Genomic DNA, 57,193 nt, shown 5'->3' on the forward strand with positions numbered 1-57,193 from the left:
ACCCAACTACCTCAGAGTGGCGGTCGGACGCCCCGGCACGGCCCCGACCCCCCACACACCCAAGGGGCGCGGGGAACTGCGCGACCAGCCCCCACCACCCCGCAGACAAACAAACAACCCAACCGCCCAACCGCCGGAGGCAACCGCCTCAGCCCACGACCCGCCCGTTCAGCACCACCTCGCGCGGCGCACCGAGCACGCGCACATCCACGCGCGGGTCCGCCTCGTACACCACCAGATCAGCCACCGCCCCCTCCTCCAGGCCAGGCCGACCGAGCCACTTCCGGGCTCTCCACGTCGTCGCCGACAGCGCCTCCACCGCGGGAATCCCGGCCGTCACCAGTTCCGCCACCTCGGCCGCCACCAGGCCGTGCGGCAGCGTGCCGCCGGCGTCGGTGCCGACGTACACCGGGATGCCCGCGTCGTAGGCGTTGCGCACGGTGTCGTAGCGGCGTTCGTACAGGCGCCTCATGTGGGCCGACCAGCGGGGGAACTTGGACTCGCCGCCGTCGGCGAGCTCGGGGAAGGTCGCGATGTTCACGAGCGTCGGCACGATGGCGACCCCGTGCGAGGCGAACAGCGGGATCAGGTCCTCGGTCAGGCCCGTCGCGTGTTCGATGCAGTCGATGCCCGACTCCACCAGGTCCCGCAGGGAGTCCTCGGCGAAGCAGTGCGCCGTCACGCGGGCGCCCAGGCGGTGGGCCTCCGTGATCGCCGCCTCGACCGCCGCGCGCGGCCAGCAGGCGCCCAGGTCGCCCGTCCCGCGGTCGATCCAGTCGCCGACCAGCTTCACCCAGCCGTCGCCGCGCCGGGCCTCCTGGGCGACGTACGCGACGAGGTCGTCCGGCTCGATCTCCCAGGCGAAGTTGCGGATGTAGCGGCGGGTTCGCGCGATGTGCCGGCCCGCCCGGATGATCTTCGGAAGGTCCTCGCGGTCGTCGATCCAGCGGGTGTCCGACGGTGAGCCCGCGTCGCGGATCAACAGCGTGCCCGCCTCCCGGTCGGTCAGCGCCTGCTTCTCCGCGACGTCCTGGTCGACCGGGCCGTGCGGGCCGAGGCCCACATGGCAGTGGGCGTCGACGAGGCCGGGCAGGGCCCAGCCCGCGACGGTACGGATGTCGCGGGCGCCGACGGGACGGTCGTAGGAGATCCGGCCGTCGACGACCCACAGCTCGTCGCGGACGTCGTCGGGTCCCACCAGGACCCGCCCTTTCACGTGCAGCACCATGCGATCGCTCATGCACCGCACCTTAGTCAGCCCCGGAACCGACCCGGAATGTCACTGCTCCCAGGGCGGCGGTCCCTCGAAGGCGAGCCAGTGCACGTCGAAGAGGACCGCCGCCTCGACACCGAGGGCGGGCCCGGCCTGTCGGGCCGTCCAGGTCAGGAAGGCGCGGGGCTCGAAGCCCGCCGCCCCGAGCCCTTTGGTGTACTCGGCGTGCGCGGCCAGTGAGGCGATGCCCCGCTCCAGCGGCTCGCCCGAGACCTCCACACCGTGCGTGGGCCGCTCGGCGCCGGCGAAACACACGAAGCGGACCCCGCCCCAGGGTTCGAGGCCCTCGTCGGCGAGTTCCGGGAAGATCCACCGGTTCCCCGCGTCCCGCGCCGCGTCGAGCGCGGCGAGTCCCACCACGCGATGGTCGGCCTGATTGACCACTCCGGCGACCATGCGCACGGTGTACGCCCCCGACACCACGACCTCGGGCCGGTGCCGGCGGATCGTCCGCACGATGTCGCGGCGCAGGGCAGGCCCGTACTCGACGGCCCCGTCACGGTGGTCGAGGAACTCCACCGTCTCCACGCCCACTTCGCGGGCCCCGGCCCGCTCCTCGTCCTCGCGCAGCGGGCCCGCCCGGTCCGGGTGCAGCCCGTCGATACCCGCCTCGCCGCGCGTGGCCAGCAGGTACGTGACCCGCTTGCCCTGAGCCGTCCACCGGGCCACGGCGGAGGCCGTCCCGTACTCGATGTCGTCCGGGTGCGCCGCCACGGCCAGGCAGCGTTCCCAGTCCTCCGGCAGCGGGGGCAGCGCGGTGCCCGCTCCGAAGCCGCCCGCGTCGTCGACAGTCGCCATGCCCCGAATGATGACGGTCCTGGCGCCTTGAGCGACAGAGGCACGGATGTCCGATTCGAAACGCTTATGGGAGGCGCCGGGTCGGGTGCCCCCTCAGCGGCCCCCTCAGTCGCTGCCGCCTCAGTCGCTGCCGCCCACCTGGTCCGACGTCTCCTCCTCCACGTCGGCCATCGCGGGGTCGAGAAGGCGGGAGAGGAAGTGGCGGGTGCGTTCGTGGGCGGGGTTGCCGATGACCTGGGCCGGTGGGCCCTCCTCGACGATCACGCCGGCGTCCATGAAGACGACCCGGTCGGCGACCTCGCGGGCGAAGGTCATCTCGTGGGTCACCACCATCATCGTCATGCCCTCGTTCGCGAGCATGCGCATCACCGCCAGCACGTCCCCCACCAGCTCCGGGTCGAGTGCCGACGTCGGCTCGTCGAACAGCATCACCTCGGGGCCCATGGCGAGCGCGCGGGCGATGGCGACGCGCTGCTGCTGGCCGCCGGAGAGGGAGGAGGGGTACGCCGCCGCCTTCTCGGAGAGCCCCACGCGGCGGAGGTTCTCGGCGGCCACCTTCGCGGACTCCGCCTTGTCGCGGCCGAGGACCCGGCGCTGCGGAAGCGTGAGGTTCTCGGTCACCGACAGGTGCGGGAAGAGGTTGAACTGCTGGAACACCATGCCGATCCGGCGACGTACGGCGTCGATGTCCACGTCGGGGTGGGTGACCTCGGCGCCGCCGACGAAGACCTGGCCCTTGGTGGGCTCTTCCAGGAGGTTCACGCAGCGCAGCAGCGTGGACTTGCCGGAGCCGGACGGGCCGATGACGCAGACGACCTCGCCGCGGCCGATCTCCAGGTCGATGCCGCGCAGCACCTCGTTGTCGCCGAAGGACTTGTGCAGGTCGCGGACCTGGATCTCCGGCGTACTGCTCGCACTGCTGATACTGCTCGTACTGGTCACTTGGTGGCCTCCCCGGCCTTCGTCTCGAGGCGGCGGACGACGAACCCGAGCGGGATCGTGACCAGCAGATAGCACAGGCCCGCCACCAGGATCGGCGTCGAGTTGGCGGTCTCGCTGGCCAGGTCGCGGCCGAACTTGGCCAGTTCGCGCTCCTCCAGCGTGACACCGAGGAACAGCACCAGCGAGGAGTCCTTGAAGAGGAGCACCAACTCGTTGGTGAGCGGCGGGATCACGATCCGGAACGCCTGCGGAATGATGATCGAGACCATGGCCCGGGCGTGCGAGAAACCCAGCGAACGGGCCGCTTCCATTTGTCCCTTGGGGACGGCTTGGATGCCGGCGCGGATCGTCTCCGCCATGTACGCGGCCGCGACCAGGCCGAGCGCCAGGGCGACCTTCCCGTACGTCCCGCCGGGGATCTCCGTGCCAGGGAACGCCAGCGGTACGGCGACGCCCACGAAGATGAAGATCAGCAGGGCGGGCAGGCCGCGGAAGATCTCGATGTAGATGCCGGCCAGCCAGCGGTACGGCCCCACCGGGGACAGCCGCATCAGCGCGATCACCATGCCGAGCGCGAGGCCGAAGACGAAGCCGGACAGCGTGTAGAGGACGGTGTTCTTCAGGGCCAGCGTGATGATGTCCGGGAACAGCCGCTTGGCCAGGTCGGCCTGGGCGAACTGGTTCTGCAGCCGGTCCCAGTCGGCCGTGGCGATCAGGGCGACCACGGCCGCGAGGCCCAACGCGTACTGGATGCCGCGCGAGATTGCCCGCTTCTGACGCCTGGTCAGACCCTTTTTGAGAGGCTGTATCCGGGTATCCGCCTCGGTCATGAGGCGGCGGACGGGGAAGCGGAGGAGTCGCCCGCGGCGCTCTCGTCGTACGGGCCGATCCACTTCTCGTACAGCCTCTTGTACGTGCCGTCGGCCTTGGCGTCCGTGAGGGCCTTGTTGATGGCGTCGACGAGCTTGGTGTTGCCCTTCTTCACCGAGAACCCGTACTGCTCACCGGTGTTGATGTTGTCGGCGACCTCGAAGGCGTCCGCGTTGGCCTTGTCCTTCAGCCAGCCCTGGACGACCGGGTAGTCGATGACGACGGCCTCGACCTGGCCGGTACGCAGGCCGTTGAGGACCGCGTCGGACGATTCGAAGGAGACCGGGTCCAGACCCTTGCCCTTCGCGTACTCCTCACCGGTCGTCTGCGCCTGGGCGCCGACCTTCTTGCCCTTGAGGTCCGCGAAGGAGCCGATGCCGCTCTTCTTGTCGGCCAGGACGGCCTGGGTGGCGTCGAAGTACGGGTCGGAGAAGTCGACGTTCTTCTTGCGCTCCTCGGTGATCGTCATGCCGGCCGCGGCGAGATCGCACTGGTCGGAGTTGAGGAACGCGCCGGTCTTGAAGTTCTCGAAGGGCGTGTCGCGGATCTCCTGCTTCACGCCCAGGTCCTCGGCGACCAGGTCGATCAGCGAGACGTCGAAGCCCTGCACCTTGCCGTCGACCTCCGACTGGAAGGGCGGGTACGGCAGGTGCGTGCAGGTGGTGATCTGCCCGCCCTGGACGAGCTCGACCCCGTTCGCGGTGGTCGTCTTCCCCTCGTCGTCCGAGGAGCAGCCGGCCACGAGCAGCAGCCCGGCCGTCGCGGTGGTGGCGGCCAGAATGCGGGTCCGGCGTCCGAGGACCGAGTTCACGGGTACCTCCTGTGAGGGAACTGAGGCTTCTGATTATAAGGAAAGGTTTGAGTCACTCAAATCATTCCCATGGTTACTGGGCCGTCTGACCTCAGAACTATCCGGTCGGGGGCGGGCAAAGCGTGCCGGATACGCTCGAAATCAGTACCCGCGAGCGAAGCCAGTACCCCCGTGAGTGAAGAGAGCACCGCAGTGACCCACCCCTTCCTGGACCTGGAACCGCTGAGCGCCGCGCATTTCGCGTCGATCGAGGACCGAGTGGCGCGGCTGCTCACCACCGAGCAGGACGTCGTGATCACGCAGGGCGAGGCGCTGCTGCCGCTGGAGGGCGCCATTCGCGCCACCGCCGGTCCCGGCACGACGGCACTCAACGTGATCACCGGCCCGTACGGGCAGACCTTCGGGGACTGGCTGCGGGACTGCGGGGCGACGGTTTACGACCTGGCCGTCCCCTTCCACACGGCGGTCACGGCCGCGCAGATCCGCGATGCCTTCGCCGAGCACCCGGAGATCGACTTCGTGTCCCTCGTGCACGCGGAGGCGGCCACCGGCAACACGAATCCCGTCGCGGAGATCGGCGCGGTCGTACGGGAGCAAGGCGCGCTGTTCTACCTGGACGCGGTGGCCTCGATCGGTGCCGAGCCGGTCCTGCCGGACGCGTGGGGCGTGGACCTGTGCGTGATCGGCGCGCAGAAGGCGATGGGCGGGCCGGCCGGCGTCTCGGCGGTGTCGGTGAGCGAGCGGGCCTGGACCCGGATGGCCGCGAACCCGCGGGCCCCTCGTCGCTCGTACCTCTCCCTCCTGGACTGGAAGGAGCGCTGGATCGACACCGGCCGCAAGGCCCTGCTGCACGCTCCGGCCCAGCTGGAGATGCTCGCGCTGGAGGCCTGCGTGGAGCGCATGGAGACGGAGGGACCGGCCACGGTGATGGCCCGCCACGCAACCGCGGCGGCCGCCACCCGCGCGGGGGCGCTCGCGCTGGGCGGAGGCCTCGAACCGTATGTGTACGAGTCCAGGGACGCGGCCCCGGTCGCCACGACGCTGCGCACTCCGGCGGGCGTGGACGCCACGGAACTGGTCGCCAAGGCACTGGCCGCCGACCCGGGTGTGCCCTTGGTCGCGGGCGGCGGCGCTCTGTCCAAGGAGATGATCCGGGTGAACCACTACGGCCCCGACGCGACCCGCGACGCGGTCCACGCCGGCTTGGCCGCCCTGGGGGCGGCGCTCACGGAGTCGGGCCTGTCGGTGGACCTGGAGGCGGCGCGTCGTGCCGTGACGGAGACTTGGGGCTGAGATCCGGGGTTGAGGCAGGCTCGGAACCGCGGCGGACACGGACGCGTCCTCCGCGACATGATCAGAAACCAGGTGACCGGACGTCACGTGATCAGGACCGCGCTGCCCGCCGAGGCAGCGGCCGTCGCCGGACTGCACGCCCGCGCGCGGGCGACGTACTACCCGGACGGAGTGCCGCAGGACGGCACGGACTGGCTCGCGGGCTGGCGTGCGGAAATCGAGCGGCCGGACGGGCATGTGCTGTGCACCGTCCAGGAGGGCCGGATCGTGGCCATCGCCTCCTTCCGCACGGCCAGGGACGCTCCCGCCGACACTGTGAAGCTCTTCCAGTTCCATGTCGACCCCGATCACTGGCGTACGGGCCTGGGTGCCGCGCTGCACGCCGCCTGCGTGGAGCAGTGGCTGGCCGACGGCAAGCGGTACGCCAGCCTCGACGTGCACGTCGACAACGAGCGCGCCCAGGCCTTCTACGCACGCCAGGGCTGGGTCCCCGACCCGGAGAACCCGCCCGCCGACGGCGACCACCATCTGTTCCTGCGGTACGCCGTCAGCGGGGAATGACCCGAGGCGTTTGAATGCTCACGTAGTGAGCGGAGGGTGTCTCCGTCCTCGTACGAGTGGGAGAGAGCCGAAGACATGCGCGTCGAGATCTGGAGCGACATCGCCTGCCCCTGGTGCTACGTGGGCAAGGCCCGCTTCGAGAAGGCGCTCGACGCCTTCCCGCACCGCGAGAACATCGAGGTGGTGCACCGCTCCTTCGAGCTCGACCCCACCCTCGCCAAGGGCGACATCGAGCCGGTCGTCAAGTTGCTGACCAAGAAGTACGGCATGAGCGAGGCACAGGCACAGGCCGGCGAGGAGAACCTGGGCGCGCAGGCCGCAGCCGAGGGCCTGGCGTACCGCACCCGGGACCGCGACAACGGCAGCACCTTCGACATGCACCGGCTGCTGCACCTCGCCAAGGAGCGGGGCAGGCAGGACGAGCTGATAGCCCTGCTCTACAAGGCGAACTTCGCCGAGGAGCGGTCCGTCTTCAACGACGACGAGCGGCTCGTGGAGCTGGCCGTCGCCGCCGGGCTCGACGCGGACGAGGCCCGCAAGGTGCTCGCCGACCCGGCCGCGTACGCCGACGAGGTGCGCGCCGACGAGCGCGAGGCCAAGGAGCTGGGCGCGAACGGTGTGCCGTTCTTCGTCCTCGACCGCAAGTACGGCGTCTCCGGCGCCCAGCCCGCCGAGGTGTTCGCGCAGGCTCTGGAGCAGGCGTGGGGAAGCCACTCTCCGCTCAAGCTGATCCAGGAGAACGACGCCGACGCCTGCGGCCCGGACGGATGCGCGGTCCCGCAGCACTGACCCGGAAGGGTGCGGCGGGCATTGGTGCAGGTCAGCGGGCATGCATAAGGGCTTCTTAGAGGATCCACGCAAAAATACGCAATGGACTGACCCTTCACGGGGCCGCAGAGTGGTCCCATGGAGACCTTCGAGAGCCTCGTCCGTACCGAGTTCGGCCCGAAGAACACCTACCTGAACACCGCGAGCACCGGGCTCCTCCCGGCCCGCACGGTGGACGCGATGCAGGCCGCCGTGCGGTCCATGGCCGACGGGAAGCCGTCCGACATGTTCGCGGACGTCGAGGCGTCCCGGGCCTCTTTCGCACGGCTGGTCGGGGTCCCGGAGCGACGCGTCGCGGCCGGGGCCTCGGTCGCCGTCTACACCGGCCTGATCGCGGCCTCGCTCCCCCAGGGCGCCGAAGTCCTCACCGCCGAGGCCGACTTCAGCTCCATCGTGAACCCCTTCCACGTCCGCGAGGACCTCAAGGTGCGCACCGTCCCGCTGGAGCGGATCGCCGAGTCGGTGCGCCCCGACACCGCACTCGTCGCGGTCAGCGCCGCGCAGTCCGCCGACGGGCGGGTCGCCGACCTGCCCGCGATACGCGAGGCCGCGCGGGCGCACGGGGCCCGTACATACGTCGACGCGTCCCAGGCCACCGGATGGCTGGCGCTCGACGCGGACGCGTACGACTACGTGTCGTCCGTCGCGTTCAAGTGGCTCGTCTGCCCGAAGGGCGTGGCCTTCCTGGTTGTTCCGGAGGACCTCGGCGGACTCACGCCGCTCTTCGCCGGCTGGGTCGCGGGAGAGAACCCCTGGGACTCCTGTTACGGCCCGGTCGAGGAGCTCGCCCACTCCGCGCGGCGGTTCGACGAGAGCCCCAGCCTCTTCTCGTACGCGGGCGCCCGGCACTCCCTCGAACTGATGGAGAAGCTCGGCGTCGAAGCCGTACGGGCCCATGACCTCGCGCTCGCCGACCGGTTCCGCGCCGGGCTCGACTCCCTCGGCACGGCCCCGGTGCCGGCCCCCGGCTCCCCCATCGTGTCGGTGCCCGGACTCGGCCACCGGCAGGCGGACCTGAGCCGGGCGGGGATCGAGGTCTCCAACCGCGCGGGCAACTTGAGGGCCGCGTTCCACCTCTACAACACGGCCGCGGACGTGGACCGGCTGCTCGATGTCCTTTCCGGCTGACCCACCGGGTCTCTCCGCTGACCCACCGGTCTCTCTCCCGATCACTCATCGGGTGTCTCTCACGAGCACTCACGGGGTCCTTTCCGGCTGACCTACTGGCGAGTCCGGCCGATCCACTGGCGCGAGGGCACCGGAGGGCGCTAGGAAGGCAGCACGAGGTGGTGGTGCCGGTGGAGCCAACTCTCCACACGTCCGAGCGGGCGCCCGTCGACGCGGAGTTGCGTCGACGGCTGGTGTACGGCGACGAGTCCGCGCTGGCCGAGGCGTACGCGGCGTACGGCGGGCTCGTCCGACGGGTGGCCGTCCGGGTCACGCACAGCCCGGTGGCCGCCGAGGATGTGGCGCAGGAGGTCTTCGCCCAACTGTGGAGCAGGCCGTACGCGTTCGACGCGCGCCGCGGTTCGCTGCGCACCTGGCTGTCGATGCTGGCCCACCGGCGGGCCGTGGACTGGGTGCGCAGCGAGGCCCGGCACCGCAAGGCCGCCGGTGCGGACGACTCCGCGTTGCAGGCCATCCCCGATGCCGGGCCCGGCCCCGACGAGACGGTCGTCGATCGCGAACGCTCGCTCCTGCTGCACTCCGCCCTCGCCGAACTCCCCCAGCCCCAGCGCGAGGTGATCCACCTCGCCTACTTCGCGGGCCGCACCTACCGCCAGGCCGCCGTCGAACTCGGCATCCCGGAAGGCACCGCCAAGACCCGCTTACGATCGGCCCTGCGCAAGTTGGCCGAGTCCCTGGCGGATTCGGCCGACCCACCGGATCCTGCGTGGGAAAGGGGCGCATGATGGCGACAGGCCGACAGGCCCGACAGTGGAAGGAGGCGTCCGGTGACTGACGACCACGACCACGACGGTGTGCGCGAGCTGCTGGCCGCCTGGGCCTTCGGGGCGCTGCAGCCGGCGGACGAGAAGGCTGTGCCGCTGCACCTGGCCGAGTGCGAGAGCTGCGCGGCGGAGGCGGAGCGGCTCCGGTAGACGGTACGGCTGATGGACGGGTCGCCGGGAGCGGCCACCGGCAGCGAGGCCGCAGGAGCGGCAGCGAGCGCGGACAACGGTTTCGCCGGGGTGGACGGTGTGCTCGGCGTCGCCCTGCGCGCCCGGCCCGCCGTGCCGCGCGTCGCCGCGCACGCGGTCCCGTACGCGGCCGCGGTCGCCGGACTCCAGGCGCTGCTGCGGGAGGTCGAGGGCCCCGGGCCGTGGAGCACCCCCGTCGTGCACGACTGGGACGTCCGCGACACCGTCGGCCACCTGATCGCCGCCGATGAGCAACTGGCCCGCCGCCTCGGCCTCGAGGCACACGCGCCGCCGTCGCGGATCACGGAGCGGGCCACATGGGAGCAGGCGTGGGAGGCGCGGACCGCCGACGTGATCGCGTACGAGCGGACACGTGCCCCCGAGGAGACGGTGGCCGCCTGGTCCGCGCAGGCCGCGCTGCTGCTGGCCACCCCCGAGGCCAGGGACGCCGAACGCGCCGCGCACGCCACGACGTTGATGGGCGTACGGCTGCCCGTCGCCGACCACTTCGTCGTGCGCGCCTTCGAGGCGTGGATCCACACGGACGACATCGGCCGCGCGCTCGGCTTCGCCGTGCCGCCGCCCCCGGACGCCCACCTGTGGCAGCTGGTCCGTCTCGCCGTCCGGATCCTCGGCATGGCGCTGGGGCTCACGGCGGCTCCGGTGCTGTTCACGGTCACGGGTCCCGAGGGCGGCGACGTGCAGTGGGTGCTCGGCTCCGAGGACGAACCGGTCCGGGCCGAACTCGTCCTGGACGCCGTGGACTTCTGCCTGCTCGTGGGCGGACGGTACGCGCCCGACGAGGTGCCGAGGGGCGCGGCGGGCGACGAGGACGCGGTACGGGACGTACTGGAGCGGGCGGCGTCGCTGGCATGGCTGTGACGCGGTCATGGGTCGGCCCGGCATCTCTCGGATGCCGGGCCGGCCCATGACTCATGCCTGCGTCACTTCACGGGCGTGAAGTCCCTCGCCCCGATGAACTCGGGCCGCCGCACCGGCGCCGCGAACGGCTCCACCGCCGCGTTCTCCACGCTGTTGAACACGATGAAGACGTTGGACCGCGGGAACGGCGTGATGTTGTCCCCGGAGCCGTGCATGCAGTTGCAGTCGAACCAGGTCCCCGAACCGGCCCTGCCCGTGAAGAGCTTGATGCCGTGCCGGGACGCGAACTTGGTGAGCGCCTCGTCGGAGGGCGTGCCCGCGTCCTGCATCTGCAGCGACTGCTTGTAGTTGTCCTTCGGCGTGGCCCCCGCACAGCCGAGGAACGTCTTGTGCGACCCCGGCATGATCATGAGGCCGCCGTTGGTGTCGTAGTTCTCGGTCAGCGCGATCGACACGGACACGGTCCGCATGTTCGGCAGACCGTCCTCGGCGTGCCAGGTCTCGAAGTCCGAGTGCCAGTAGAAGCCACTCGCCCCGAAGCCCGGCTTGACGTTGATCCGCGACTGGTGGACGTACACGTCCGAGCCGAGGATCTGCCGGGCCCGGCCCACCACGCGCTCGTCGCGTACGAGCTGCGCGAAGACCTCACTGATCTTGTGGACCTCGAAGACCGAGCGGATCTCCTGCGACTTCGGCTCCACGATCGAGCGCTCGTCGGCGCGGATCGCCGGGTCGGCGATCAGGCGCTCCAACTCGGCGCGGTAGAGCGGTACTTCGTCGTCGCCGATGAGCTGCTCGACGGCGAGGAAGCCGTCGCGCTCGTACGACTTCAGGTCGGCCTGCGGGATCGGGCCCGGGGTGTCCGGCGTGCTCCAGACAACCGGGTCCTGGCGGGGCACGGACACCTCACCGGCGCCACGGCTCGGATACAGATCGGTCAGCGTGGTCGGGGTCGTGGTCATCTGCTCAGACCTCCTCGGGCTCGGTCAGCAGGGGGTAGACACCGTTCTCGTCATGGTCCTCCCGTCCGGTCACCGGCGGATTGAAGACACACACGCAGCGGAAGTCCTCCTTGATCCGCATCGTGTGCCTCTCGTGTCCGTCGAGGAGGTACATGGTTCCCGGCGTGATCGTGTACTTCTTCCCGGTCTCGTCGTCGGTGAGTTCGGCCTCACCCTCGACGCAGACGACGGCCTCGATGTGGTTCGCGTACCACATCGACGTCTCCGTCCCCGCGTACAGGATCGTCTCGTGCAGGGAGAAGCCGACCTTCTCCTTGGCGAGGACGATGCGCTTGCTCTCCCAGGTGCCCGACGCGGACTTGACGTGCCGGTCGGTGCCTTCGAGCTCCTTGAACGAACGGACTATCACGGTGGTGCGGTGCCTCCTTCAGGCGGTTTCCGTTCCGGCCGTCAGCTGTTTCGCTGTGGACGGCCGGATCTGTTCAGGCCGTCTCTCGTACGGCGCGGGCGAGGGTGCGCAGCCCCTCGTCCAGTTCCTCGGGCGTGATGGTGAGCGCCGGGAGGAGTTTCACGACCTCACCCTCCGGGCCCGACGTCTCGATGAGCAGGCCGAGTGCGAAGGCCCGCTCGGCCACCTTGCCCGCGCGTGCCTTGTCGTGGAACTCGATGCCCCAGACCAGGCCGCGCCCCCGGTACTCCTTGATGTCGGCGAGGTTCTCCTCGGTGATGGAGATCAGCGCCTCCTCGACCTGCTCGCCACGGGTGCGGGTCTGCTTCTCCATGGCGGGCCCGTCGGACCAGTACGTCTCCAGCGCGGCGGCGGCGGTGACGAAGGCCGGGTTGTTGCCGCGGAAGGTGCCGTTGTGCTCGCCCGGCTCCCAGATGTCCAGCTCGGGCTTGAACAGGCACAGCGACATGGGAAGCCCGTACCCGCTGATGGACTTGGAAACCGTCACGATGTCGGGCACGATCCCCGCCTCCTCGAAGGAGAAGAAGGCGCCCGTGCGGCCGCAGCCCATCTGGATGTCGTCGACGATCAGCAGCATGTCCTGGCGCTCGCACAGCTCGGCGAGGGCTCGCAGCCACTCGGGGCGCGCGGCGTTGATGCCGCCCTCGCCCTGCACCGTCTCGACGATCACGGCGGCGGGCTTGTTGAGGCCGGAGCCCTGGTCCTCGAGCAGCCGCTCGAACCAGAGGAAGTCCGGCACCTTGCCGTCGAAGTAGTTGTCGAACGGCATCGGCGTGCCGTGCACGAGCGGGATGCCCGCGCCGGCCCGCTTGAAGGCGTTCCCGGTCACGGCGAGCGAGCCGAGCGACATGCCGTGGAAGGCGTTGGTGAAGGAGACGATCGCCTCCCGGCCCTTGACCTTCCGGGCAAGTTTCAGCGCGGACTCGACGGCGTTGGTGCCCGTCGGGCCCGGGAACATGACCTTGTACGGCAGGTCGCGCGGCCGCAGCACGATGTTCTGGAACGACTCCAGGAAGGCGCGCTTCGCGGTCGTCGACATGTCGAGGCCGTGGGTGACGCCGTCGCGCTCCAGGTAGTCGATGAGGGCGCGTTTCAGTACGGGGTTGTTGTGGCCGTAGTTGAGTGATCCGGCGCCCGCGAAGAAGTCGAGGTACGCGTGGCCGTCCTCGTCGAACATGCGGCTGCCCTGGGCGCGGTCGAACACGGTGGGCCAGCCGCGGCAGTAGCTGCGGACCTCCGACTCCAGGGTCTCGAAGACGCTCAGGTCGGGCTGGGTGATGCTCACGGTGTTACTCCTCAAAGCGTGGGGGGTTGTTCAGAGCGACAGGGGGCCGATGCGGTACAGCACCTCGGGGTCGTGCGGGCCGTCGGGGAAGTGCCCCGTGTCGAACAGGACCTCTCGCTCGACGGTCGCGCCGTGGCGTGCGGCGTAGGAGGTGAACAGGCGCTCGGAGGCCGTGTTGCCCGGAGTGATGGTGGTCTCGACTGCGGTCAGTCCGTGCTCGCGGGCGATCCGCAGGGTCAGCCCGTCGAGGAGCGCCGCGGCCAGACCGCGGCCGCGGTACGCCGCGTCGACGGCCACCTGCCACACGAGGAGGGTGTGCGGGCGCTCGGGGCGGATGTAGCCGGTGACGAAGGCGACCGGCTCCCTTTCGGCCCCGTTGTCGCCCTCGTCGGCCGGGCGCGCCACCGCCGAGGTGCCGGCGAAGTCACGGCACCACAGCAAGTAGCTGTACGAAGAGTTCAGGTCGAGGGTTCTGGAGTCCTTGGCGATACGCCAGAGAGCGGCTCCGTCAGCCACGTGCGGACGGTCGATCCGCAGCCCTACCGGCATTTCCAGGAATTCCGCTTGCAGGTCTGCTTGTGCGGCGGTCATGCAGATTGAATTTACCGAGCTAAAAGTGAAATTGCATCGCCGGATGGGGTTACGCGAGCGCGAATCGTGTGTTATCACGCGGGCGCGGCAGCGCGCTGAGTGAAGCGAGTATTGCCGGTTTGTCCGGAAAATACGGGAGCAAGCGGACACCTTGTGTGTTGCGTCACAGGTGCGTAATCACCGCGAGATCTGCCCGAATTACGAGGTTGATGTTCGCGAAATCTTAGTGTTTAGACTCGAAGAAAGCGGGCAGAAGAATACGGGATGCTGTACATAAACGGGGTCCCGAATTCGGAGCTCTGAGGCGGACCTGAGAATAGGCCCAACGGGCCGGAGCGAATTCCGGGATGAGCGCCCCGTAAGGGGCGCGGGGAACTGCGCGCCCAGCCGCAACGGACCCGCAGCTCCCGATCAACCGCACAACCAACGGCGCCCCAAGCGGAGCGTCACCGCGGAGCGTTCAGCTGCCGTCCCTCAGGTCCCGCGGCCAGTTCGGGCGGTACTCGATGTGGTCGTACGTGACCACGCAGCCCTCGCCCATCGGGGACTGGGCCATGAAGCCGACCAGGGCCGCTCCGGTCTCCTTCTCGTCGGCCAGGGTGAAGAGGCGGACGAAGGTCCAGCGCTTGCCGTCCTTGGAAGCGTGGAAGGCGAATGCGCGGCCGGTCCGGCTGATCCGGAGCCAGACCGAACTGCCTTCCACGGTGAAGGAGTTGGCGTCGTCCGAGTGCCCCCGGGTGACGACCGTGCAGACGGTGGGCACGTCCGGGGAGTACTCCAGGCAGAGCTTGGCCCAGGCCCGCTCGCCCACATGCAGGTACAGAACACCCGCGTCGAAGGCCGCGCCGAAGCCGACCGTGACGCGGGCGATGAGCTGGAAGTCCCCCTCCGGCGCCCCCAGCAGGCGGGGCGCGTCGGACGCGGGGTCCAGCCCCTCATCGGTGGGCGGCACGAAACGATCCTGCCGCGCGCCGGCCCAGCCGGTGAGCACCCCGTCCTCGTGCGACCAGTGCCCATCGGGCCCGTAAGTGCGGAGAAGGAAGGGCAGTTCGGGAAGTTCAACGGTCATTGAAGAAGTGTCCCAGCTCTCAAATTCCGGCACGGCCCGGTGCCCCGTAAGGGGCGCCGGGCCGTATCGATATGCGGCTCCGCCGCGCGGGCGCGACCAGCCCTCACCGGCCCGCAGCTCCCCGACAACCGCACATTCAACGGCGCCCCAAGCGGAGCGTCACCGCTCCAGGCGGCCGTCATAGCGCCGCGGCAACCCCAGCGGGTTGTCGTCGCGCAGCTCCGGCGGCAGCAGCGCCTCAGGCGCACCCTGGTACGCGACCGGCCGCAGCCACCGCTCGATGGCCGTGCCGCCGACGGACGTGGACGTGGACGTCGTCGCCGGGTACGGCCCGCCGTGGTGCTGGGCGGGGGCGACCGCGACACCGGTCGGCCAGCCGTTCACGAGGACGCGCCCCGCGAGCGGCGTCAGCTCGGCGAGGATCTCCGCACCGCGGCCCTCACCCGCCGCTTCCTCCGTGGAGAGGTGGACGGTCGCGGTGAGGTTGCCCGGAAGACGGGAGAGAACCGTGCTCGCCTCCGCCTCGTCCTCGTAGCGGGCCACCACCGTGAGCGGGCCGAAGCACTCCTCGAGGAGCAGGTCGTGCTCGCCCTCGGCGGTCAGCTTCTGCGCCGGAACCGTCAGGAAGCCGGGGCTCACCGTGTGCTCACTGCCCGCTCCCGGGGTCACCGGGGCGTCCACGTCGGGAAGCTCGGCGCGCTCGGCGACGCCCGCGACGAAGTTGTCACGCATGCGGTGGTCGAGGAGGACCCCCGCGTCGGTGTTGCTCACCGCGTCCGTCAGGGACTTCAGCAGCCGGTCGCCCGCCGCTCCGGCCGGCGCCAGCACGAAGCCCGGCTTCACACAGAACTGGCCGACGCCCAGTGTCATGGAGCCCGCGAGCCCCGTACCGATCGCCTCGGCACGCTCGGCGGCCGCGGCCTCGGTGATCACGACGGGGTTCAGTGAGCCGAGCTCGCCGTGGAAGGGGATCGGCACGGGCCGGGCGGCCGCCGCGTCGAAGAGGGCACGTCCGCCGCGTACCGAACCGGTGAAACCGGCGGCCGAGACCAGCGGGTGCTTGACGAGCTCGACGCCCGCCTCGAAGCCGTGGACCAGGCCGAGGACGCCCTCGGGGATGTCGTGCTGGGCGGCGGCCCGGCGCAGGACGGAGGCGACCAGCTCGGACAGGCCGGGGTGGTCGGGGTGGGCCTTGACGACGACCGGGCAGCCGGCCGCGAGCGCGCTCGCGGTGTCGCCGCCGGCGACGGAGAAGGCGAAGGGGAAGTTCGAGGCCGAGTAGACGGCGACGACGCCCAGCGGAACCTTGTAACGCCGCAGGTCCGGGATGGGCGGGGTCGCCGTGTCGTCGGGGTGGTTGATCACGACGCCGAGGAACTCGCCCTCGTCGACGATGTCCGCGAAGGCCCGCAGCTGGTAACAGGTGCGGGCGAGTTCGCCGGTGAGCCGGACCGGGCCGAGCGCGGTCTCCGCGTCCGCCGCCTCGACGAGATGGTCCTTGGCGCCTTCGAGCTGGTCGGCCGCGGTGCGCAGGAACGCCGCGCGGACCGTACGGTCGGCGAGGGCTCCCCGGGCGGCGTGGGCCGCGCGGACAGCCGCGTCCACCTCCTGGGCTGTGGCTTCCACCGCAACCTGCTCGCGCTGCTTCCCGGTTCGGGGGTCGACACTCCAGACTGGTGCTGCTGCCACCGCGGGTCCCTCCAGATGTAATGCCGCAGTACGTGTGCCACTCACCAGGGGCGTTCGATATGCTGAACGCCGTCTCTGGTGGTGAATATGCTGTTGAGACTATTTCGCGGCGAACGAGGGGGTCAAGGCGATGTCGGCAGTCGAGACGGGCGGCGGGGCGCAGGTCAAGTCCGCGGTGCGGACGGTTGAATTGCTCGAGTACTTCGCGGGACGCCCCGGTATGCACTCCCTGGCCGCCGTGCAGGAAGCCGTCGGCTACCCCAAGTCCAGCCTGTACATGCTGCTGCGTACGCTCGTCGAGCTCGGCTGGGTGGAGACGGACGCCACGGGCACGCGGTACGGCATCGGCGTACGGGCCCTTCTTGTCGGTACCTCGTACATCGACGGTGACGAGGTGGTGGCCGCCGCCCGGCCGACCCTGGACCGGCTCTCCGACGACACGACGGAGACCATCCACCTGGCCCGCCTCGACGGCACGAACGTCGTGTATCTCGCCACCCGCCAGTCCCAGCACTACCTCCGCCCCTTCACCCGCGTGGGCCGCCGCCTGCCCGCCCACTCCACGTCGCTCGGCAAGGCTCTGCTCGCCACCCACACCGACGAGCAGGTCCGCAAGCTCCTCCCGGAGACCCTTCCCGCGCTGACCGAGCACACCATCACCGACCGGGAGAAGCTCATCGAGGAGCTGCACCAGGTAAGGGAGCAGGGGTTCGCGGTGGACCGCGAGGAGAACACGCTGGGGCTGCGCTGCTTCGGCGTCGCGATCCCCTACCGGACCCCCGCCCGCGACGCGATCAGCTGCTCGGTGCCGGTGGCCAGGCTGACGCCCGCGCACGAGCAGATGGTGAAGGACGCGCTGTTCGACGCGCGGGACCGGCTGACGCTCGCCACCAGGAGGCTCTGACATGGATGTCGTACTCCGCGAAGTCCACGACAGCGATCTGCCGGTGTTCTTCCGGCAGATGAACGATCCCGAGGCCGTCCGGATGGCCGCGTTCACGGTCAAGGATCCGGCCGACTGGGATGCCTTCGACGCCCACTGGCAGCGGATCCGCGCCTCGTCCGACGTGGTCGATCGCACGGTCCTCGTCGACGGTGACGTCGTGGGCAGCGCGGCTGTGTACGGCGAACCGGGCGAGCGCGAGGTGACGTACTGGATCGACCGGGCGTACTGGGGACGCGGCATCGCGACGGCGGCCCTCCGGGCGCTGCTCGCCCAGGTCCCCGAGCGGCCCCTGTACGCCCGCGCGGCGGCCGACAACACGGGGTCACTGCGCGTGCTGGAGAAGTGCGGGTTCCGCGTGACCGCGCACGCCAGGGGGTTCGCGAACGCGCGCGGCGAGGAGATCGACGAGGCAGTCCTGACGCTGAAGGCGTGAGGCGGGCTTCGTGAAGGACCCCACGTGAGTCCCTTCTGCACGAAGGGACTCACTTCATGAAGGACGCATGAGAAATCGGGGCGCGAGGGAACGTTTTCCCACGTCCCGCTCGTCCTCAAGAGCGGGATGAACAAGACGATCAGGCGCGCCGCCGTTTTCACACTGCTGCTCGTGCTCGCCCTGCTGGTCAGAGCGACGTGGGTGCAGTTCTACGACGGCCAGGCGCTCGCGGAGGACAAGGCCAACCGGCGGAACGCGATCGAGCAGTACGCGTACCCGCTCGGGAACATCATCGTGGCCGGTGACGCGATCACCGGTTCCGCGGAGACGACGGGCGACCTCAAGTACAAGCGGACGTATACGGACGGCAGCCTCTACGCGGCGGTCACCGGCTACAGCTCGCAGGTGTACGGGGCGACGCAGCTGGAGGGCATCTACCAGGAACTGCTGGACGGCACGGACAACCGGCTGAAGGACCCCCTCGACACGGTCACCGGCAAGCGAGCCGACCCGGGCGATGTGATCACGACGATCGACCCGGATGTGCAGAAGGCGGCGTACGAGGCGCTCGGCGGCAAGAAGGGCGGGGCGGTCGCGATCGACCCTAAGACCGGGAAGATCCTGGGCACCGTGTCCACGCCGTCGTACGACCCGTCGTCGCTCAGCGCCGGCGACTCGGCCGTCTGGAAGAAGCTGACCAAGGACGCCGACAAGCCGATGACCAACCGGGCGATGCGCCAGCCGCTGCCGCCGGGCTCGACGTTCAAGCTGGTCGTGGCCGCCGCCGCGCTGGAGGACGGGCTGTACTCGGACGTGGACGCGAAGACGGCGAGCCCCAACCCGTACCCGCTGCCGGGGACGACCCGGGTGCTGTCGAACGAGAACGCGTCGGCGCCCTGTGGGAACGCCTCGATCCGTGTCGCGCTCCAGTACTCGTGCAACAACGTCTTCGGGAAGATGGCCGTCGACCTGGGCCAGGACAAGGTCAAGGCGATGGCCGAGAAGTTCGGCTTCAACGACGAGTCGCAGGACGTGCCGGTGCGGGCGTACGAGAGTGTCTATCCGTCGGACATGGACAAGTCGTCCACGGCTCTGACGGGCATCGGCCAGTTCGATGTGACCGCGACGCCGTTGCAGATGGCCATGGTGTCGGCGGCCATTGCCAACGGCGGCAAGCTGGTTTCGCCGCACATGGTGTCGCAGATCAGCGACGCGGACGGCAATGTGCTGGAGAACTACGACGACTCGACGGACACGAAGGAGATCGTCAGCTCGTCCACGGCCGAGCAGCTGCAGTCCGCGATGCGGACCGTCGTCGAGGACGGCACGGGTACGAACGCACGGATTTCCGGAGCGACCGTGGGCGGTAAGACCGGTACGGCTCAGCACGGTGAGAACAACAGCAAGACGCCGTATGCCTGGTTCACGTCGTATGCGAAGGACGATTCCAGTGGCAAGGAGGTGGCTGTCGCCGTGATGGTCGAGCAGTCGGATGCGGCGCGGTCCGAGGTGAGCGGCAATGGGCTGGCCGCGCCGGTTGCGAAAGCGATGATGCGGGCTGCTTTGAAGGGCTGAGCGACTAAGCGGCGGGGTGCTTCGGGTTGTTCGTCGGGGGCGGGCTCCACCGTGGCTGGTCGCGCGGTTCCCCGCGCCCCTTACGGGGCACGGGGACTCCCTTGCTTTCAGGGGCGCGGGGACCTACACGACCAGCCCCCACCGAACCCTCACCCGACAGACAACCCCCGGAAAACTACTTCGAGCCCACGATCTGCTCGATCGGGTCGATCGCGAAGTACACCAGGAACAGGGCCGACGCGCCCCACAGCAGCCAGTGGACGTCCTTCGCCTTGCCGAGGACCGCCTTGATCAGGACGTACGCGAGGAAGCCGGCGCCGATGCCGTTGGTGATCGAGTACGAGAACGGCATCACGGCGATCGTCAGGAACGCGGGGATGGCGATCTCGTAGCGGTCCCAGTCGATGTGCTTGACCTGGGTCATCATCAGGAAACCGACGGCGACGAGGGCGGGGGCGGCCGCCTGGAGCGGGACGATGGTCAGCAGCGGGGTGAAGAAGAGGGCCAGGGCGAAGAGGCCACCGGTGACCAGGTTGGCGAAGCCCGTGCGCGCGCCCTCGCCGACGCCCGCCGCCGACTCGATGTACGAGGTCGAGGAGGAGGCGGAGGCAGCGCCGCCCGCGACCGCGGCGGCACCGTCGATCAGCAGGACTCGGCCGAGGTTGGGCACCTTGCCGTCCTCGTCCAGCAGCCCGGCCTCGGCGCTGACGCCGACGACCGTGCCCATGGTGTCGAAGAAGTCCGACAGGACCAGCGTGAAGACCAGCAGGACGACGGTGATCGCCGTGGTCTCGCCGAAGGCGCCGAACAGGCTGAAGTCGCCGAGCAGTCCGAAGTCGGGCGAGGACACGACGTCGTCGGGGACCTTCGGGTTGGTGAGGCCCCAGCTCTCGATGTCGGCGATCTCGTTGATGATGATCGCCAGGATCGTCATGGCCACGATGCTGATCAGGATCGCGCCCTTGATCTTGCGGGCGAGCAGCGCGATGGTCAGCAGCACTCCGAGGCAGAAGACCAGGACGGGCCAGCCGGCCAGTGTGCCGGTGCCGCCCAGCTGCAGCGGAACCGTGGTGTTCGCCGCGTCCGGTATGCGGGTGACGAACCCTGCGTCGACGAAGCCGATGAGGGCGATGAACAGGCCGATGCCGACGCTGATGGCCTGCTTGAGCTGCTGCGGGATCGCGTGCATGACGGCTTCGCGCAGACCCGTCACCACCAGGACGCAGATCAGCAGGCCCTCGAGGACGATCAGCCCCATCGCGTCGTCCCAGCTCATCAGCGGGGCGATCTGGAAGGCGACGACGGCGTTGAGCCCGAGACCGGCGGCGAGCGCGAGCGGCAGGTTGCCGCCGACGCCCATGATGACGGTCATCACCGCGGCTACCAGAGCGGTGGCGGTGACCAGTTGGACGTTGTCGAGCTGTTCACCGAACTTGTCCTTGGCGCTGCCCAGGATGATGGGATTCAGGACAAGGATGTAAGCCATCGTGAAGAACGTGGCGAAGCCGCCGCGTACTTCACGGGCGAAGGTGGAGCCCCGGGCGGAGATCTTGAAGAACTTGTCGACGCTGTTCGCCGGGGGTGGCCCGGCGCTCGGCCGGTCTTCCACCTTCTGTGTTTCGGACATGACGGATGCTCCTTGCGACCTGCGTGTTGAGTGTGCGGATGCTGGCTGGATTGTTCCCGCGTTGAACCGTTTTCAGGTTTTCTCCGTGTTACGGAATCGAGTTCGGCCTGCCATACGACGTTCGAAGCGCTGTACGAGTGCCTGATACTCTCTCGGATCTCGCCCCACAGGGACACTGTTCCTTCACAAGCGCAACACAGGGGCCGAATAAGCACGTGCCGGTGAGAGCCGTCAGCCCGTACCGCGCAGGGATTGAACAGGGGAGAGGTCGCCCGTGGGCACTGTCGTCGACGACGCCGCCTCCGCGGAGTTCCACGACTTCTTCGAGCGGCACTACGCCGAACTGGCACGCCTGGCCCACCTGTTGACGGGCGAGTCGGACGCCGCCGACGATCTGGCGGCTGACGCGCTGCTCGCACTGTGGAACCGCTGGGACCGGGTGCGAGCGGCGGACCACCCGGTGGCGTACGCGCGTGGCGTGGTCGCGAACATGGCGCGCAGCCGCATCCGCAGCGCGGTGCGCGAGCGCAGACGGATCACGCTGTTCTGGTCGCAGCGCGAGGACAAGACCGAGAACCCCGACATACCCGGCGTGGTGGACGTTCAGGAAGCCCTGCGGAGACTGCCGTTCCGCAAGCGGGCGTGCGTGGTTCTGCGGCACGCGTTCGATCTCTCGGAGAAGGACACCGCGCTCGCCCTGGGGATCTCGGTCGGTACCGTTAAGAGTCAGACGTCGAAGGGAATGGCGGAGCTGCAACGGTTGCTGGGGTCCCAGGAGGCCCCGCGACGGATGCACGCGGAGGCGCTGCGCGCCGGCGGAACCGGAGGGAGGGAACGATGACGGACGTGCACGAGGACCTGCGCGCCCGGCTGCGGAACGCGGCCGAGGCCCACCAGCCCGACCGCGCGCGCATCCTGGCCCGTGTCGAACGCGGCATGGCCGGCACGGAGAGTTCCCGGCGTTCCTCCGCGCGGCCGTCGGCGCTCGGCTGGTTCCGCGTCGTCGGTGCCACGGCCGCTGCCGCGGGCGTGCTCGCGGTGGGCGGCTACGCGGTCGCGTCCGTGGTGAAGGACGAGGAGCCGGCCGATCAGACGGTCGCGGTCAGTCCGACCCCGGATCCCTCGCCGGACGCGACAAGCCGCGCTCCGCTCCCGCCGGACCCGCCCAAGCCGTCGGCCCCGACGCGCAAACCGAGCGCGCCCGCGTCCCCCACGACCCAACCCCCGGGCGACGCCCCGGCTCTGCCGCCCTCGGACGCCGGCACCGAGGACGGCCCGCTGTGGTCGGACGGCTCGGTCGACCCGCACAGCAACGACTTCTGGGCGCAGAGCAACGTGACCCTGAAGACGAGCGAGAAACTCACCGCGCTCACCGTGCAGTTGCGGATCGCGCAGACCGGCGGGGTCACCTCGGCGGGCGCCTGGCGCTCGCTGCCCGAAGCCGACTTCACGCACACGGTCGAGGAGCGGGACGGCTTCCTGGTCTACACGTGGGTGCTCAAGCCGGGCCGTACGGTCCCGGAGGGCGAGTTCGTGTTCGCCGGTCAGTACGACCACGACCGCGGCGGCCGCGACGCCGGGGGCGACCGCTACTCGGCCGCCGCGAAGACCGACGGCGCACAGCTGGGCGTGGCGGGCGACTTCGCACGCACCGACGACGATGACGACAGCGACGACGGGGACTCCTAGAACTCCCCTGGCGTCCTGGACGTTCCGACTCTCGGTGTTCTGACATGTCTGGCGTTCCGACTCTCGGCGTTCTGACATGTCTGGCGTTCTGACTGTCCTCGCTCAAAAAAATTCCGAAGCACGGCAACCCCTCCCTTCCGGGTGGCGACCAGGAGACGCAAGCTCTCCTCCCCACCTGAAGGAATCGGCACATGACTTCACGCATGGAACACCGTGCACAACACCGTCGCAGGGTCAGCCGGAAGCGCGCCGTCATCGGCGGCGTCTCCGCGTTCGCCCTGACCGGAGCCGCGATCGTCACCAGCTCCATGATGTCCTCGTCGGCGAGCGCCGCCACCACCTGGCCGACCGCCAACGGCAGTGAGGCCGTCTCCTCGACGATCCCCGTGTCGGGGACCAGGGACGGCGGTATGAAGCGCTACTACGGCAGCGGCGACCTGGCCGGTGACGGCCAGGAAGAGGGCCAGGACCCGATCTTCCGGTTAGCCGACGGCGCGACGCTGAAGAACGTCATCATCGGCAAGCCCGGCGCCGACGGCATCCACTGCCAGGGCAGCTGCAACTTGCAGAACGTCTGGTGGGAGGACGTCGGCGAGGACGCCGCGACCTTCCGGGGCGCAAACTCCGCCGTCTACACCGTGTACGGCGGCGGCGCGAAGAAGGCCTCGGACAAGGTCTTCCAGCACAACGGCGGCGGCAAGCTGGTCGTCTCGAAGTTCGCGGCCCAGGACTTCAAGACCCTCTACCGCTCCTGCGGCAACTGCTCGACGCAGTACAAGCGCACCTCGATCTTCAACACCATCGAGGTGACCGCACCGGGCTCACGCCTGGTCGGCATCAACACCAACTACGGCGACACGGCCGCGCTGCGCAACGTCACCATCGTCGGCGACAGCGGCAAGAAGATCGTTCCGTGCCAGAAGTACATCGGCAACAACACGGGTGACGAGCCGAAGACCAACGGCTCGGGCCCCGACGGAACGCACTGCAACTACACCACCTCGGATCTCACGTACCAGTGACCCAGCACCAGGAGCACCGCACTTGAGCACGCACAAGAAGCACCTCACCCGTCGCCGGCTGCTGGCCGCGTCCGCCGTGGGCGCGGCCGGCACCGGCGCGGCGGTCGTGGCCGGCACCGGGCTCCTCTCCTCGGCGTCGGCCGCGACGTTCGGTTACAAGGACGACGGCTCCAACTATGTGATCGACACGGGCGCTTCGCTCGTCTTCAAGGTGTCCAAGTCGACAGGCGACCTGACCTCGCTGGTCTACAAGGGCAAGGAGTACGAGGGCTACGGCGGCAAGCACTCGCACGTCGAGTCGGGCCTCGGCTCCTCGACGGTGAGCATCAAGCAGTCCGGGTCGACGGTCCTGGTCAGCGTCGCGCACGGCACGCTCAAGCACTACTACGCGGCACGCAGCGGCCAGAACAACGTCTACCTGTGGACGAACAAGGCCGACACGTCCTTCACGGCGACCCGTTACATAGCCCGGATCAAGGCGGGGATCTTCCCCAACGAGGGTGCGGACTCCTGGGTGGAGGCCTCCGACACGGTCATCGAGGCCGGTGACGTCTGGAAGAAGTCGAACGGCCAGACCCGCTCCAAGCACTATTCGGGCGTGCGGGTCATGGACTACGACTACGTCGGCTACACCACCGGCTCGGTCGGCCTCTGGATGGTGCGCTCCAACCACGAGAAGGCCTCGGGCGGCCCCTTCTACCGCTCGCTGCTGCGCCACTCGAACGACGGCGGCGTGGGCCTGTACGAGATCCTGCACTACAACCAGTCGCAGACCGAGGACATGCGTTTCGGCCTCCAGGGTCCGTACGTCCTCGGCTTCACGGACGGTGGTACGCCCGCGTCGTCGCTGTTCGCGAAGAACCTCGACACCTCGTGGGTGGACGGTCTCGGCATCTCCGGCTGGGTCGGCAAGTCGGGCCGCGGCAAGGTGGCGGGCGTCGGCATCAAGAACATGGACGCCGACCATCCGTACACCGTGGGCTTCGCCAACGCCACCGCGCAGTACTGGGCGAAGGCCGCCTCGGGCACGGGTGCCTTCTCGTGCCCGAGGATGCTTCCGGGGACGTACACGCTGACCGTCTTCAAGGGTGAACTCGCCGTCCACACCCGCGAGGTGAAGGTGAGCGCGGGCGGTACGACGTCCCTGAACAGCCTCACCGTCAGCGGCGACCCGAGCACCGCGAACACCATCTTCCGGCTCGGCGACTGGGACGGCACGCCGGGCGAGTTCAAGAACGCCAAGCTGATGACGTACGCGCACCCGTCCGACGTCCGCGCGACGAAGTGGACCGGCAACGTCACCATCGGCGGCGGCGACGAGGCCAAGTCCTTCCCGGCGTACATCTGGAAGGACGTCAACGACGGCATCCTCGTCTACTTCAAGCTGACCGCCGCACAGGCCGCCGCCGCGCACACCCTGCGCATCGGCGTGACGACCGCCCTCATCAACGGGCGCCCGCGCGTGACGGTCAACGACTGGGTCTCGGCGATCCCCGCGGCGCCCTCGCAGCCCTCGACACGTTCCCTCACCACGGGCTCGTACCGGGGCAACAACCACACCTTCACGTACAACGTGCCGGCGAGCGCCTGGAAGTCGAGCACCAGCCAGTACAACGTCCTGAAGCTGAACATCGTCAGCGGTTCGACCGGATCAGCGTTCCTGAGCCCGGCCACCTCGTTCGACTGCATAGATCTGCTGGCCTGAGCCCCCCTCGGCCAGACAGAAAGCGCCCCCGCCGATGAAGATCGGCGGGGGCGCCTGCGCCCCGTAAGGGGCGCAGGGCTGTATCGATATGCGGCTCCGCCGCGTGGGCGCGACCAGCCACAGCCGACCCGCAGTCGCCACACGATCAATCCATCATCGAACCAATCGCGTCAGAGCCCGTCGTAAGAAACATGGTCACCGGCAAGGCCCCGTCCGCCCGCCGGGAGGCACCCGTCGTCGACGCGTCCGTGGACTTGAAGGCCGGCGTCGCGACCCCACCGTCCCAGCTGTTGGCCGCGGAAACCGTGGACGAGCCGAGCTCGGCGGACCTTCCCTTGTTGCCCTCGGAGAGATTCCGCGCAAGCCGGGCCTTGCCGGAGGCGAAGTAGAACCCGGCCGAGCCATTGGCGTACGCGGTGTTCCGGTTCAACGGCATCGCCCCGGTGTTGGAGTTCTCGGTGAACCCGTGCCGCGTGTTCCCCCACGCCGCGTTGTGGTTGACGAGGTGCGCCACCGAGACGCCTCCGCCGCCGAGTTCGAACCCGTTGCCGTTGCCTTCGAAGGCGCTGTCCTGCCGGCGGTTCTTGCCGTTCCCGTACGCCCAGGAGTGCTCGACGGTGACCGGGCTGGAGAACTGCCACAGGTCGAGGCCGTCGTCGGCGTTGTCGTAGAGGCGGGCGCCGGTGATCCTGTTGCCGGTTCCGGAGCCGAACTTCACGGCGATCCCGTCGGCGTTCTGCCCATGGGTCGCGGCATCGTAGTTGCCGTAACTGTCCACGTTCTGCACGAGGTTGTCCGTCGTGCCGTCGCCGCGCAGCGTGAAGCCCGAGTCACCGTTGTCGGCCGTGACCAGGTTCTTGAAGACGCCGCCGACGGACGAGGTGGCGACGAAGCCCTGGGCGGGCGAGTTCTGCCACGTGATGTTCTGGACGGTCCAGTAGTCGCCGTAGATCCCGGCGAGCCAGGAGCCGGCGACGAGCTTCGACCCGTCGATCCGCACCTTCTCCTTGCCGTACGCCTGAAGCGTGATCCGGGCCGAACTGGTCCCGCTCGCCGTCGACTTGAGGCTCTTCTTCGGGTAGTACGTGCCGCCGCGCACCTGGATGACAATGCCGGCCGCCGCGTTCTTGACCGCGGACTCCAGCTGCGCCGTGGTGGACACGATGACCGTCGTGCCGGCGGCGCGCGCTCCGTCGGGCGAGAGGCCGAGGTAGAAACCGCACGCCCCTGAGGAGAGGGCCACCGCGGCGGCGATGGAGAAAGTGCGGGTCCTGCGGTGGCGTCCGGTGCTCAGCAGCACGGGGCGTTCCTTTCCTCGGGATCGGGGACGAGAGGCGGGCCGGGCCCGCTTCTGATCCCTGGTCGCCGCCTGACCGGGAAAGGTTGCCGGGCTCGTTCGAAAGGAATCGAAACTTTCGATCGCCCCGGCCCCGCTCCCACCGATTGACGCCCCGTCCGCCACTGGTGACACTCCGAGGGCAGTACAAACCCAACAGAATCCATCAGACCCCCACAGGATGTGTCATGCGCCCCCGCACCGCCCGCACGCTCCTGATCCCGCTGTTCGCCCTCCTTCTGAGCCTGCTCGCCGCCCCACCGAGCCCGGCGGCCCAATCCGGAGCACCCCACGTGACCAAGCAGAAGTACGCCGGCTACCTCTTCGCCTACTTCACCGGCGAGGGCACGGCCGACGGCGAGCAGATCCGCTACGCCCTCAGCCGCGGCAACGACCCGCTGCACTGGCGCGAGCTGAACGCCGGGAAGCCCGTCCTCACCTCGGAGCTGGGCGAGAAGGGCCTGCGCGACCCGTTCGTGATCCGCTCCCCCAAGGGCGACAAGTTCTACATGATCGCGACCGACCTGAAGATGTACCAGAACTCCAGCGGCAGCTGGGACTACGTCCAGCGCCACGGCAGCAAGTCCATCATGGTCTGGGAGTCCACCGACCTGGTCCACTGGACCGACCAGCGCCTGGCGAAGGTCTCCCCCGGCAACGCGGGCAACACCTGGGCGCCAGAGGCCTATTGGGACGAGGCGCTCGGTAGGTTCGTCGTCTTCTGGGCGTCGAAGCTGTACGCCGACGACGACCCGGACCACACCGGTTCGACGTACAACAAGATGCTGTACGCGACCACCAAGGACTTCCGCACCTTCAGCAAGCCGAAGGTCTGGGACGACCCCGGCTACTCGGTGATCGACTCAACGGTCGTGAAGCACAAGGGCACTTACTACCGCTACACGAAGGACGAGCGGGATCCCAGCTCCTCCAACCCCTGCTCGAAGTTCATCACCGCGGAGAAGTCGACGAGGCTCACGGACACCTCGTACGACTTCGTCTCCGACTGCGTCGGCAGCGGCTCGATCGACCGGGGCGAGGGCCCGACCGTCTTCAAATCCAACACCGAGCAGAAGTGGTACCTGTTCATCGACGAGTACGGCGGCCGCGGCTACGTACCCTTCGAGACCACCGACCTGGACTCCGGCAAGTGGACGATATCCACCGACTACGAGCTGCCCGCGAGCCCGCGCCACGGCACGGTCATGCCGGTCACACAGGCAGAGTACGACCGGCTGCTGACGGCGTATCCGTAAGGACTGGAAGGCACAGGGCGGCCAAGCGTCAAAGAGTCACAAAACGGCGTCCAGCCAGTCGAACACCTCGTCCTGCATGCGGTCCACGAAGACATGGCCGAGGTCCGGCCATGCCTTCGTGCGCAACCGCTCCCCGGCGTGGCGCGAGCGCCAGACGGCGCGCAGCTTGTCGTACGCCACCCGTACGCCGTCGGCGGTGAACAGCGTGTCCAGGCCGCCGTTGAAGAAGAGCATCGGCTTGGGTGCGGCGATGCTCGCCACGTCGGGGATGTCGAGATACCGGGCGAGCCCGGGATGGAGCATGTAGTACGCCGACTGCCCGCGCAGCGTGTTGTTGCCGGGCACCATCATTTCCTTCAGTCCGGTCATCCAGCAGACGCTCGCCGCGGCCGCGATGTCGTCACTGAGCGCGGCGGTCTGCCAGGCCCGGTAGCCGCCCATGGAGAAACCGAGGGCCGCGACGCGCCGCCGGTCCACCCGGTCGAGCCCGGCCAGGAAGCGGGCGGCGCGCACGTCCTCGCGAGCCATCAGTCCGGCGAGCGACGAGCCGAGATGGAACAAGTTGCTTGCCAGCGCCTGCTGTTGCTCGTACGTGATCGGCCCTCGGTCGCCCCAGCCCAGCGCGTCGAGGGCGAGCACGACGTAACCGCGCCGGGCCAGTTCGTCTCCGACGAACCGTCCGCTGAAGTGCCGGTCCGCCCATGCCAGTGCGGAGGCCGGCCGGGTGTCGTCGTACCAGGGCCGGACCAGCTTCTCCTTTCCGATGTCGAACTTGGCGCCGTGGTCGTGCAGGAGCAGCACGGCCGGGAAGGGGCCGGCCCCGTGCGGGGTCAGCAGGGCGCCGCGCACCCGGCTGTGACGGGTGAGGTCGAGGGTCACCAACTCCCTTGTGTAGCCGTCGGTTTCGTTGCGATCACCGAACTCGGGGTCGTACCCCGCGTCGTCACCGGGCACGACGAGGTGCTCCTCGACCTTGGCGCGGGCGGTGCGGCGCCAGGTTCGGAAGTCGCGGATGGGTGACGTGCCCCAGGCGAGGGGGAAGTCGAGCTCGTCCTTGAGGAGCGGATGGAAGTCGGGGAGATTGCCTTCGACCATGCCCATCGCTTCCACCACTCGGGTTCAGCCGCGCTCATAGGGCGTCCAGTCCCCGAGGTACGTACGGCGCGTGTGGGTCGCCGCCTCGTCCTCGCTGAGCTGCGGCCGGTTGTCGGGGACCGAAATCACCGCGCCCGGACCGGAGTTGGCGAACTCGCGAAAGCGCATGGTCTGCCACGGGTACGCCTCGCGCATGTTGATGTAGGGCGCCACCGCGTCGATGCCCGGGCCGAGCCAGGTGTCCCGTACGACGAGGGACGGCCAGGCGGTCGTCTCGTACGAGGGCACCCACGGCCGGGCGATCTTGTACGCACCGTCCTCGGCACCGGAGGTGATCCGGGACCGCACGGCCAGGAAGCCGTAGGGGTTCGCGCGTGCCGTGGCCGGAGCGAACACCATGCCCTCGGGCCTGAAGCTCACCTCCCGGTCGAGCGTGTGGAAGTGGCAGCGCTCGAAGACCGCCCGCGCCCGCCCGAACACGAAGTCCACGTCACCCTCGACGTAGCAGTCGCGGTAGTACTGCCGGTCGAAGGCGGCCAGCGCGGTCGTGTCCGCGAACAGCGTGTCCTGGTGGGCCAGGAGACGGACCCGCTCGAAGCGCGAGCGGTCCCCCGTGACGTACGCGGCGACGGCCTGCGTCCCCGTGATCTCCGGGTGGTCGGCGCGCAGCCAGTCGTTGGCGAGGGTCAGTCCGCGCACGGTGAGCCCGGGCGCCGCCGAAGTGAAGGTGGCGGAGCCTGCCGTGCCGTACGTGCCGGAGCCGTCGGGTTTCTGCTTCCCGTTGGCGTTGTCGTAGACGATGACGGCGTCACGCGGGTCAGGGGTGGCGCCGCGCAGCGTCAAGTCGGCTGTCCCCGCAGGGATGTTGACGACCTCACGGTAGGTGCCCGGGTGCACGACGATCGTCCAGCCGGGGCCGGTGACCGCGTCGACGGCGGCCTGGACGGAGTCGCCGGGGCGGACGTGCAGCACCCGGCGTCCATTGGCGAGGGCGGGGCCCGCCGCGACGGCGGGGGTGGTGCTCAGCGCCGAGAAGGCGGTGAGCACCCCCGCCGTCAGGAGCGTACGGCGGCGCATCTCAGCAGTCCTTCCACGGGGCCCAGTCACCGAGATACGCCTCGCGTTTCGCCAACTCGGCTTCGCTCGCGCTGAGTTGGGGCCGGTTCTCCGGGACGGTGACCGAGGCGCCCGGGCCGGTGTTCCGGTACTCGGCGAACCGCTGGTTCTGCCAGGGGTGGGAGGACGACATGTTCGTATACGGCGCCACCGCGTCGATGCCGGCGCCCAGGCGGGTCTCGCGCACGGTCAGCATCGGGCGGGCGGTGGTGTCCGAGCTCGGCACCCAGGGACGCGCCAACTTGTAGTAGGCGTCCGGGGCTTCACTGGTCACGCGGCTTCGGGTGACGAGGTAGCCGCGCGGGTTGGCGCCCACGGTGGAGGGCGCGAAGACGAAGCCGTACGGGGCCGAGGTGAGGTCCGTGCGGTTCAGTGTGTGCAAGTGGCAGTGCTCGAACACGGCGGTGGCCCGGCCGAAGACGAAGTCCACGTCGCCCTCGGCGTAGCAGTGCGCGAAGTACTGCCGGGCGAAGGTCTCGCGGGCCATCGAGTCGGCGTACAGGGTGTCCTGGTGGCCGAGGAACCGGCAGTGGTGGAAGGCCGATCGGTCGCCCTGCACCTTGATCGCGACGGCCTGGGTGCCGCTCATCCCGGGATGGTCGGCGCGCAGCCAGTCGTTGGCGAAGGTGATCCAGCGGGCGGTGAACCCGTCGGCCTGCACGGTCGTGGTGGCCGAGCCGGTCGTGCCGTAGGTGCCGCCGCCGGGCTTGGGCGTACCGGCCGCGTTGTCGTACACGACGACCACGTCACGCGGGTTCTCGGAGGCGCCGATCCAGGTCATCTCCGTACGGTCGACGCCGACGGCGACGGTCTCACGGTAGGTGCCCGGGGCGATGACCAGGGTGTGGCCACCGCCGGTCACCGAGCTCACCGCGGCCTGGACGGTGGTGAAGTCGCCGGCGCCGCCCGCGTCCACGTACAGGGTGCGCCGGGTGAGGCGGGCGGAGGGCGAACCGTAGCGGCCGAAGCGGGACCTGGACGGGGACCCGCCGGCCGCGTGCGCGGTGTCCGTGAGGCCCAGCGCGAGCGCGGCGCCCGCGCTCGCGACGAGGAACGACCGTCTGGCGACAAGTGGTTGACTCACCGTCAGCAGTCCTTTCCGGCGCCCGCGCGGTGGCCGACGATGCCCGGGACGGCCTTCGGCGAGTCGACCCGCGTGCGCAGCGTCGGCGTCCAGCCCGCACCGGACTGGAGGGTCTCGCCGGGGATCTCCGCGTTGTGCACGGCGATCAGGTCCGTGAGCTTCCCGTTGACGTAGTTGTTCTTGGCGGTCAGCGGGGACTCGTTCCACTTCTTGAGCGCCTTGCCGACGCTGGTACCGGCCGGCAGCGAGATGGCGTTGTCGCTGGCGTGGAGCTGCGAGGAGATGCCGACGCCGAAGATGTAGTAGTCGTCCTTCTGTTCCTCGTTCACCACGTAGTGGTTGTTGTAGACGTCGACCTGTCCGAACCGCACACGCGGCGAGCGCTGGAGGATCCCGTCGAAGAGGTTGTGGTGCATGGTGACCTTGAGCTTGCCGGAGTCGAGGGCGGCGGTGCTGTCGCTGTTCCCGATCAGCATGTTCTTGTCGTGGTCCTGGAAGCGGTTCCAGGACACGGTCACATAGTTGGAGCCGCGCACGATGTCCGTCAGCCCGTCGTGCTGCTGGAAGACCTTGCCGAAGTAGACCGGGCGCTCGCTGTCGGGGTAGCGCCCGTCGGTGAACGTGTTGTGGTCGATCCACACGTGATCGGTGCCGAAGACGACCACGGCGTCGTACTCGGAGTTCCAGTTGCCGGTTTTGTTGTCGTCGGTCGGGTCCCACTTCGGGAAGCAGTCGAGCGGGGCCTCGATGGTCAGGTTGCGCAGGATGACGTTCGAGACGCCCTTGATCTGGAGGCTGCCGCCGAGGATGCCGGAGTTCTTGCCGACGCCGACGATGGTGGTGTTGCTGGGGACGGCCGCCTTGATGACGCCGTCCTGGTTGGCGGCGGACGCCACACGGGCGTCCTCCTGCGGACCGCTGGCGACCTTGTCGTTGCCCCAGACGGCCGGGTCGTAGTCCTTGAGGTACTGCTGGAGGTCGTACCCCCCGGCGGTGAAGGCCTCGCAGCCGTCGGATACCGCGTCGATCATGCCCTTGACCTTGATGATCTTGGGTGCGTTGCCACCGTCCTTCAGAGCGGCCTTGAACTCGGCCCACGTGGTCACCGTGTAAACGTGCTCGGCGTCGGCTGCCGCGCCCCCGGTGGTGCCGGTGCCCTCCGAGCCCCACCCGTCATTCGTGGCGAGGGTCTCGCGCCCGAGGTCGCGGCCCTGGGCTTGGGCGGTGACAACGGTGCCGGTGACGGCGAGAACGAGGGCGGTGCATCCAATGAAGGATGTCATGACATGGGCATGCCAGGTACGGGTACGCATGAGTGAGGGTCCTTTCAAGCAAAGGAGAGGTGACGCCCCCTTCAGGGGCGCGGGGAACTGCGCGACCAGCCACATACGGCCCGCAGTCACAGACCGGCCCTCGTGGACCGGCCTTCCAAGCAGGCGCTAAGCCTCGGGCCAGGTGATCCAGGACTCCGGGATCAAGTCGTCCAGCCGCCGCACGTCCCGTGGTGCCAGCACGCGACGACGCAACAGCTCCCCCACCACCAGCCGTGCCACAGCGATGGCACCCGGCGGATTGAAGTGCGTGTTGTCCTGCTCGGTCGCGGTCCAGTTGAAGTACTTCTTGGTCTCCTCGACGCCGAGCTCCTGCCAGAGCGCGATCGTCAGAGCCTGGATGTCGAGCAGCGCGACGTCATCGGCCTCGGCGAGGGCACGCATCGCCGCCGGATAGTCGCCGTGGGTGCCCACGGCGTTGCCGTCGGCGTTGAACTTCCTGCGCTCCACGGACGTGGCGAGCACCGGCCGCGCACCACGGGCCCGCGCGCCGTCGATGTACTGGCGGAGGTAGTCCTGGTACGTCGTCCAGGGCTCGGTGTAGCGCGTGGGGTCGGCGGACTTGGAGTCGTTGTGGCCGAACTGGATCAGCAGGAGGTCGCCGGGCCGGATCGCTTCGAGGATGGCGTCGAGGCGCCCCTCGTCGATGAAGCTCTTCGAACTGCGGCCGTTCACTGCGTGGTTGGCGACGTTCAGCCGCTCGTGCAGAAAGAACGGGAGAGCCATGCCCCATCCGGTCTCGGGCGCGGCGACGGCGTACTTCTGAGCGGCGGTGGAGTCACCGGCGATGTAGAGGGTGCGCCCGCGTGGGCGTCCCTGCGGGGAGGCGACTGCGGGACCCGTCGCCGCGACGGCGAGGGGTACGGCGGCGAGCGCCGCGGTGGTGATCTGTCTGCGGGTGAGCGACACGACGGTGTGCCTTTCGGGCAAGGGAGTTGCGCGGTTCGTGCAGGAGGTGGTGCCTTTCGCGTGGGGGGGTTCAGGTGCTTCAGGCGTGGGGGGGGTTCAGGTGCTTCAGGCGTGGGGAGGGTAGAGGGCCGGCGGCGGGGCGCCATGTGATCCACCGCCGACCCTGGTCCGCGCCCCTTTCAGGGGCGCGGGGAACTGCGCGACCAGCCACAACGGACCCGCAGTCACAAACCGGCCTTCCTGCGAACTACTAGCCCTTCTGCTCACTCCACTCCGCCTGCGCGGTGTTGAGCTGCTCAGCCATCGTGTCCAGGAAGTCCTTCGCGCTCATCGAGCCGTTCACGACCTTCTGGAAGGCCGGCTCGTTGTCGGTCTTGGAGATGGTGCCCCAGTCGGGGAGGTAGTACGGCAGCTGCACGATGCTGGTGGAGCCGTCACTGAGGGCATCGGCGGCGAGCTTCGTCGGTTCGGCCGCGGAGACCCAGGGGTCCTTGGCGGCGTCGGTGTTCGCCGGGACCTGCCCCGCGGACTCGTTGAACTTGGAGTTCTCCGCGTGCGACGTGGCGAACTCGATGAACTTCCAGGCGGCTTCCTTGTTCTTGGAGCTCTTGAACAGGCCGAGTCCGTCGACCGGATTGGAGACCTGCACCCGCTTGCCGCCGGGACCGACCGGCTGCGGAATACCCCGGAACTTGTCGGTGCCGAACGCCTTCACGTGGTCCTGGTAGGAGCCCAGGTTGTGGTTCAGCATGCCGATGGTGCCGGAGTCCCACTGGGCGACCATCTTGGTGAAGTCGTTGTTGAGGTCGGCGGCCGGAGTGGTCTTCTTGTAGAGGGCCACGTACTTCTCCAGGGCCGCCACGTTCTTCGGGTCGTTGACCGTGGTCTTCTCGCCGCTGGAGTCCCAGAACGACGTGAGGCCGGACTGCCCGTACATCGCGTCCAGCGCCTGGGCGATGGAGCCGGCGCCACCGCGGATGGTGTAGCCGAACTCGTTCTTGTCCTCGTTGGTCAGCTTGTCCGCGGCCTCGTAGAACTTGTCCCAGGTGGTCGGCGCGTCCAGGCCCGCCTTCTTGAACAGGTCGGTGCGGTAGTAGAGGACACCGTTGTTGGCGGAGGTCGGGATCGAGTACAGCTTGTCGTCGTCGCCGCCGGCGGACTGCAGCGACTTGACCATGTCCTCGTTGAGCTTGCCGTTGAGGGAGGACTTGGCGAGACGGTCGTCCAGCGGCTCCAGCGCGTTCTGGGCGGCGATCGCGGCGATCATCGCCGCGCCGACACCTCCGACGTCCGGCAGACCGCCGCCCTGGATGGAGGTGTCGACCTTGGACTGGTACTCGGTCGAGGCGATCCCGACGTACTCGACGTCGATCTTCGGGTTCGCCTTCTCGAAGTCGGCGATGATCTCCTTCCAGATGTCGGTGCGGACACCGCCGTTGTTGTCCCAGAAGACGATCTTGCCCTTGCCGCTGCCCTCATTGCCCTTGTCGCCCGCGGTCCCGCTGCCGTCGTCACCGCAGGCGGTGGCGGTCAGCGCGAGCACGGCGCTCAGGGCGACGGCGGCGGCCGAACGGCGCCCGCCTTTGCTGCTCCGGTGATTGCTGATCTTCATTGGTCGGCTCTCTTCTTCTTCTGGATCCAACGAGGGTTGTTGCGAGGTTGTGGGGGTCAGTGGCGGGCGTGGGGTGCCCAGTTGTCGGTCCCGGCGAGGTAGTCGGCGACCGTGTGCGTGGCCGCCTCCGCGCCCGACATCTGCGGCCGGTCGACGCTGACCGTCGCGCCCGGGCCGTACGTGCGGTACTCGGTGAAGCGGGCGTCCTGCCACGAGAAACCGCCCATGTCGGTCCACGGCGAGGACTTGACCGCCGCGGGCAACTCGGTTTCACGGAAGAGGACTTGGGCGACGGCGTCGGGATTGCCGCCCGGGTGCCAGGGCCTGCCGAGGTGGAAGGACCCGGCGGGCGCGTCGCTCACGACCTTCGACCTGGTGATCAGGAACCCGTACGGGTTGTCCTTCCAGGTCGAAGCGGCCGTGATGTAGCCGTTGTTGGTCGTGGAACCCCGGCTGAGCGCCTTGATGACCGAGCGCTCGATGACGGTGGTCGCACGTCCGTAGATGAAGTCGACGTCGCCCTCGATGTACGAGTCGCGGACATAGACCCGGCTGATCACGTCGAGCTTGGGGCTGTCGGTCATCAGCGTGTCCTGGTTGCCCAGGAAGGCCGTGTCCTCGAAGACGATCCGGTCGCCCGTCGTCTTCATGGCGAGGGCCTGCTCGGCGCCGTACTCGTACGCGGCCTCGTCGAAGTCGTTGCTGAAGGTGAGGTTGCGCGCCGTGACGTCGTTCGCGGCGATCCGCACGGTGGCGCTCCCGGTGGAGCCGCCGAACTGGGCGGGCGTGTCGAAGACGATGACCGTGTCGGAGCGGTCCTGTCCAGTCCCCTGGAGCACCACGTTCGGTTTCGTGGCGGGGACAAGGACCTTCTCGCGGTACGTGCCGGGCGCGATCCGGATCGTCACGGTGGAGTCGTTGCCGTCGGGCACGGCGTCCACGGCGGCCTGGACGGTCGGGTAGTCCGCCGGGACGTTCAGGACGGTGTCGGTGCCGAGCTTCTTCTGCGGTCCGGAGAACTTCGACACGAGGGCGGGGACGGCCGCCGCCGGGTCGAGCCGGTAGTCGTAGAAGGCCTTCGGATCGAAGGCCGCGCCCCACGCCTCATGGCGCCCGGTGGTGTTCTTCAGGATCGACCCGCGCTGCACCAACTCGGCGGTGGCGTCGGCCTGGTGGGGATGCTGGACGTCCCGGTAGTAACTGTTCTCGATGACCATCTTGGTCTGGCCGCGCGACCAGTTGCCGTACGTCCACACCGGGTCGCCGGGGTCGGCCTGTGCCGTCAGGTAGTTGTTGTAGAGGTGTGCGTAGGCGCAGTTGTCGGCGGACGGGTTGCGCTGCTTCGTACCGCTGAACAGGTTGTGGTCGATGGTGATCTGGGTCTTGACGTTCGTCGTCCAGCCGATGCCGATGGTCTTGTTGTTGTTCTCGAAGCGGTTGTAGGAGACGGTGACGTACTCGCTGTCCTTGCGGACGTCGAGCTGCCCGTCGCAGATCCGTGAGAAGCGGTTGTGGTCGATCCAGACGTGGTGGACGGTGTCCATCTGGATGCCGTCGAAGTCGGTGTCCTTGCAGTCCCAGTTGCCCTCGACGTACGAGTCGCGGATCGTCAGGTTCCGGATGATCACGTTGTGGGTGCCGGGCTTCAGGTTCAGCTCGCCCTGGACGAGCTCCCCGGCCGTGCCCACGCCGATGATGGTCTTGTTCGAGGTCACGACGACGTTCGCGCCGAACGGCTCGGCCTTGATCGTGCCGGCCACCCGGATGACGTACGGTTCCTCGGCCGCCGCGTACCGCTCCAGGTCGGCCTGGGTGGTCACGGTGACGACCTTGCCGCCGGCGCCGCCCGTCGTACCGCCTTCGAGGGAGGCGAAGCCGTGGGCCTTGTCGGCCCAGCGGGGCGCCGCCGTCGCCGTCTCCGTGACCGGCGCGGCATCGGCCGGCGCGGCCTCGGCCGGGGTGATGGCCCCCAGCCCCAGCGAGGCCACCAGGGCGGCGACCGTGACCAGGGCTCGGCCGAAACCGAAACCGGAGCCCGCTCCCGCTCCCGGTCTCGGCAAGCGCTTGCTGCTACGGAGGTGCGTCATTGCGGCTCCCAACAGGCGTACAGGTGACGTGACTTCAGTCGTTCGGTGCGGTGATGCGGAACTGCGTGAACGTGGCCGCCCCGGCGTGTCCCCCGCCGGTCGGCGCGAGCGCGAAGAGGCCGAGCAGGGCGCCGACCCACCGCCAGGGAGTGGCGGCGAAGACCGGCCCGGAGGGCTGCCAACCGCTCCCGTCACCGCCGGGGGGCCTGGGCGGTGTCCCCCCAGAAGGCAACGCGTAGGAGAAACGGCAGCGCGCCCCCGCACCGATCTCGATCCGCAGCCGCACCTGCCCCTCGGGAGCGATCCGCGGATGGGCGGCATCCCGCTCCCTCTCGGCGACCGACTCGGCGAACCGGTGCACCAGATGGACCGTCCCGTCAGCCCCCCGCTGCAGCCCGATCCAGCTGAACGCGTCGCCGAGCACGGCGAGTCCGGCGCGGGCTCCGGGCTCCTCGGCGTCGAGCCGCAGCTCCACCTCGACGGTGCAGGGCATCCCGGGCAGCCGCTGCGTGAGCACGTTCGGCAGCTTGCGCAGATCGTGCGCGTCGGCCGTCCGAACGCAGGTCAGCCGCAGTCCGTCGCCCGAGTGCTGGGTCGCCCAGCCGTCCTGCGGATTGGCGGTCCACTGCCACTGCCGTCCGAACCGACCGCCGGGGAAGCCGTCGTCGGTGGCAGGCGCCGACAGCGGCTGTCGCGGCAGGTCTGGCTTCTTGTGTACGGAGACGGGGGTGCCCTCGTCGCCGAGCACGGGCCAGCCGTCCGTACCCCAGCGCATCGGCTGGAGGTGGACCACCCTCCCGTACGCGCCCCGCTCCTGGAAGTGCGCGAACCAGTGCTCGCCGGAGGGGGTTTGCACCCAGCCGCCCTGGTGGGGGCCGTTGACGTCGGTGTCGCCCTGCTCCAGGACGATCCGCTCCTCGTAAGGACCGAAGAAGTCACGCGAGCGGAAGGCGCCCTGCCAGCCGGTCTCGACTCCCCCGGCGGGAGCGAAGATCCAGAACCAGCCGTCGTGCCGGTACAGCTTCGGCCCTTCGAGCGTGAACCAGCCGGGAATGCGGTCACCGTCGACGATCAGCTTGCCGTCGTCGAGCAGGCCGGTGGCGTCGGGCAGCATCCGGTGGCCGGTGAGCCGGTTCTTCACGCCGGAGCGGGACTTGGCCCAGGCGTGCACGAGGTACGCCTCGCCGGTCTCCTCGTCCCACAGCGGGCAGGCGTCGATGAGTCCCTTGCCCGCCTTGATCAGGTGGGGGCGGGTCCAAGGACCGCGTATCTCGGGGGCGTTGATCTGGTAGATGCCGTGGTCGGGGTCGCCCCAGAAGATCCAGAAACGGTCGTCGTGATGGCGCAGGGCGGGCGCCCAGACACCGCAGTCGTGGCGCGGCTTCCTGAACTCGGCCCCCGGCTCCAGGAATTGGAGCGCGTGGCCGACGAGCGTCCAGTTGACCAGGTCGCGGGAGTGCAGCAGCGGCAGGCCCGGGGCGCGGCCGAAGCTGGAGGCCGTCATGTAGAAGTCGTCGCCGACGCGGACGAGGTCGGGGTCGGACCAGTCGGCGTTCAGGACAGGGTTGCGGTACGTGCCGTCGCCGAGGTCGGCGGAGAACGGGGTGCCGGCCTGGTTGCTCGAGGACCCACCGCCGTGCGGACGCGTACTCATGGGCTCACCGCCTTGCGGACGAGTGCCGCCGCTTCGCCCCGGTCGAGACGGCCGTCGGCGACGACGGTGACGATCCGGCGTACGACGGTCTCCCCGGCCGGGATCGGCAGCCGCTCCTCGTGGGCGAGGGACGAGCCGACGCCCGGGTACTCGCCGGTGCGGACGAACCACGGGTCTCGCCGGGTCTGTTCGGTGGCCCCGGCGAAGACCAGGGTCCAGTCGGAGCCGACGAGCGCGAGCCAGTCGGCCCGCGCGCCGTGCACGGCCTCCTCGCCCTCGGTGCCGGCCGTGAACACGGCGGGCGTCCCGGCCTCCTTGCGGGCCCGCCAGAAGAAGCCGCCGTAGGCCGCGCCGGGACGGCCGTTGGTCGCCGGGCTGCCGATCGACAGCGGCTCGGTGGTCGTGTTGGTGAGCGAGAAGGTGAAGTCCAACGCCCAGGCGGAGTCGGTGAGTTCGACGGCCGCGACGGTACGCCGCTCGCGCAGCAGCTCGTTGCCCGCGGCCACCCAGCGCAGCTCCTCCACGAAGCCGTCGGGGTCGCGGATCTGGAAGGCGGAGTGCCGCTGGGCGCCGTGGTTGTCCAGCTCGGTGGGTCCCTGGTCGCGTACGTAGGTGCGTCCGCCCCAGAAGTTGTGCCCCTCGACGTCGGGAACGGCGACACCGACGCCGAGGTGGTGGATGTGGTCGGCGGGGCTGAGTTCGGTGACAGCCGTGCCGGCCAGGGTGGTGACCGGGTGGAAGTACGGACGCGGTGAGAGCTTGGGCGGCAGTTCGGGCCGGGTGATGTAGCGGCCGACCGGGCGGCCCGCGACGCGCAGCACCAGCGAGTCGTTGTTCATCGGGTACTCACCTCGTTCCTGAGCGGCCACGAGGCGCCCAGCTCGGAGTAGAGGGCGAGGGTGTCGGCGGCGGCCGCGACGAGTCCGTCGACACCGCGCACGACCCGGCGGTTCTCGTCGGGCACCCGGTACCAGGCGTCGTCGGGCAGTGCGACCGGGTCCGGTGCCTGCCGGATCGCTTCGACGACCTTCATGAAGGCACCCGTCGAGGCGGGCGTGACCAGCAGGTCGGCGCGGCCTTCGAGGTGCTCGACGAGGTTCTCCAGCAGGTCGGTCCTGCCGTACGAGATCTCCTCCGGGCCGTGTCCCGAACGCTGGACGAGGACGCGGTCCTGCTTGTACCAGAAGGTGATCCGGCCGCTGGTGCCGTGCACGAGGACGTACGGCTCGTCGGGGTGCTCGGCGCACAGGGTCGCGGCGACGGTGACCCGGCCGCCGCTGGAGGTGGTGACACGGACGCACGAGGTGTCGTCCGACTCGATGTCGTTGGCGCGCAGCAGCTCCGTCTCGATGCCGGTGACGTCCTCGGCGCCGGTGGCGCCGGCGAGCGCGAGGGCGGTGGCGACGGCGTGCGCGAGGGGGTTGGTCAGCGCGCCGTCGACGACGTCGACGCCGTTGAGCCGGCGCCGTCCGGCCCAGGGCGCGCGGCGGTAGTACTCCTCGGCGCGCGCCCAGGCCCCTGCTCCGCCGACGCCGTCCACCCGGCCGATCGTGCCCTGCGCGACCAGTTCCCGGATCGCGGGCACGGCGTGCGAGCCCATCGACTGGAAGCCGATCTGGCAGACCACTCCGGCGGCGGCGACCCCGTCGGCCATGCGGCGGAACTCGGCGTAGGAGGGCGCGGGCGGCTTCTCGAGCAGCAGGTGTACGCCCTTGGCGGCGGCGGTCAGCGCGAGGTCCGTGTGGGTGGGGATCGGCGTGCAGATCACCGCGATCGCGGCGCCGGTGGAGTCGAGCAGAGCGCCGAAGTCGGCGGACTGCTCCGGGGGTTCACCCGGTGCGGAGAAACCGTCCAGCTCCTCCGCGGTCAGCGGCGTCAGTTCGCAGATTCCGGCCAGCCGGACCAAGCCCTTGTCCTGGAGGCGGCGGATGTTCTCCAGGTGCCAGCGGCCGTGACCGCGGGCACCCGCGAGGACGACGGGAAGGGGAGCTTCGTACGAGGTCGTGGACGTCGTGGACCCCATGGAAGCGGCCCTGGCCCCGGGGTAAGCGGTCATCGGATCCTCCCCGCTCCCGCGCCGCGCTCCACCTCTCGGTCGGCACGTTCGGCGCTGTCGATCTTTCCGTGCAGGATGGGCGTCCAGCCGACGTCGGCGGTCAGGTCGCGCTCGCTGCCGGAGTTGTAGGCGTTGTAGATGGTGAGCAGGTCGACGGGGAAACCGTTGAAGACCGTCCCGGACGCGTGCAGGGCGGTGCCGTTCCAGCTCTTCACGAGGTCGGCCGCCTCGATGTGGCCCGGGGTGGTGAACGCGTTGTTCTCGGCGTGGATCGCCGACTCGGTGGAGACCCCGATCGAGTAGCGGTAGTCGTGGACGTCTTCGGGGACGACGTACCGGTTGTTGTAGAGGTGCACCTGGCCGAAGCGGACGCGCGGGGCACGCTGGACGACGGACTCGAACTCGTTGTGATGCAGGGTGACGCGGAGCTTGCCGCGGTCGCCGGTGGCCGTGTCGCCGTTGCCGATCAGCATCGCCTTGTCGTGGTCGGCGAACCGGCTCCAGGAGACGGTCACCAGGTCGGAGGCGTTGGTGATGTCCAACAGGCCGTCGTGGCGCAGGTAGTTGCGGCCGAAGTAGGTCGGCTCGTCCTCGTCGGGGTGGCCCTTGTCGGAGGCCGTGACGTGGTCGACCCAGACGTGGGTGGCGCCGCGCAGCCAGAGGGTGTCGTAAGCCGTCTTCCAGTCGCCGAGGCCGCCGGTGTTGGGCTGCCAGACGGGGAAGCAGTCGTAGGCGTCGCGCAGTTCGAGGTTGCGGACTATGACGTTGTCCGCGTTGCCGACCTGGAGGCTGGCGCCCTTCAGTACGGCCTTGTCGCCGAGCCCGACGATCGTGGTGTTGGAGCCGACGGCGAACACGATCCGTTCGGCCTGCTTGGCGGCGGAGGCCTGGCGGGCCTCCTCCTGCGGGCCGGCTGGCTTGGCCGAACCCCAGGTCCGCGGGTCGTACGCGGCCAGGTACTTCTTCACGCTGTAGCCGTCGGTCGCGTAGTCGTCGCAGTCCAGCCTGTTGCCCGCGGCGTCGGTGTTGGCGTCGATCGTCCCCGCGACCTTGATGATCTTCGGGGTCGCGCTGCCGCCGTCGAGCGCGCGGACCAGCTCGGCCCGGTCGCGTACGGTGAAGACGTGGGCCTCGTCGGCCGCGGCACCGCCGGTCGTGCCGCCCTCGGCGGCGGCCCAGCCGTCGTTCGGGGCCAGGGTCTCGCGGCTGATGTCGCGGGCCTCGGCGTTCGCCGGAACGCCGGCGCTCAGCGCCGCCAACAGGCCGCAGGCGAGGGTGCCTTGGAGGATGCGGCGCCCTCTGGTCGTACGCGGCAGGAAGGTGCGGATCCCTCTCAACACCGCAGTCCGCCTTGTCCCTTCGCTCCCTCTCAACCCTTCGCTCCGGGTCATCCCTTCACCGCCCCGGCGCTGAAGCCCGTGATCAGCCACTTCTGGATGAAGGCGAAGACGATCACGACGGGCAGGGCCGCGATGATGCCGCCGGCGGCGAGCGCGCCCAGGTCGACGCTGTCGGCGCTCATCAGGCTGTTGAGGCCGACGGGGATCGTCTGCTTGTCCTGGTTGCTGAGGAACATCAGGGCGAACAGGAAGTGGTTCCAGGAGTGCACGAAGGCGAAGGAGCCGACGGCGATGAGGCCGGGCCGCAGCAGCGGCAGCACGACGACCCGGAAGGCGGTGAACCGGTTGCAGCCGTCGACCCAGGCCGCCTCTTCCAGGGAGTACGGGACGTTCCGGATGAAGCCGCTGATCAGGATCATCGACAGCGGCAGCTGGAAGACGGTCTCCGCGATGATGACGCTGCCCAGCGAGTTGATCATCTGGAGCTCGGCGAAGATCTGGAACAGCGGCACGAGGAGCAGCGCGCCCGGCACGAACTGGGAGCAGAGCAGCGCCAGCATGAAGACGCGCTTGATCTTGAAGTCGAAGCGGGCGAGCGCGTAGCCGCCGGCGAGCGCGACGAGCGTGGTCATCACGAGTGTGGCGATGCCGACGTAGACGCTGTTCTCGAAGTACGTGCCGAAGCTGCGCTCGTTCCACACCTTCTCGAAGTGCTCGAAGGTCATGGGCCAGGGCACGAGCGAGGTCGAGCCGGGCTTGCGCAGGGCGAAGAGCAGGATCCAGTAGAAGGGAATGAGCGTGAAGAGCAGGTAGATGCCGAGGGGGAGGTAGATCTGCCAGCGCGGGGCCTCGTCCCAGGCCCGCCGGGTCTTCCTCGGTCGTCCCGTGGGCTCCTCGGCCGCCGGGGCGGCTACCGCCGGGGGGCTGATCTCGATGTCCTTGGTGATCACTTGTCCCCACCTCCGAACTTGCTCAGCCTCAGATAGACCATCGAGAAGAAGAGCAGAATGACGAACGCGACCGTGGTCAGGGCCGACGCGTAGCCGAAGTTGTGCGCGTCGACGCTGGTGTTGGCGATGTAGAGCGGGAGTGTCGTCGTCTCGCCCGCCGGTCCGCCGCCGGTGAGTGTGTAGAGCAGGTCGACGTTGTTGAACTCCCAGACCGCGCGCAGCAGCGTGGACAGGATGATCGCGTCCTTCAGGTGCGGCAGCGTGATGTGGAAGAACTGCTGGAAGCGGCTGGCTCCGTCGACCTCGGCGGCCTCGTACAGGTCCTTCGAGACGGACTGGAGGTCGGCGAGGATGAGGATCGCGAAGAAGGGGACCCCGCGCCACAGGTCCGCGACGACCGCCGCGGAGAAGACGGTCGAGGTGTCCGACAGCCAGCTCGTGCCGTAGTCACCGATACCCATGTCGGCGAGGTAACGGGTGATGCCTGTCTGGGAGTTGTAGAGCAGCACCCAGATCGCGGAGGTGAGCACACCGGACACGGCCCACGGCGAGAACACCATCGCGCGGCCGAGCGACCGTCCCACGAAGGTCTGGTTGACGATCAGCGCGAGCGCCAGACCGAACATCAGCTGCAGACCGACCTCGACGACGACCCACTTGGCGCTGAAGACCAGCGTGTCCCAGAACAGCGGGTCCTCGGTGAAGGCGTGCACGAAGTTGTCGAAGCCCGCGTAGCCGTTCCGCCACGGCTTGGTGGGGTTGTAGTCCTGCAGGCTGTAGTAGAAGACGCTGAGCACCGGGTAGGCGATGAAGCCCAGCATCAGCAGTCCCGCCGGGGCGATCAGCAGGTACGGGAGCTTGCGGGGCGTCGCTGAGCCACGGCGCCGCCGGGGTGGCGCGGGCTTTTTCGCCACGGCTGCGGCTTGCGCCATGACTGTCTCCGTTCTCGGGGGTGCGGGTGGTGCCGTGCACTCTTGCTGTGCGGTCTGATCGGTCCGGTTCACTCCTGTGAAAGCGCTTGCTATCTGGCCAGTCCTCGGTGAAGCGCTGTGCGTGGTTGTGCGTGATCTCGGCCGGCAGGGGCGCCGGTGGGCTCGCCCCTCAGCCAGTGGGCCTGTCCCTCAGCCCGCGTACGGGTCCTGCACCTTGCCCGGCCGCGCGAGGAACTCGAAGTCGCAGCCGGTGTCCGCCTGGGTGATCTGTTCGTTGTAGAGCGCGCCGTAGCCGCGCTCGTACCGCTCGGGCGGCGCGGTCCACTGAGCCCGGCGCCGCGCCAACTCGTCGTCGTCCACGTTGAGTTGGAGCAAGCGCGTATCGACGTCGAGCGTGATGGTGTCGCCGGTGCGGACCAGGGCGAGCGGTCCGCCGACGTACGACTCCGGCGCCACATGCAGCACGCAGGTGCCGTAACTCGTGCCGCTCATCCGGGCATCGGAGATCCGCACCATGTCCCGTACGCCCTGCTTCAGCAGGTGGTCGGGGATGGGCAGCATCCCGTACTCGGGCATGCCCGGGCCGCCCTTCGGGCCGGCGTTGCGCAGCACCAGCACGGTGTCCGCCGTGATGCCCAACTCCGGGTCGTTGATGGTCCGCTGCATGGTCTTGTAGTCGTCGAAGACGACCGCCGGACCGGTGTGCTTGAGCAGGTGCGGCTCGGCGGAGATGTGCTTGATGACCGCGCCGTCGGGGCAGAGGTTGCCGCGCAGGACCGCCACGCCGCCCTCGTCCGCGACCGGGTTGTGGCGCGGCCGGATCACGTCGTCGTTGTGGACGAGTGCTCCGTCGAGCTGTTCGCGCAGCGTGTCGTGCGAGACGGTCGGCCGGTCCAGGTGCAGCAGATCGGTGATCCGCGACAGGAATCCGGGCAGGCCACCCGCGAAGTGGAAGTCCTCCATCAGATACGTCTGCCCGCCGGGCCGTACGTTCGCGAGCACCGGCACCGTTCGCGCGATCCGGTCGAAGTCGTCGAGGGTGAGCCGGACTCCGGAGCGGCCGGCCATGGCGATGAGGTGGATCACGGCGTTGGTGGAGCCGCCGAGTCCGAGGACTGTGGTGACAGCGTCCTCGTAGGCTTCCTGGGTGAGGATCTCGGAGAGTTTCCGGTCCTTGTGGACTTGTTCAACGATTCTCATGCCGGATGCGGCGGCCATCCGATCGTGGCCCGAGTCCACGGCGGGGATGCTCGACGCGCCCGGGACCGTGACCCCGAGTGCCTCAGCGGCCGCGGTCAGCGTGGACGCCGTACCCATGGTCATGCAGTGCCCGGGTGAGCGCGCGAGCCCGCTCTCCAGCTCGGTCATCTCGCAGTCGCCGATGAGCCCGGCGCGCTTGTCGTCCCAGTACTTCCACATGTCGGTGCCGGAGCCGAGGATCTCGTTGCGCCAGTGGCCCGGCAGCATGGGCCCGGCGGGCACGAAGACGGCGGGGAGGTCCACCGAGGCGGCACCCATGAGCAGCGCGGGCGTGGACTTGTCGCAGCCGCCCATCAGCACGGCGCCGTCCACCGGATACGACCGCAGCAGCTCCTCGGTCTCCATCGCGAGCATGTTGCGGTAGAGCATCGGGGTCGGCTTCTGGAAGGTCTCGCTGAGCGTCGACACCGGGAACTCGAGCGGGAAGCCGCCGGCCTGCCACACTCCCCGCTTGACCGCCTGGGCCCGGTCCCTCAGGTGGACGTGGCAGGGGTTGATGTCGGACCAGGTGTTGAGGATCGCGATGACGGGCTTGCCCAGGTGCTCCTCGGGCAGGTAGCCGAGCTGGCGGGTGCGGGCGCGGTGGCTGAACGAGCGCAGCCCCTCCGTCCCGTACCACTGGTGGCTGCGCAACTCTCTTGGCGTGTCGGTCATATGGACCACCCCGAGGCGATGGCGGCGATCTCGGCACGTTCGGACTCGGGGAGCTCCTTGCTCGGCGGCCGGACCTCGCGGCGGCACAGACCGAGGGAGGCCAGGGCCTCCTTCACCACCGTCACGTTGTTGGCGGAACCGTTGGCCGCGCGCAGTTCCTCGAAGCGGCGGATCTGCTCCCACACCTTCATGGCGCCCGCGTAGTCACCGGAACGAAGCGCTTCGATCATGTTCAGCGAAACGGCCGGGGCGACGTTCACCAGACCCGAGGTGAAGCCCGTCGCGCCCGCCGAGAAGTACGAGGGCGCGTACGGCTCCGCGAGTCCGGCCACCCACACGAAGCGCTCGAGTCCCGCGTCCCGGGCGAACGCGGCGAAGCGGGCCGCGTCCGGCACGGCGTACTTCACGCCGATGACGTTCGGGCAGGCATCGGCCAGCTCGGCGAGGCGGGCACCGGGGAGCACCGGGTTGCGGATGTACGGGACGACGCCCAGCTCGGGGACGGCCTCCGCGATCGCCCCGTGGTAGTCGACCCAGCCTCCCGCCGAGACGTACGGGTGCACGGGCTGATGGACCATCACCATCTGTGCCCCGAGCTCGCGGGCGTGGCGGGCGGAGGCGACGGCGGTCGGCACGTCGTGCCCGACCCCGACCAGGATGGCGGCCCGGTCCCCCGCCTCGTCGATGGTCACCTCGGTGACCGTGCGGCGCTCTTCGGGGCTCAGGGCGTAGAACTCGCCGGTGTTGCCGTTGGGCGTGAGAATGCGGACGCCGCCGTCGAGCACCCGGCGCAGCAGTGCCCGGTAGACCTCGTGGTCGATGGTGCCGTCCTCGGCGAACGGGGTCACGGGGATCGCCACCACGTCGGCGAGGGCGGCCCGTTGGGCCTCGAACGTGGTCGTGGTCGCGGTCATTCCTGCTCACCCTTTCCCTGGGCCTCGGGGAAGGCCCGTTGCACGAACGAGGCGATGTGCGAGTGCAGAGCGCGGGCCGCGCCGTCCGAGTCGCCGTCGAGCGCGAGCCGAAGGATCTCCCGGTGCTCGGCGGCCTCGCGCTCCCAGGACGGGTTGGCGGCCCAGGCGACCGCGGAGACCAGGGCGGCCTGGTCCCGGACCTCGTCGAGCATCCGGCCGAGGAGCGGGTTGCCGCAGGTGACGTACAGGGCGCGGTGGAACTCGCGGTTGGCGAGGGAGCGCTGGGCGGTGTCGGTCGCCCCGTCCGCGCGTTCGAGCGCCTCGCGCGCCGTGTCGAGGGAGACCCGGCGCTGCACTGAGCGCCGCAGCGCCTCCGGCTCCAGGAGCAGCCGCACGTCGTACACCTCGCGCGCCATGTCCGCGTCCACCATGCGCACCGTGACGCCCTTGTACTGGTTCATCACGACGAGCCCGGTCCCGGCCAGGGTCTTGAGCGCCTCCCGCACCGGGGTCTTGGACACCCCGAACTGCGCGGCGAGCTCGGTCTCGACCAGGGCCTGACCAGGCGTCAACTGCCCGGTGAGGATGCGGTGTTTGATCCCTTCCAGCACGAACTGCGTGCGGGAGGGGATCGGCGTGGGCACAGAGGTCATGCGCGCCTCTCGGGGATCTCGCGTATCGGATCTCGCGTATCGCGTCTCATATATGACGTACGAAGTACGACGCGATGAAGCTAGGAGGGTGCCCAATGTTTCGTCAATGCTTCTGACAAAAGAAGGTGAGGTTGAACCTTCAGATGATCTTCAGACGACCCTCGCGTCGCCTTCCCGGGCCATGGAGGTGTGCCCGCCGAACACGGCCGCGGCGCGTGCGGTGGCCGCGTGGGGTGTGAGCGTGGGCCCGACGTGAGTGATGAGCAGTTCACCGACATCCGCGGACCGGGCCAACGCACCGGCGTCCTCGGGAGTCAGGTGGACCTGCCCGCCCCCACCATCGCCTTCGCCTTCGCCTTCGCCTTCGCCTTCGCCTTCGCGATGCCGGTCGATGTCGGCCTCACAGAGGAACAGGTCGGCTCCCCGGGCGAGTTCGGCGAGCCCGTCGCAGGGCCCGCTGTCCCCGGAGTACGCCAGGACCCTCCCCTCGCACTCGGCCCGCAGTCCGTACGCCTCGGTGTCGTGCACGACGGCGTGGCTGGTGATCCGCAGCCCGCCGTACCGCACGTCGTCGCCGTCGACCAGGTCCCTGAACTCGAATATCCCGCTCAGGAACCCCGGATCGGGCTGCCCGAAGAACCCCGCGATCCGCTGCCCACAGCCCTTCGGCGCGTGAACCGGAATGGGTGCGTCCGGGGTGAGTCCGCCGTACGCCAGCCCGTAAACGGCGGCCAACAGGTCGGCGCAGTGATCGGCATGCAGATGCGAGATCCAGATCGCCGTCAGCCGCGCCGGATCAGTGTGCCGCTGCAATTCGGCGAACGTCCCCGGCCCGGCGTCCACCCAGACTTCGGCGCCTCCTCCGCTCAGCAGGTAGCCGGAGCAGGGACGCCCGGGCTGGGGGTGCGGGGAGGCGGTGCCGAGGGTGGTGAGGGTGAGGGGCATGCGGGGAGCGTACGGAACCGTCTTCGCGCAGGCGCTTCCTTTCTGTGGCGTCTCTGTGGCGTCTCAGTGGCGTGGCAGGGGCGTCCCGTGGGCGGTGCTAGGACTTCCACCCGGGATCGCGACCGCTGAGCCCGACCGCGCGGTCGAGGAGCGGCGCGTCGTCCGGTACGGGAACGATCGGCCCGAAGATGTCACCACGGGACGGGTCGTCGGCCGCGGCGAGCAGAAACTCGTACGTCGCCCGCAGGGCAGCCGCGTCGGGCTCGTACTCCTGGCCGGTGGCCCGGGCGAGGTCCCACCCGTGGATGACGAGCTCGTCGGTCGCCACGGCACCGGCGACGGCGCCCGGCAGGGTCACTCCGCCGGCCCGGGTCTCCCCGGTCCAGGCCGCCGGATCGCGCCAGGCCTCGGCGAGCTCGTCGAGCACGCGTGGGAGCGCCTCACGCCAGCCGGGCTCGATGTCCGGCACGGCGGTGGTCGGGCTGGTGTCCGTCGTGACCCCCAGGTCCTTCCGCCCGGCGTCCCGGAAGGCGGTGGCGAGTCCGAGCAGATGCCCCAGCATGTTGTGCACCGCGCACTCCGGGCACGGCGTCGGGGCGTCCAGCTGCTCCTCGCCCACGCCCTCCGCGAGCCGTGCCACGATCAGGGCCTGCGGCCCCAGGTCGAGCGTCGTCGGTGTCGTACTGCCCATGGTCGGCTCCTCTGCTGGTCAAGGCCTCGTCAGGAGGTAGACCGTCGGCCGTACGAAAACTCATCGCCCAAGCCCCCAAGATCATGCTCAGGAAGCTGGTCAGGCGTTCGAGCCACCGGGATGCTCTGGGTATCCGGGACGCTCGGTGTCCGGGACCGCGAAGGGGAGCCACGCCATGAAGGCGATCGTTCAGGATGCGTACGGATCAGCGGATCTCCTGGAACTGCGCGACACCGACCGCCCCGTGCCCCGCGACGACGAAGTGCTCGTCGAGGTGCGCGCGGCCGGGGTCGGCCCCGAGGTGTGGCACCTGATGACGGGCCGGCCCTACGTGGCGCGCGCCGCCCTGGGGCTCCGTAAGCCCAAGAATCCCGTGCGGGGCTGGGACGGCGCCGGACGCGTGGAGGCGGTCGGTGCGAAGGTGACCGAGTTCAAGCCGGGCGACGAGGTCTTCGGCAACTGCGAGGGCTCGTTCGCCGAGTACGCGCGCGCCAAGGCCGCCAAGCTCGCGCTCAAGCCCGCCAATCTCACCTTCGAACAGGCCGCCGCCCTCCCCGTCTCGGGCATGACCGCCCTCCAGGCCCTGAGCGGCAAGTCCCGCCCGCGGCCGGGCCAGCGGGTCCTCGTGATCGGCGCGTCCGGCGGGGTGGGAACCTACGCCGTCCAGCTCGCCGCGATGTACGGCGCCGAGGTCACCGGCGTCTGCGGTCCCGCGGGAGCGGACCTGGTCCGCTCCCTTGGCGCCGCCCACGTCATCGACTACACCCGCGAGGACATCACCGACGGCCCCCACCGCTACGACGTCATCGTCGACAACGCGGGCCTGCGCCCCCTGCCCCTCCTCCGCCGCGCCCTCACCCCACGCGGCACCCTCGTCATCGTCGGCGGCGAGGGCGGAACCGGCTTCTTCGGCGGCATGAGCCGCGACATCCGCGCCGTCCTGCTCTCCCCCTTCATCGGCCAGAACCTCCGCAACCTCATCTCCATCGCCCGCCGCGAAGATCTCCTGGCCCTCAAGGACCTCGCCGAACAGGGCAAGATCACCCCGGCCATCGACCGCACATACCCGCTGGCCGAGGCCCCTACCGCCCTCCGCCACCTGGAGAAAGGCCATCCCCTGGGCAAGCTAGTCATCACCATCTGACGACACCCCCTACCCCACCCGCCTACGCGCCCCCTCCCCCGACTGGCAAGGAGCGATTGGAAGGTCTGGGACAAGTGGCTTCGTCAGCGACCAGGCATTACGTGGCCCCTCGATGTCCCAAACCTTCCACTCGCTGAGTGTGGCGGTAGGGGGCGGCCCCGTGAGGGGGCCGGTCGGTGACCGTCGTGGACCTGCTGCGGCCTCAGGCGAGCCGCGCGAGCGCCTCCGTCACGAGCGACAGGTCCTCGTCGGACGCCAACCCCGCGTGATAGAGGCGCACTTCGGTGGCTCCGAGTTCGACCGCCCGTGTCACGTCCTCGCCGAGCGTCGCGGGGCGGCCGCCCATGCCGCTCACCACGGTGAAGTTGGCCGCCAGCACGTTCCTCTCGACTGCCTGCTCGGCAAAGGGAGTCAGCGGCTCGGGACCTCCGGTGCACGGCACGACCACACCGTCGGCGACCGACAGGATGTGCGCGGGATCCACGCCGACGTTCGCGCCGACGCGGTACGAGAGCGGGTCCGCGTGCAGCAGGATCTGGAACCCCTCGGGTGCGGCCGAGCGCACCGCGCCGACGGCCTCCGTCTGGAGTGAGCGGGCGACGGAGTCACGCCACACGCGCGTGGCCGTCGCGAGCTCGCCGCCGAGCAGCTTCTCGACGGCCTCCCAGCCTCCGGAGGGGGCCTGGCCGCGCCACACCGGCTCCAGGGCGCGCCGGACGGCGGCCGCCAACTCGTCGGCGTCGAGACCCAGTCGCGTACAGCCGTCACGGCAGGAGGGGCAGAAGCACAGCGACATCAGGTACAGGCCGGCGTCCCCGACCGCCACGCCCGCCGTCTTGTCGTGCGCGTGGAGATGCGCGAGCCCGTACCAGCCCAGTGACTCCAGCTCCGTACCCGCCGCACCGGGCCGTACCGCCGCCTCGACGGCCAGCTCGACAAGGTACGCGCGTGTGTCGGGCTGCGCGATGCAGGGAGCCCACGGATAGCGGTCGCCGTAGGCGTTGACCACAGAGGTGTCCGGGAACTCCTCGCCCATACGGGAGTTGTGCGCGAGCACCACCCAGGTGTGCACGTCGAGCCCGGCGTCCGCGAGGGCCGAGGCGGCCTCCCCGTACGCGTCCTCCGGGGCCCAGTCCCCGGCGGCGTACGGCCGGAGCCTGCGCCCCTCCCACCGCCCGTCGTCCGCCGGGTAGAGCACGGCCGCGTGCAGCGCGGTGACGATGCGGTGCCGGGGGTGCCGTGGGGTCAGCGCGCGTGTGGAGTGGTACGCGGAGGCGAGCGTCGCCTGCCGGACGCCGAGCCCGGCGATGCGCGCCGCGGCGTCCGGATCGCCGTTGACGTCCCACGGATAGACGAAGGTTGACGCCTTCACATGCCCTCCCGACCGTGTTCCGTTCCCTGCCGACCGCTCACATGCCCTCCGCTCACATGCCCTCCTCGAGAAGCGTGTAGCCCCGCTCGATCAACTGAACGAGCTGCTTGACATGATCCTCGGCCGGTTCGTGCAGCGGCGACCGCACCTCGCCCACATCGAGCCCCCGGAACCGCACTCCCGCCTTGACCAGCGAGACGGCGTACCCGCGCCCTTGCGCGCGCAGGTCCACGAAGGGCCGGTAGAACCCGTCGAGCAGCCGGTTCACGGTGACGTCGTCACCGGAGTTGTACGCCTGGTAGAAGGCCAGAGCGATCTCCGGGGCGAAGCAGAACACGGCGGACGAGTACAGCGTGATCCCGATGCCCCGGTAGGCGAGCCCCGTCAGCTCGGCGGTCGGCAGCCCGTTGAAGTACAGGAACTCCCCGGAGACCTCCTCGCGGACCGTGCTCACGATCCGCTGCATCAGGTCCAGATCGCCCAGTCCGTCCTTGAACCCGATGATCCCCTCGGTCCGGGCCAGCCCGACCACGGTCTCCGGCGTGAACACGGCGTTGTCGCGCTGATAGACGATGACGTCGAGCGAGGTGGCGGAGGCCAGCTCCGTGTAGTGCCGCAGCAGCCCCTCCTGCGCGGCGACGACGAGATAGGGCGGCATGGCGAGCAGCCCGTCCGCGCCCGCCTCCTCGGCGAGCCGCGCGTAGCGCACGGCGAGCGCGGTCCCGTACCCGGCGCCCGCGACGACGGGCACGCGGCCGGCCGTCTCCTCGACGGCTGCCCGCACGCACTCCTGGAACTCCTCGGGCGTCAGCGCGTGGAACTCCCCGGTGCCGCAGCAGGCGAAGACCGCGGCGGCGCCGGCCTCGACACCCCGCCGGATGTGTTCGCGGTAGACGTCGAGGTCGACGGCGCCGTCATGGTCGTACGCGGTGACGGGGAAGAACAGCGGCCCGCTCGGGATACTGAGTCGAGCGGCAAGGGGGGCTGACGTCACGGGCTCTCCCTAGAGCATGCACGCACACGCCACCCGTGCACGTTTCTGATTCACGTCCATATCTCTGAACGCTTCCACGCTAAGGCGCCCCATTAGGGGTGGTCAAGCGGGCAAACGCGCATTGCGGAAGCAATATGGAGGGCTGATTCCCCCCTCCACGAGGGTGGATCCAGCCCTCGCGCGACACTTGACGCGGCCGGTTCACGATCCATAGCGTGTCCACGGATGTGAATGCCGTACGCGCATACGGCAATTGATTCAAGGAGACCCGAGGATGCCCGCTCCCCGCACCGTTCTGCTCACCGGCGCCGCCGGCGGCCTCGGCACCCTGATGCGGGAGCTGCTGCCCGCCTACGGCTACGAGCTGCGCCTCCTCGACCTGCTCCCGATCGAGGGCGAGCCGGACGCGATCACCGCGGACCTCGGCGACAAGGAAGCCCTGCGCGAGGCCGTACGGGGCGTGGACGCGATCATCCACCTCGCGGGCATCTCCCTGGAGTCCACCTTCGACAAGATTCTTAAGGCGAACATCGAGGGCACGTACAACCTGTACGAGGCCGCGCGTGAGGAGGGCGTCCGGCGCATCGTCTTCGCCTCCTCCAACCACGCGGTCGGCTTCACCCCGCGCCCCGAGGGCGACGCGCCGCACGACACGAGCGCCCTGATCCCGATCGACACCCCGCGCCGACCGGACACCTTCTACGGACTGTCGAAGTCGTTCGGGGAGGACCTGGCCCAGTTCTACTGGGACAAGCACGGCCTGGAGACCGTCTCGGTCCGGATCGGCTCCTGCTTCCCGGAGCCCACGAGCGTGCGCATGCTGTCGGTCTGGATGAGCCCCGACGACGGCGCCCGCCTCTTCCACGCGGCCCTGACCGCCGAGGACGTCCGGCACACCGTCGTCTACGGCTCGTCCGCCAACACCCGCCTGTGGTGGGACCTGTCGACCGCCCGGGGACTCGGCTACGAGCCGCGGGACGACTCCGAGCCGTACGCCGAGAAGCTGATCGCCGAGCAGGGCGAGCTGGACCCGGAGAACCCGGACCACGCCCGCCTGGGCGGCCACTTCGTCACCCGCCCGCCGATCTGGCCGTACTGAGACATCCCCCACACGGCACAGGGACCACACAGAAAGCGGCGCACAGGGCGGGCGGGCACCGAACGGGCCCGCCCGCCCCGCAGTTCGGGCATCCGCACTGCCCGAATTCCGCTCCGCCGCAGGTCCGACACGGGCAGCCGTCGAGCGAAACAGGCACACACGGGCACCATCGGGCCCGCAACAGACCTGGTCAGTGCCGCGTACCCGCTGTAGAACTTCCCCCATGGGTCTCACCGGGCCCGAACGGGCAGTGAGCACAGAGAGCGAGTGTCGGCGATGAGTGCGGAGGAACGTCAGCGGGAGATCGTCAAGACCGCCCGCCGCACCGGCGCCGTGGACGTCAACGTGCTCGCCGCCGAACTGGGCGTCGCCAAGGAGACCGTACGCCGCGACCTGCGCGCCCTGGAGGACCACGGCCTCGTCCGCCGCACGCACGGCGGCGCCTACCCCGTGGAGAGCGCCGGCTTCGAGACGACGCTCGCCTTCCGCGCCACCAGCCACGTGCCCGAGAAGCGCCGGATCGCGGCGGCCGCGGCCGAGCTGCTCGGGGACGCCGAGACGGTCTTCGTCGACGAGGGGTTCACCCCGCAGCTCATCGCCGAGTCACTGCCCCGGGACCGGCCGCTGACCGTGGTCACCGCGTCCCTGGCCACCGCGGGCGCGCTCGCCGAGGCCGAAAACACGAGCGTCCTGCTGCTCGGCGGCCGGGTCAGGCCCGGCACACTAGCCACCGTCGACCACTGGACGACGAAGATGCTCGCCGGTTTCGTCATCGACCTGGCGTTCATCGGCGCCAACGGCATCTCCCGCGAACACGGCCTCACCACGCCCGACCCGGCGGTCAGCGAGGTCAAGGCACAGGCGATCCGGGCCGCGCGACGCACGGTCTTCGCAGGCGTCCACACCAAGTTCGGCGCGGTCAGCTTCTGCCGGTTCGCCGGGATCAGCGCCCTGGAGGCGATCGTCACCAGCACGCTCCTCCCCGCCTCCGAGGCCCACCGCTACTCGATGCAGGGCCCTCAGGTCATCCGAGTCTGAACCCGAGCCCGACTCGCCCCCACCCCACCCCCCGAGTCCGAGTCCGAGTCCGAAAACCCAACCCCACCCACTCCCCCAACGCCCCCACCGTCCGAAAACCCAACTGACTCACTACGTAGGGCACTTCCACGCCCCGCATCATCCCTTATCTCCCGATACGCCCACAGGAGTGATCCATGCGAACCCCGAGCCGACGGAGGCCGCGCGCGATGCTCGCCGCGGCCGCCGCAGGGACGCTGCTCGCCCCGCTGCTCTCCGGCTGCTGGGCCGGAGCGGGCGGGACGGGCTCCGGTGGCAACTCCATCAACGTCCTCATGGTCAACAACCCGCAGATGATGGAGCTGCAGAAGCTCACCAGAGCCCACTTCACCAAAGAGACCGGCATCAAGGTGAACTTCACCGTCCTGCCGGAGAACGACGTCCGCGACAAGATCAGCCAGGACTTCGCCAACCAGGCCGGCCAGTACGACGTCGCCACCCTGAGCAACTACGAGATACCGATCTACGCCAGGAACGACTGGCTGCACGAGATGGACTCGTTCGTCGCGAAGGACAGCGCCTACGACGAGCAGGACGTCCTCAAGCCGATGCGCCAGTCCCTGACCGGCGACGACGGCAAGCTCTACGGGCAGCCCTTCTACGGCGAGTCGTCCTTCCTGATGTACCGCAAGGACGTGTTCGCCAAAGAGGGCCTGACGATGCCCGACCACCCGACCTGGACCCAGGTGGCCGACCTCGCGGCCAAGGCCGACGGCGCCGAGTCCGGCATGAAGGGCATCTGTCTGCGCGGCCTGCCCGGCTGGGGCGAGATCATGGCGCCGCTCACCACGGTCGTGAACACCTTCGGCGGCACCTGGTTCGACAAGGACTGGAAGGCACGCCTGGACTCCCCCGAGTTCGAAAAGGCAACTCGCTTCTACGTAGACCTCGTGCGCAAGCACGGCGAGTCCGGCGCGGCCCAGTCCGGCTTCGCCGAGTGCCTCAACAACATGACCCAGGGCAAGACCGCCATGTGGTACGACGCCACGTCCGGAGCCGGTTCGCTGGAGTCGGCCAACTCCCCCGTCAAGGGCAAGATCGGCTACGTACCGGCGCCCGTCGAGAAGACGAAGAGCTCCGGCTGGCTCTACACCTGGGCCTGGGGCATCCAGGACGCGTCGCGGAACCCCGACAAGGCCTGGAAGTTCGTCTCCTGGGCGTCCAGCAAGGAGTACGAGCAACTGGTCGGCGAGAAGATCGGCTGGTCCAACGTGCCGGCCGGCAAGCGCGCCTCCACGTACGAGAACGCCGCGTACCGCAAGGAAGCCGCCGCCTTCGAGGACGTGACCCGTTCCGCCATCGAGGGGGCCCGGCCCACCGACCCCGGGGTGCAGCCGCGCCCGGCGCCCGGCATCCAGTTCGTCGGCATCCCCGAGTTCACCGATCTCGGCACCAAGGTCTCGCAGGAGATCAGCGCGGCCATCGCCGGACGCCAGTCCGTCGAGTCGGCCCTGACGAAGTCCCAGCAACTGGCCGAGGAGATCGCCGAGGAGTACGAGGGACGATGACCGCCACGACGACAGCCCCAGTAGCCGCACCATCCGTACGCGCCGAGCGGAAACCCCCCTCGGGCCGACTCCGCGCCTGGGCGACCCGGGCCCCGCTGCTCCCCGCCCTGATCTTCATGATCGCCGTGACCCAGCTCCCGTTCGTGGCCACGCTGGTGATCTCCTTCTTCGACTGGAACTCCCTCTACCCGGACGCCCGCTCCTTCACGGGCTTCGCCAACTACTCCGAGGTCCTCACCGACGCCGACCTGCGCCAGTCGGTCTGGACGACGATCCTCCTGACGGTCGCCGTGGTACTGGCCAGCCTCGTCCTGGGCCTGGGCCTCGCCCTCCTCCTGGACCGCAAGTTCCGGGGCCGCGGCCTGGTCCGTACGCTCCTGATCGCACCCTTCCTCGTCGTCCCGGTAGCGGCGGCCCTGCTCTGGAAGCACGTGCTCTACAACCCGGAGTACGGCCTCCTCAACGGCCTGCTGCACTACGTGGGCGGCCCACAGCCGGACTGGGTCTCCAACACCCCGCTGCTCGCGGTCGAGGCCTCCCTCGTCTGGCAGTGGACGCCCTTCATGATGCTGATCCTGCTGGCGGGCCTGCAGAGCCGGGACCACCAGCAGATCGAGGCGGCTCGGGTGGACGGCGCGAGCGACTGGCAGGTCTTCCGCTACC

General features: G+C 69.4%; 50 protein-coding genes and 2 pseudogenes (1 of these 52 cut by a window edge). 19 read left to right on the plus strand and 33 right to left on the minus strand.

All coding sequences use genetic code 11. The features are described from left to right. Window positions 1-148: 148 nt before the first annotated feature. The 5 genes from ACTWQR_RS35750 to ACTWQR_RS35770 form a co-directional block, all read right to left on the minus strand. Window positions 149-1,240, minus strand: a complete 1,092-nt coding sequence (locus tag ACTWQR_RS35750; RefSeq protein ID WP_443231389.1) for an amidohydrolase family protein — start codon at window positions 1,238-1,240, stop codon at window positions 149-151. A 39-nt stretch (window positions 1,241-1,279) separates the two neighbouring features. After that, window positions 1,280-2,071: a PIG-L deacetylase family protein gene (locus tag ACTWQR_RS35755; RefSeq protein WP_443231390.1), complete on the minus strand. Its 792-nt coding sequence runs from the start codon at window positions 2,069-2,071 to the stop codon at window positions 1,280-1,282. 120 nt (window positions 2,072-2,191) lie between these two features. After that, window positions 2,192-3,013: an amino acid ABC transporter ATP-binding protein gene (locus tag ACTWQR_RS35760; protein WP_443231391.1), complete on the minus strand. Its 822-nt coding sequence runs from the start codon at window positions 3,011-3,013 to the stop codon at window positions 2,192-2,194. After that, the gene (locus tag ACTWQR_RS35765; protein WP_443231392.1) at window positions 3,010-3,843 is read right to left on the minus strand and encodes an amino acid ABC transporter permease; all 834 of its coding nucleotides are present in this window, start codon (window positions 3,841-3,843) and stop codon (window positions 3,010-3,012) included. Before ACTWQR_RS35765 ends, ACTWQR_RS35760 begins: the two co-directional genes overlap by 4 nt. After that, the gene (locus ACTWQR_RS35770; protein WP_443231393.1) at window positions 3,840-4,694 is read right to left on the minus strand and encodes a transporter substrate-binding domain-containing protein; all 855 of its coding nucleotides are present in this window, start codon (window positions 4,692-4,694) and stop codon (window positions 3,840-3,842) included. The genes ACTWQR_RS35765 and ACTWQR_RS35770 overlap by 4 nt, the downstream gene beginning before the upstream one ends. Before the next feature lie 192 nt (window positions 4,695-4,886). Here ACTWQR_RS35770 and ACTWQR_RS35775 point away from each other — a divergent pair, with 192 nt between their 5' ends. From ACTWQR_RS35775 to ACTWQR_RS35800, 6 genes and pseudogenes are all read left to right on the plus strand, one after another. Next, window positions 4,887-5,987 carry a pyridoxal-phosphate-dependent aminotransferase family protein gene (locus ACTWQR_RS35775; RefSeq protein WP_443231452.1) on the plus strand — a complete coding sequence of 367 codons (1,101 nt, stop codon included), beginning with the start codon at window positions 4,887-4,889 and terminating at the stop codon, window positions 5,985-5,987. 57 nt (window positions 5,988-6,044) lie between these two features. Continuing rightward, entirely contained in the window at window positions 6,045-6,548 is a 504-nt protein-coding gene (locus ACTWQR_RS35780; RefSeq protein WP_443231394.1) for a GNAT family N-acetyltransferase, read from the plus strand. A 75-nt stretch (window positions 6,549-6,623) separates the two neighbouring features. Further along, window positions 6,624-7,337, plus strand: a complete 714-nt coding sequence (locus ACTWQR_RS35785) for a DsbA family oxidoreductase (protein WP_443231395.1) — start codon at window positions 6,624-6,626, stop codon at window positions 7,335-7,337. A 117-nt stretch (window positions 7,338-7,454) separates the two neighbouring features. Then, on the plus strand, window positions 7,455-8,504 hold the full coding sequence (locus ACTWQR_RS35790) for an aminotransferase class V-fold PLP-dependent enzyme (protein ID WP_443231396.1): 1,050 nt from the start codon (window positions 7,455-7,457) through the stop codon (window positions 8,502-8,504). Between the two features lie 158 nt (window positions 8,505-8,662). Beyond that, window positions 8,663-9,289: an RNA polymerase sigma factor gene (locus tag ACTWQR_RS35795; RefSeq protein ID WP_443231397.1), complete on the plus strand. Its 627-nt coding sequence runs from the start codon at window positions 8,663-8,665 to the stop codon at window positions 9,287-9,289. A gap of 42 nt (window positions 9,290-9,331) precedes the next feature. Beyond that, window positions 9,332-10,399, plus strand: a pseudogene (locus tag ACTWQR_RS35800) (maleylpyruvate isomerase family mycothiol-dependent enzyme). A 62-nt stretch (window positions 10,400-10,461) separates the two neighbouring features. Here ACTWQR_RS35800 and thpD read toward each other — a convergent pair. The 6 genes from thpD to ACTWQR_RS35830 form a co-directional block, all read right to left on the minus strand. Continuing rightward, on the minus strand, window positions 10,462-11,361 hold the full coding sequence (thpD, locus tag ACTWQR_RS35805) for an ectoine hydroxylase (protein ID WP_443231398.1): 900 nt from the start codon (window positions 11,359-11,361) through the stop codon (window positions 10,462-10,464). Window positions 11,362-11,365: 4 nt separating this feature from the next. After that, the gene (locus tag ACTWQR_RS35810) at window positions 11,366-11,770 is read right to left on the minus strand and encodes an ectoine synthase (protein ID WP_443231399.1); all 405 of its coding nucleotides are present in this window, start codon (window positions 11,768-11,770) and stop codon (window positions 11,366-11,368) included. A gap of 73 nt (window positions 11,771-11,843) precedes the next feature. Continuing rightward, the gene (gene ectB / locus ACTWQR_RS35815) at window positions 11,844-13,115 is read right to left on the minus strand and encodes a diaminobutyrate--2-oxoglutarate transaminase (RefSeq protein ID WP_443231400.1); all 1,272 of its coding nucleotides are present in this window, start codon (window positions 13,113-13,115) and stop codon (window positions 11,844-11,846) included. A 30-nt stretch (window positions 13,116-13,145) separates the two neighbouring features. Beyond that, the gene (gene ectA, locus ACTWQR_RS35820; RefSeq protein WP_443231401.1) at window positions 13,146-13,706 is read right to left on the minus strand and encodes a diaminobutyrate acetyltransferase; all 561 of its coding nucleotides are present in this window, start codon (window positions 13,704-13,706) and stop codon (window positions 13,146-13,148) included. A 460-nt stretch (window positions 13,707-14,166) separates the two neighbouring features. Beyond that, window positions 14,167-14,775 carry a DUF1349 domain-containing protein gene (locus ACTWQR_RS35825; protein WP_443231402.1) on the minus strand — a complete coding sequence of 203 codons (609 nt, stop codon included), beginning with the start codon at window positions 14,773-14,775 and terminating at the stop codon, window positions 14,167-14,169. Between the two features lie 159 nt (window positions 14,776-14,934). After that, on the minus strand, window positions 14,935-16,464 hold the full coding sequence (locus ACTWQR_RS35830; protein ID WP_443231403.1) for an aldehyde dehydrogenase (NADP(+)): 1,530 nt from the start codon (window positions 16,462-16,464) through the stop codon (window positions 14,935-14,937). A 130-nt stretch (window positions 16,465-16,594) separates the two neighbouring features. Here ACTWQR_RS35830 and ACTWQR_RS35835 point away from each other — a divergent pair, with 130 nt between their 5' ends. The 3 genes from ACTWQR_RS35835 (at window position 16,595) to ACTWQR_RS35845 (ending at window position 19,418) form a co-directional block, all read left to right on the plus strand. Next, window positions 16,595-17,368 carry an IclR family transcriptional regulator gene (locus ACTWQR_RS35835; protein WP_055616458.1) on the plus strand — a complete coding sequence of 258 codons (774 nt, stop codon included), beginning with the start codon at window positions 16,595-16,597 and terminating at the stop codon, window positions 17,366-17,368. A gap of 1 nt (window position 17,369) precedes the next feature. Beyond that, entirely contained in the window at window positions 17,370-17,843 is a 474-nt protein-coding gene (locus ACTWQR_RS35840) for a GNAT family N-acetyltransferase (protein ID WP_443231404.1), read from the plus strand. Window positions 17,844-17,969: 126 nt separating this feature from the next. Beyond that, the gene (locus ACTWQR_RS35845; RefSeq protein ID WP_443231405.1) at window positions 17,970-19,418 is read left to right on the plus strand and encodes a peptidoglycan D,D-transpeptidase FtsI family protein; all 1,449 of its coding nucleotides are present in this window, start codon (window positions 17,970-17,972) and stop codon (window positions 19,416-19,418) included. A gap of 175 nt (window positions 19,419-19,593) precedes the next feature. Here the strand turns inward: ACTWQR_RS35845 and ACTWQR_RS35850 are convergent, their stop codons facing one another. Further along, window positions 19,594-21,045, minus strand: a complete 1,452-nt coding sequence (locus ACTWQR_RS35850) for an NCS2 family permease (protein ID WP_443231406.1) — start codon at window positions 21,043-21,045, stop codon at window positions 19,594-19,596. 274 nt (window positions 21,046-21,319) lie between these two features. Between ACTWQR_RS35850 and ACTWQR_RS35855 the strand changes: the two genes are divergently transcribed. The 4 genes from ACTWQR_RS35855 (at window position 21,320) to ACTWQR_RS35870 (ending at window position 25,461) form a co-directional block, all read left to right on the plus strand. Further along, a complete protein-coding gene (locus ACTWQR_RS35855; protein WP_443231407.1) occupies window positions 21,320-21,886 on the plus strand; it encodes a SigE family RNA polymerase sigma factor in 567 nt (188 codons plus the stop codon). Then, complete coding sequence (locus ACTWQR_RS35860) at window positions 21,883-22,734, plus strand: hypothetical protein (RefSeq protein WP_443231408.1); 852 nt, start codon at window positions 21,883-21,885, stop codon at window positions 22,732-22,734. The genes ACTWQR_RS35855 and ACTWQR_RS35860 overlap by 4 nt, the downstream gene beginning before the upstream one ends. A 191-nt stretch (window positions 22,735-22,925) precedes the next feature. After that, on the plus strand, window positions 22,926-23,756 hold the full coding sequence (locus ACTWQR_RS35865; RefSeq protein WP_443231409.1) for a pectate lyase: 831 nt from the start codon (window positions 22,926-22,928) through the stop codon (window positions 23,754-23,756). Window positions 23,757-23,778: 22 nt separating this feature from the next. Further along, window positions 23,779-25,461 carry a rhamnogalacturonan lyase B N-terminal domain-containing protein gene (locus tag ACTWQR_RS35870; RefSeq protein ID WP_443231410.1) on the plus strand — a complete coding sequence of 561 codons (1,683 nt, stop codon included), beginning with the start codon at window positions 23,779-23,781 and terminating at the stop codon, window positions 25,459-25,461. A gap of 145 nt (window positions 25,462-25,606) precedes the next feature. Here the strand turns inward: ACTWQR_RS35870 and ACTWQR_RS35875 are convergent, their stop codons facing one another. Then, the gene (locus ACTWQR_RS35875) at window positions 25,607-26,761 is read right to left on the minus strand and encodes a right-handed parallel beta-helix repeat-containing protein (RefSeq protein ID WP_443231411.1); all 1,155 of its coding nucleotides are present in this window, start codon (window positions 26,759-26,761) and stop codon (window positions 25,607-25,609) included. A 224-nt stretch (window positions 26,762-26,985) separates the two neighbouring features. On the opposite strand from ACTWQR_RS35875, the pseudogene ACTWQR_RS35880 reads away from it, so the two are divergent. After that, window positions 26,986-28,050 (plus strand): annotated as a pseudogene (locus ACTWQR_RS35880) (glycoside hydrolase family 43 protein); the annotation flags it as partial. 39 nt (window positions 28,051-28,089) lie between these two features. Here the strand turns inward: ACTWQR_RS35880 and ACTWQR_RS35885 are convergent. The 18 genes from ACTWQR_RS35885 to ACTWQR_RS35970 all read right to left on the minus strand — a co-directional run bounded on the left by ACTWQR_RS35885 (window position 28,090) and on the right by ACTWQR_RS35970 (window position 49,336). Then, on the minus strand, window positions 28,090-29,154 hold the full coding sequence (locus ACTWQR_RS35885) for a dienelactone hydrolase family protein (RefSeq protein WP_443231412.1): 1,065 nt from the start codon (window positions 29,152-29,154) through the stop codon (window positions 28,090-28,092). An 18-nt stretch (window positions 29,155-29,172) separates the two neighbouring features. Next, entirely contained in the window at window positions 29,173-30,225 is a 1,053-nt protein-coding gene (locus tag ACTWQR_RS35890; protein ID WP_443231413.1) for a pectinesterase family protein, read from the minus strand. Between the two features lies 1 nt (window position 30,226). Beyond that, on the minus strand, window positions 30,227-31,348 hold the full coding sequence (locus ACTWQR_RS35895) for a pectinesterase family protein (protein ID WP_443231414.1): 1,122 nt from the start codon (window positions 31,346-31,348) through the stop codon (window positions 30,227-30,229). A 2-nt stretch (window positions 31,349-31,350) separates the two neighbouring features. Further along, the gene (locus tag ACTWQR_RS35900; RefSeq protein ID WP_443231415.1) at window positions 31,351-32,661 is read right to left on the minus strand and encodes a pectate lyase family protein; all 1,311 of its coding nucleotides are present in this window, start codon (window positions 32,659-32,661) and stop codon (window positions 31,351-31,353) included. Window positions 32,662-32,787: 126 nt separating this feature from the next. Continuing rightward, window positions 32,788-33,588: a rhamnogalacturonan acetylesterase gene (locus tag ACTWQR_RS35905; RefSeq protein ID WP_443231416.1), complete on the minus strand. Its 801-nt coding sequence runs from the start codon at window positions 33,586-33,588 to the stop codon at window positions 32,788-32,790. A 250-nt stretch (window positions 33,589-33,838) separates the two neighbouring features. Then, complete coding sequence (locus ACTWQR_RS35910; RefSeq protein ID WP_443231417.1) at window positions 33,839-35,200, minus strand: ABC transporter substrate-binding protein; 1,362 nt, start codon at window positions 35,198-35,200, stop codon at window positions 33,839-33,841. Between the two features lie 56 nt (window positions 35,201-35,256). Next, window positions 35,257-37,287, minus strand: a complete 2,031-nt coding sequence (locus ACTWQR_RS35915) for a pectinesterase family protein (RefSeq protein WP_443231418.1) — start codon at window positions 37,285-37,287, stop codon at window positions 35,257-35,259. A gap of 34 nt (window positions 37,288-37,321) precedes the next feature. Beyond that, window positions 37,322-38,941 carry a family 43 glycosylhydrolase gene (locus ACTWQR_RS35920; protein WP_443231419.1) on the minus strand — a complete coding sequence of 540 codons (1,620 nt, stop codon included), beginning with the start codon at window positions 38,939-38,941 and terminating at the stop codon, window positions 37,322-37,324. Then, window positions 38,938-39,780, minus strand: coding sequence for a PmoA family protein (locus ACTWQR_RS35925; protein WP_443231420.1), 843 nt, complete (start codon window positions 39,778-39,780; stop codon window positions 38,938-38,940). The genes ACTWQR_RS35920 and ACTWQR_RS35925 overlap by 4 nt, the downstream gene beginning before the upstream one ends. Further along, window positions 39,777-40,964 carry a Gfo/Idh/MocA family protein gene (locus ACTWQR_RS35930; protein WP_443231453.1) on the minus strand — a complete coding sequence of 396 codons (1,188 nt, stop codon included), beginning with the start codon at window positions 40,962-40,964 and terminating at the stop codon, window positions 39,777-39,779. The genes ACTWQR_RS35925 and ACTWQR_RS35930 overlap by 4 nt, the downstream gene beginning before the upstream one ends. 29 nt (window positions 40,965-40,993) lie before the next feature. Continuing rightward, window positions 40,994-42,286 carry a pectate lyase family protein gene (locus tag ACTWQR_RS35935; protein ID WP_443231454.1) on the minus strand — a complete coding sequence of 431 codons (1,293 nt, stop codon included), beginning with the start codon at window positions 42,284-42,286 and terminating at the stop codon, window positions 40,994-40,996. Window positions 42,287-42,384: 98 nt separating this feature from the next. Then, entirely contained in the window at window positions 42,385-43,287 is a 903-nt protein-coding gene (locus ACTWQR_RS35940) for a carbohydrate ABC transporter permease (RefSeq protein ID WP_443231421.1), read from the minus strand. After that, window positions 43,284-44,219, minus strand: a complete 936-nt coding sequence (locus ACTWQR_RS35945) for a carbohydrate ABC transporter permease (protein ID WP_443231422.1) — start codon at window positions 44,217-44,219, stop codon at window positions 43,284-43,286. The genes ACTWQR_RS35940 and ACTWQR_RS35945 overlap by 4 nt, the downstream gene beginning before the upstream one ends. Window positions 44,220-44,408: 189 nt before the next feature. Beyond that, entirely contained in the window at window positions 44,409-46,133 is a 1,725-nt protein-coding gene (gene araD / locus ACTWQR_RS35950; RefSeq protein ID WP_443231423.1) for an L-arabinonate dehydratase, read from the minus strand. Next, window positions 46,130-47,047, minus strand: a complete 918-nt coding sequence (locus ACTWQR_RS35955) for a dihydrodipicolinate synthase family protein (protein WP_443231424.1) — start codon at window positions 47,045-47,047, stop codon at window positions 46,130-46,132. Before ACTWQR_RS35955 ends, araD begins: the two co-directional genes overlap by 4 nt. Further along, window positions 47,044-47,700 (minus strand): GntR family transcriptional regulator, encoded by a 657-nt coding sequence (locus tag ACTWQR_RS35960; protein WP_443231425.1) that lies wholly within the window; start codon window positions 47,698-47,700, stop codon window positions 47,044-47,046. Before ACTWQR_RS35960 ends, ACTWQR_RS35955 begins: the two co-directional genes overlap by 4 nt. Before the next feature lie 150 nt (window positions 47,701-47,850). Beyond that, window positions 47,851-48,645 (minus strand): MBL fold metallo-hydrolase, encoded by a 795-nt coding sequence (locus tag ACTWQR_RS35965; protein ID WP_443231426.1) that lies wholly within the window; start codon window positions 48,643-48,645, stop codon window positions 47,851-47,853. 97 nt (window positions 48,646-48,742) lie between these two features. After that, entirely contained in the window at window positions 48,743-49,336 is a 594-nt protein-coding gene (locus tag ACTWQR_RS35970; RefSeq protein ID WP_443231427.1) for a TIGR03086 family metal-binding protein, read from the minus strand. Window positions 49,337-49,511: 175 nt separating this feature from the next. Here ACTWQR_RS35970 and ACTWQR_RS35975 point away from each other — a divergent pair, with 175 nt between their 5' ends. Continuing rightward, a complete protein-coding gene (locus tag ACTWQR_RS35975) occupies window positions 49,512-50,480 on the plus strand; it encodes an NAD(P)-dependent alcohol dehydrogenase (RefSeq protein ID WP_443231428.1) in 969 nt (322 codons plus the stop codon). A 202-nt stretch (window positions 50,481-50,682) separates the two neighbouring features. Here the strand turns inward: ACTWQR_RS35975 and ACTWQR_RS35980 are convergent, their stop codons facing one another. Next, window positions 50,683-51,852, minus strand: a complete 1,170-nt coding sequence (locus ACTWQR_RS35980) for a hypothetical protein (protein WP_443231429.1) — start codon at window positions 51,850-51,852, stop codon at window positions 50,683-50,685. Between the two features lie 52 nt (window positions 51,853-51,904). Further along, entirely contained in the window at window positions 51,905-52,846 is a 942-nt protein-coding gene (locus ACTWQR_RS35985) for a 5-dehydro-4-deoxyglucarate dehydratase (RefSeq protein WP_443231430.1), read from the minus strand. Window positions 52,847-53,120: 274 nt separating this feature from the next. Between ACTWQR_RS35985 and ACTWQR_RS35990 the strand changes: the two genes are divergently transcribed. The 4 genes from ACTWQR_RS35990 to ACTWQR_RS36005 form a co-directional block, all read left to right on the plus strand. Next, complete coding sequence (locus ACTWQR_RS35990) at window positions 53,121-53,945, plus strand: NAD-dependent epimerase/dehydratase family protein (RefSeq protein ID WP_443231431.1); 825 nt, start codon at window positions 53,121-53,123, stop codon at window positions 53,943-53,945. Window positions 53,946-54,212: 267 nt separating this feature from the next. Next, complete coding sequence (locus ACTWQR_RS35995; RefSeq protein ID WP_443231432.1) at window positions 54,213-54,983, plus strand: DeoR/GlpR family DNA-binding transcription regulator; 771 nt, start codon at window positions 54,213-54,215, stop codon at window positions 54,981-54,983. A gap of 176 nt (window positions 54,984-55,159) precedes the next feature. Continuing rightward, the gene (locus tag ACTWQR_RS36000) at window positions 55,160-56,530 is read left to right on the plus strand and encodes an ABC transporter substrate-binding protein (RefSeq protein ID WP_443231433.1); all 1,371 of its coding nucleotides are present in this window, start codon (window positions 55,160-55,162) and stop codon (window positions 56,528-56,530) included. Beyond that, window positions 56,527-57,193, plus strand: partial view of a carbohydrate ABC transporter permease gene (locus ACTWQR_RS36005; protein ID WP_443231434.1) — the 5' portion only. It continues 275 nt past the right edge of the window; the window shows 667 of its 942 coding nt (coding positions 1-667); the start codon lies at window positions 56,527-56,529; its stop codon lies beyond the right edge, outside the window. Before ACTWQR_RS36000 ends, ACTWQR_RS36005 begins: the two co-directional genes overlap by 4 nt.

Source organism: Streptomyces sp. 2A115 (genome assembly GCF_052245575.1).
Lineage (GTDB): Bacteria > Actinomycetota > Actinomycetes > Streptomycetales > Streptomycetaceae > Streptomyces.

Excerpts from the sequence above, each read along its gene's own strand:
- ACTWQR_RS35750 (WP_443231389.1), bottom strand. The coding sequence starts at position 1,240 with ATGAGCGATCGCATGGTGCTGCACGTGAAAGGGCGGGTCCTGGTGGGA.
- ACTWQR_RS35755 (WP_443231390.1), bottom strand. The coding sequence starts at position 2,071 with ATGGCGACTGTCGACGACGCGGGCGGCTTCGGAGCGGGCACCGCGCTG.
- ACTWQR_RS35765 (WP_443231392.1), bottom strand. The coding sequence starts at position 3,843 with ATGACCGAGGCGGATACCCGGATACAGCCTCTCAAAAAGGGTCTGACC.
- ACTWQR_RS35780 (WP_443231394.1), top strand. The coding sequence starts at position 6,045 with ATGATCAGAAACCAGGTGACCGGACGTCACGTGATCAGGACCGCGCTG.
- ACTWQR_RS35785 (WP_443231395.1), top strand. The coding sequence starts at position 6,624 with ATGCGCGTCGAGATCTGGAGCGACATCGCCTGCCCCTGGTGCTACGTG.
- ACTWQR_RS35790 (WP_443231396.1), top strand. The coding sequence starts at position 7,455 with ATGGAGACCTTCGAGAGCCTCGTCCGTACCGAGTTCGGCCCGAAGAAC.
- thpD (WP_443231398.1), bottom strand. The coding sequence starts at position 11,361 with ATGACCACGACCCCGACCACGCTGACCGATCTGTATCCGAGCCGTGGC.
- ectA (WP_443231401.1), bottom strand. The coding sequence starts at position 13,706 with ATGACCGCCGCACAAGCAGACCTGCAAGCGGAATTCCTGGAAATGCCG.
- ACTWQR_RS35825 (WP_443231402.1), bottom strand. The coding sequence starts at position 14,775 with ATGACCGTTGAACTTCCCGAACTGCCCTTCCTTCTCCGCACTTACGGG.
- ACTWQR_RS35835 (WP_055616458.1), top strand. The coding sequence starts at position 16,595 with ATGTCGGCAGTCGAGACGGGCGGCGGGGCGCAGGTCAAGTCCGCGGTG.
- ACTWQR_RS35840 (WP_443231404.1), top strand. The coding sequence starts at position 17,370 with ATGGATGTCGTACTCCGCGAAGTCCACGACAGCGATCTGCCGGTGTTC.
- ACTWQR_RS35845 (WP_443231405.1), top strand. The coding sequence starts at position 17,970 with ATGAACAAGACGATCAGGCGCGCCGCCGTTTTCACACTGCTGCTCGTG.
- ACTWQR_RS35850 (WP_443231406.1), bottom strand. The coding sequence starts at position 21,045 with ATGTCCGAAACACAGAAGGTGGAAGACCGGCCGAGCGCCGGGCCACCC.
- ACTWQR_RS35860 (WP_443231408.1), top strand. The coding sequence starts at position 21,883 with ATGACGGACGTGCACGAGGACCTGCGCGCCCGGCTGCGGAACGCGGCC.
- ACTWQR_RS35865 (WP_443231409.1), top strand. The coding sequence starts at position 22,926 with ATGACTTCACGCATGGAACACCGTGCACAACACCGTCGCAGGGTCAGC.
- ACTWQR_RS35885 (WP_443231412.1), bottom strand. The coding sequence starts at position 29,154 with ATGGGCATGGTCGAAGGCAATCTCCCCGACTTCCATCCGCTCCTCAAG.
- ACTWQR_RS35890 (WP_443231413.1), bottom strand. The coding sequence starts at position 30,225 with ATGCGCCGCCGTACGCTCCTGACGGCGGGGGTGCTCACCGCCTTCTCG.
- ACTWQR_RS35900 (WP_443231415.1), bottom strand. The coding sequence starts at position 32,661 with ATGCGTACCCGTACCTGGCATGCCCATGTCATGACATCCTTCATTGGA.
- ACTWQR_RS35910 (WP_443231417.1), bottom strand. The coding sequence starts at position 35,200 with ATGAAGATCAGCAATCACCGGAGCAGCAAAGGCGGGCGCCGTTCGGCC.
- ACTWQR_RS35915 (WP_443231418.1), bottom strand. The coding sequence starts at position 37,287 with ATGACGCACCTCCGTAGCAGCAAGCGCTTGCCGAGACCGGGAGCGGGA.
- ACTWQR_RS35920 (WP_443231419.1), bottom strand. The coding sequence starts at position 38,941 with ATGAGTACGCGTCCGCACGGCGGTGGGTCCTCGAGCAACCAGGCCGGC.
- ACTWQR_RS35925 (WP_443231420.1), bottom strand. The coding sequence starts at position 39,780 with ATGAACAACGACTCGCTGGTGCTGCGCGTCGCGGGCCGCCCGGTCGGC.
- ACTWQR_RS35930 (WP_443231453.1), bottom strand. The coding sequence starts at position 40,964 with ATGGGGTCCACGACGTCCACGACCTCGTACGAAGCTCCCCTTCCCGTC.
- ACTWQR_RS35945 (WP_443231422.1), bottom strand. The coding sequence starts at position 44,219 with ATGGCGCAAGCCGCAGCCGTGGCGAAAAAGCCCGCGCCACCCCGGCGG.
- araD (WP_443231423.1), bottom strand. The coding sequence starts at position 46,133 with ATGACCGACACGCCAAGAGAGTTGCGCAGCCACCAGTGGTACGGGACG.
- ACTWQR_RS35955 (WP_443231424.1), bottom strand. The coding sequence starts at position 47,047 with ATGACCGCGACCACGACCACGTTCGAGGCCCAACGGGCCGCCCTCGCC.
- ACTWQR_RS35960 (WP_443231425.1), bottom strand. The coding sequence starts at position 47,700 with ATGACCTCTGTGCCCACGCCGATCCCCTCCCGCACGCAGTTCGTGCTG.
- ACTWQR_RS35965 (WP_443231426.1), bottom strand. The coding sequence starts at position 48,645 with ATGCCCCTCACCCTCACCACCCTCGGCACCGCCTCCCCGCACCCCCAG.
- ACTWQR_RS35970 (WP_443231427.1), bottom strand. The coding sequence starts at position 49,336 with ATGGGCAGTACGACACCGACGACGCTCGACCTGGGGCCGCAGGCCCTG.
- ACTWQR_RS35975 (WP_443231428.1), top strand. The coding sequence starts at position 49,512 with ATGAAGGCGATCGTTCAGGATGCGTACGGATCAGCGGATCTCCTGGAA.
- ACTWQR_RS35990 (WP_443231431.1), top strand. The coding sequence starts at position 53,121 with ATGCCCGCTCCCCGCACCGTTCTGCTCACCGGCGCCGCCGGCGGCCTC.
- ACTWQR_RS36000 (WP_443231433.1), top strand. The coding sequence starts at position 55,160 with ATGCGAACCCCGAGCCGACGGAGGCCGCGCGCGATGCTCGCCGCGGCC.